Origin of the sequence: Pedobacter sp. GSP4 (assembly GCF_051857575.1) — a bacterium.
Lineage (GTDB): Bacteria > Bacteroidota > Bacteroidia > Sphingobacteriales > Sphingobacteriaceae > Pedobacter.
Map to the genome: position 1 here is coordinate 401,318 of NZ_JBPZIR010000001.1, position 57,671 is coordinate 458,988.

At 40.4% G+C, this 57,671-nt stretch carries 42 protein-coding genes (2 of these 42 running past the window's edge); 21 read left to right on the top strand and 21 right to left on the bottom strand.

Annotation, left to right across the window (positions count from 1 at the left end; all coding sequences use genetic code 11):
* From ACS5PU_RS01610 to ACS5PU_RS01645, 8 genes are all read left to right on the top strand, one after another.
* Nucleotides 1-1,235: the 3' portion of a RagB/SusD family nutrient uptake outer membrane protein gene (locus ACS5PU_RS01610; protein WP_439457514.1), read on the top strand. The gene continues 580 nt to the left of window position 1, outside the view; only the last 1,235 of its 1,815 coding nucleotides appear in the window; its start codon lies off the left edge, out of view; the stop codon is at nucleotides 1,233-1,235.
* Between the two features lie 226 nt (nucleotides 1,236-1,461).
* The gene (locus ACS5PU_RS01615) at nucleotides 1,462-2,436 is read left to right on the top strand and encodes a basic secretory protein-like protein (RefSeq protein WP_439457515.1); all 975 of its coding nucleotides are present in this window, start codon (nucleotides 1,462-1,464) and stop codon (nucleotides 2,434-2,436) included.
* A 249-nt stretch (nucleotides 2,437-2,685) separates the two neighbouring features.
* Nucleotides 2,686-3,357: a basic secretory protein-like protein gene (locus ACS5PU_RS01620; protein WP_439457516.1), complete on the top strand. Its 672-nt coding sequence runs from the start codon at nucleotides 2,686-2,688 to the stop codon at nucleotides 3,355-3,357.
* 39 nt (nucleotides 3,358-3,396) lie between these two features.
* A complete protein-coding gene (locus ACS5PU_RS01625; protein ID WP_439457517.1) occupies nucleotides 3,397-5,685 on the top strand; it encodes a GH92 family glycosyl hydrolase in 2,289 nt (762 codons plus the stop codon).
* Between the two features lie 192 nt (nucleotides 5,686-5,877).
* The gene (locus tag ACS5PU_RS01630; RefSeq protein ID WP_439457518.1) at nucleotides 5,878-7,287 is read left to right on the top strand and encodes a 3-keto-disaccharide hydrolase; all 1,410 of its coding nucleotides are present in this window, start codon (nucleotides 5,878-5,880) and stop codon (nucleotides 7,285-7,287) included.
* A gap of 11 nt (nucleotides 7,288-7,298) precedes the next feature.
* Nucleotides 7,299-9,266 carry a c-type cytochrome gene (locus tag ACS5PU_RS01635; protein ID WP_439457519.1) on the top strand — a complete coding sequence of 656 codons (1,968 nt, stop codon included), beginning with the start codon at nucleotides 7,299-7,301 and terminating at the stop codon, nucleotides 9,264-9,266.
* Nucleotides 9,267-9,728: 462 nt separating this feature from the next.
* Nucleotides 9,729-10,418, top strand: a complete 690-nt coding sequence (gene rpiA / locus ACS5PU_RS01640) for a ribose-5-phosphate isomerase RpiA (protein WP_439457520.1) — start codon at nucleotides 9,729-9,731, stop codon at nucleotides 10,416-10,418.
* A 354-nt stretch (nucleotides 10,419-10,772) separates the two neighbouring features.
* Nucleotides 10,773-11,162 (top strand): LiaF transmembrane domain-containing protein, encoded by a 390-nt coding sequence (locus tag ACS5PU_RS01645; protein ID WP_439457521.1) that lies wholly within the window; start codon nucleotides 10,773-10,775, stop codon nucleotides 11,160-11,162.
* Between the two features lie 274 nt (nucleotides 11,163-11,436).
* Here the strand turns inward: ACS5PU_RS01645 and ACS5PU_RS01650 are convergent, their stop codons facing one another.
* Nucleotides 11,437-12,423 (bottom strand): GlxA family transcriptional regulator, encoded by a 987-nt coding sequence (locus ACS5PU_RS01650; protein WP_439457522.1) that lies wholly within the window; start codon nucleotides 12,421-12,423, stop codon nucleotides 11,437-11,439.
* A gap of 140 nt (nucleotides 12,424-12,563) precedes the next feature.
* Here ACS5PU_RS01650 and ACS5PU_RS01655 point away from each other — a divergent pair, with 140 nt between their 5' ends.
* From ACS5PU_RS01655 to ACS5PU_RS01675, 5 genes are all read left to right on the top strand, one after another.
* Nucleotides 12,564-12,974 (top strand): transcriptional regulator, encoded by a 411-nt coding sequence (locus tag ACS5PU_RS01655; RefSeq protein ID WP_439457523.1) that lies wholly within the window; start codon nucleotides 12,564-12,566, stop codon nucleotides 12,972-12,974.
* A 6-nt stretch (nucleotides 12,975-12,980) separates the two neighbouring features.
* The gene (locus ACS5PU_RS01660) at nucleotides 12,981-13,394 is read left to right on the top strand and encodes a VOC family protein (protein WP_439457524.1); all 414 of its coding nucleotides are present in this window, start codon (nucleotides 12,981-12,983) and stop codon (nucleotides 13,392-13,394) included.
* A gap of 23 nt (nucleotides 13,395-13,417) precedes the next feature.
* On the top strand, nucleotides 13,418-13,795 hold the full coding sequence (locus ACS5PU_RS01665) for a DoxX family protein (protein ID WP_439457525.1): 378 nt from the start codon (nucleotides 13,418-13,420) through the stop codon (nucleotides 13,793-13,795).
* A gap of 88 nt (nucleotides 13,796-13,883) precedes the next feature.
* Nucleotides 13,884-15,200 (top strand): alpha/beta hydrolase, encoded by a 1,317-nt coding sequence (locus ACS5PU_RS01670; protein WP_439457526.1) that lies wholly within the window; start codon nucleotides 13,884-13,886, stop codon nucleotides 15,198-15,200.
* A gap of 159 nt (nucleotides 15,201-15,359) precedes the next feature.
* The gene (locus tag ACS5PU_RS01675) at nucleotides 15,360-16,331 is read left to right on the top strand and encodes a YihY/virulence factor BrkB family protein (RefSeq protein WP_439457527.1); all 972 of its coding nucleotides are present in this window, start codon (nucleotides 15,360-15,362) and stop codon (nucleotides 16,329-16,331) included.
* A 4-nt stretch (nucleotides 16,332-16,335) separates the two neighbouring features.
* Here ACS5PU_RS01675 and ACS5PU_RS01680 read toward each other — a convergent pair whose 3' ends face one another.
* The 9 genes from ACS5PU_RS01680 to ACS5PU_RS01720 all read right to left on the bottom strand — a co-directional run bounded on the left by ACS5PU_RS01680 (nucleotide 16,336) and on the right by ACS5PU_RS01720 (nucleotide 25,678).
* Complete coding sequence (locus ACS5PU_RS01680) at nucleotides 16,336-16,758, bottom strand: secondary thiamine-phosphate synthase enzyme YjbQ (RefSeq protein WP_439457528.1); 423 nt, start codon at nucleotides 16,756-16,758, stop codon at nucleotides 16,336-16,338.
* 177 nt (nucleotides 16,759-16,935) lie between these two features.
* The gene (locus ACS5PU_RS01685; protein WP_439457529.1) at nucleotides 16,936-17,970 is read right to left on the bottom strand and encodes a DUF2157 domain-containing protein; all 1,035 of its coding nucleotides are present in this window, start codon (nucleotides 17,968-17,970) and stop codon (nucleotides 16,936-16,938) included.
* Nucleotides 17,971-18,130: 160 nt separating this feature from the next.
* Complete coding sequence (locus tag ACS5PU_RS01690) at nucleotides 18,131-20,344, bottom strand: cation:proton antiporter domain-containing protein (RefSeq protein WP_439457530.1); 2,214 nt, start codon at nucleotides 20,342-20,344, stop codon at nucleotides 18,131-18,133.
* Nucleotides 20,345-20,945: 601 nt separating this feature from the next.
* Nucleotides 20,946-21,935 (bottom strand): bifunctional riboflavin kinase/FAD synthetase, encoded by a 990-nt coding sequence (locus ACS5PU_RS01695; protein ID WP_439457531.1) that lies wholly within the window; start codon nucleotides 21,933-21,935, stop codon nucleotides 20,946-20,948.
* A gap of 64 nt (nucleotides 21,936-21,999) precedes the next feature.
* The gene (locus ACS5PU_RS01700; RefSeq protein WP_439457532.1) at nucleotides 22,000-22,860 is read right to left on the bottom strand and encodes a YitT family protein; all 861 of its coding nucleotides are present in this window, start codon (nucleotides 22,858-22,860) and stop codon (nucleotides 22,000-22,002) included.
* Nucleotides 22,857-23,588 (bottom strand): tRNA pseudouridine(55) synthase TruB, encoded by a 732-nt coding sequence (truB, locus tag ACS5PU_RS01705; RefSeq protein ID WP_439457533.1) that lies wholly within the window; start codon nucleotides 23,586-23,588, stop codon nucleotides 22,857-22,859. Before truB ends, ACS5PU_RS01700 begins: the two co-directional genes overlap by 4 nt.
* Before the next feature lie 109 nt (nucleotides 23,589-23,697).
* Nucleotides 23,698-24,492, bottom strand: a complete 795-nt coding sequence (locus tag ACS5PU_RS01710) for an undecaprenyl-diphosphate phosphatase (RefSeq protein WP_439457534.1) — start codon at nucleotides 24,490-24,492, stop codon at nucleotides 23,698-23,700.
* An 80-nt stretch (nucleotides 24,493-24,572) separates the two neighbouring features.
* Nucleotides 24,573-24,800 (bottom strand): DUF3098 domain-containing protein, encoded by a 228-nt coding sequence (locus ACS5PU_RS01715; RefSeq protein ID WP_439457535.1) that lies wholly within the window; start codon nucleotides 24,798-24,800, stop codon nucleotides 24,573-24,575.
* The gene (locus tag ACS5PU_RS01720; protein WP_439457536.1) at nucleotides 24,800-25,678 is read right to left on the bottom strand and encodes a cell division protein FtsX; all 879 of its coding nucleotides are present in this window, start codon (nucleotides 25,676-25,678) and stop codon (nucleotides 24,800-24,802) included. The genes ACS5PU_RS01715 and ACS5PU_RS01720 overlap by 1 nt, the downstream gene beginning before the upstream one ends.
* 202 nt (nucleotides 25,679-25,880) lie before the next feature.
* Between ACS5PU_RS01720 and ACS5PU_RS01725 the strand changes: the two genes are divergently transcribed.
* Nucleotides 25,881-26,309, top strand: coding sequence for a hypothetical protein (locus tag ACS5PU_RS01725; RefSeq protein WP_439457537.1), 429 nt, complete (start codon nucleotides 25,881-25,883; stop codon nucleotides 26,307-26,309).
* 184 nt (nucleotides 26,310-26,493) lie between these two features.
* Nucleotides 26,494-29,280, top strand: coding sequence for a leucine--tRNA ligase (leuS, locus tag ACS5PU_RS01730; protein ID WP_439457538.1), 2,787 nt, complete (start codon nucleotides 26,494-26,496; stop codon nucleotides 29,278-29,280).
* Nucleotides 29,281-29,483: 203 nt separating this feature from the next.
* On the opposite strand, the gene ACS5PU_RS01735 is transcribed toward leuS, so the two are convergent.
* The 3 genes from ACS5PU_RS01735 to ACS5PU_RS01745 all read right to left on the bottom strand — a co-directional run bounded on the left by ACS5PU_RS01735 (nucleotide 29,484) and on the right by ACS5PU_RS01745 (nucleotide 33,814).
* The gene (locus tag ACS5PU_RS01735) at nucleotides 29,484-30,779 is read right to left on the bottom strand and encodes a DEAD/DEAH box helicase (RefSeq protein WP_439457539.1); all 1,296 of its coding nucleotides are present in this window, start codon (nucleotides 30,777-30,779) and stop codon (nucleotides 29,484-29,486) included.
* Between the two features lie 326 nt (nucleotides 30,780-31,105).
* A complete protein-coding gene (locus ACS5PU_RS01740; protein WP_439457540.1) occupies nucleotides 31,106-32,440 on the bottom strand; it encodes an MFS transporter in 1,335 nt (444 codons plus the stop codon).
* Nucleotides 32,441-32,476: 36 nt separating this feature from the next.
* Nucleotides 32,477-33,814 (bottom strand): APC family permease, encoded by a 1,338-nt coding sequence (locus ACS5PU_RS01745; protein WP_439457541.1) that lies wholly within the window; start codon nucleotides 33,812-33,814, stop codon nucleotides 32,477-32,479.
* Between the two features lie 450 nt (nucleotides 33,815-34,264).
* On the opposite strand from ACS5PU_RS01745, the gene ACS5PU_RS01750 reads away from it, so the two are divergent.
* Nucleotides 34,265-36,136, top strand: a complete 1,872-nt coding sequence (locus ACS5PU_RS01750) for a DNA topoisomerase IV subunit B (protein WP_439457542.1) — start codon at nucleotides 34,265-34,267, stop codon at nucleotides 36,134-36,136.
* A 307-nt stretch (nucleotides 36,137-36,443) separates the two neighbouring features.
* On the opposite strand, the gene ACS5PU_RS01755 is transcribed toward ACS5PU_RS01750, so the two are convergent.
* From ACS5PU_RS01755 to ACS5PU_RS01765, 3 genes are read right to left on the bottom strand one after another with little or no spacing between them, the layout of a single operon-like run.
* Nucleotides 36,444-37,397 (bottom strand): YihY/virulence factor BrkB family protein, encoded by a 954-nt coding sequence (locus tag ACS5PU_RS01755; RefSeq protein ID WP_439457543.1) that lies wholly within the window; start codon nucleotides 37,395-37,397, stop codon nucleotides 36,444-36,446.
* 8 nt (nucleotides 37,398-37,405) lie between these two features.
* Nucleotides 37,406-39,721, bottom strand: coding sequence for a BamA/TamA family outer membrane protein (locus ACS5PU_RS01760; protein ID WP_439457544.1), 2,316 nt, complete (start codon nucleotides 39,719-39,721; stop codon nucleotides 37,406-37,408).
* Entirely contained in the window at nucleotides 39,705-44,696 is a 4,992-nt protein-coding gene (locus ACS5PU_RS01765) for a translocation/assembly module TamB domain-containing protein (protein ID WP_439457545.1), read from the bottom strand. Before ACS5PU_RS01765 ends, ACS5PU_RS01760 begins: the two co-directional genes overlap by 17 nt.
* A 138-nt stretch (nucleotides 44,697-44,834) precedes the next feature.
* On the opposite strand from ACS5PU_RS01765, the gene ACS5PU_RS01770 reads away from it, so the two are divergent.
* The 3 genes from ACS5PU_RS01770 (at nucleotide 44,835) to ACS5PU_RS01780 (ending at nucleotide 50,502) form a co-directional block, all read left to right on the top strand.
* Nucleotides 44,835-45,323: a cytidine deaminase gene (locus tag ACS5PU_RS01770; protein WP_439457546.1), complete on the top strand. Its 489-nt coding sequence runs from the start codon at nucleotides 44,835-44,837 to the stop codon at nucleotides 45,321-45,323.
* A 386-nt stretch (nucleotides 45,324-45,709) separates the two neighbouring features.
* The gene (locus ACS5PU_RS01775) at nucleotides 45,710-47,395 is read left to right on the top strand and encodes a PNGase F N-terminal domain-containing protein (protein WP_439457547.1); all 1,686 of its coding nucleotides are present in this window, start codon (nucleotides 45,710-45,712) and stop codon (nucleotides 47,393-47,395) included.
* Nucleotides 47,396-47,634: 239 nt separating this feature from the next.
* Nucleotides 47,635-50,502 carry a DNA gyrase/topoisomerase IV subunit A gene (locus ACS5PU_RS01780; RefSeq protein ID WP_439457548.1) on the top strand — a complete coding sequence of 956 codons (2,868 nt, stop codon included), beginning with the start codon at nucleotides 47,635-47,637 and terminating at the stop codon, nucleotides 50,500-50,502.
* A gap of 279 nt (nucleotides 50,503-50,781) precedes the next feature.
* Here ACS5PU_RS01780 and ACS5PU_RS01785 read toward each other — a convergent pair whose 3' ends face one another.
* On the bottom strand, nucleotides 50,782-52,647 hold the full coding sequence (locus tag ACS5PU_RS01785; RefSeq protein ID WP_439457549.1) for a Xaa-Pro dipeptidyl-peptidase: 1,866 nt from the start codon (nucleotides 52,645-52,647) through the stop codon (nucleotides 50,782-50,784).
* Between the two features lie 439 nt (nucleotides 52,648-53,086).
* Between ACS5PU_RS01785 and pnuC the strand changes: the two genes are divergently transcribed.
* Together pnuC and ACS5PU_RS01795 are read left to right on the top strand one after the other, a co-directional pair.
* Nucleotides 53,087-53,710: a nicotinamide riboside transporter PnuC gene (gene pnuC, locus ACS5PU_RS01790; protein WP_439457550.1), complete on the top strand. Its 624-nt coding sequence runs from the start codon at nucleotides 53,087-53,089 to the stop codon at nucleotides 53,708-53,710.
* Nucleotides 53,711-53,750: 40 nt separating this feature from the next.
* Nucleotides 53,751-54,839 (top strand): acyl-CoA dehydrogenase, encoded by a 1,089-nt coding sequence (locus tag ACS5PU_RS01795; RefSeq protein ID WP_439457551.1) that lies wholly within the window; start codon nucleotides 53,751-53,753, stop codon nucleotides 54,837-54,839.
* Here the strand turns inward: ACS5PU_RS01795 and msrA are convergent, their stop codons facing one another.
* The 4 genes from msrA to ACS5PU_RS01815 form a co-directional block, all read right to left on the bottom strand.
* A complete protein-coding gene (gene msrA, locus ACS5PU_RS01800; RefSeq protein WP_439457552.1) occupies nucleotides 54,840-55,382 on the bottom strand; it encodes a peptide-methionine (S)-S-oxide reductase MsrA in 543 nt (180 codons plus the stop codon). It lies immediately after the preceding gene.
* A 234-nt stretch (nucleotides 55,383-55,616) separates the two neighbouring features.
* Nucleotides 55,617-56,666 (bottom strand): hypothetical protein, encoded by a 1,050-nt coding sequence (locus ACS5PU_RS01805; RefSeq protein ID WP_439457553.1) that lies wholly within the window; start codon nucleotides 56,664-56,666, stop codon nucleotides 55,617-55,619.
* Nucleotides 56,667-56,767: 101 nt separating this feature from the next.
* A complete protein-coding gene (locus ACS5PU_RS01810; protein WP_439457554.1) occupies nucleotides 56,768-57,649 on the bottom strand; it encodes a class I SAM-dependent methyltransferase in 882 nt (293 codons plus the stop codon).
* On the bottom strand, nucleotides 57,646-57,671 hold the 3' portion of the coding sequence (locus tag ACS5PU_RS01815; protein WP_439457555.1) for a type II toxin-antitoxin system VapC family toxin. It continues 364 nt past the right edge of the window; 26 of the gene's 390 nt are visible here — the last part of the coding sequence; the start codon falls outside the window, past its right edge; it ends in the stop codon at nucleotides 57,646-57,648. The genes ACS5PU_RS01810 and ACS5PU_RS01815 overlap by 4 nt, the downstream gene beginning before the upstream one ends.

A 57,671-nucleotide genomic window follows, 5' to 3' on the forward strand; every position in this document is an offset into this window, starting at 1 on the left:
ACATTGTAGGCGAACTGGATGCCGTTACGGCTAATTTACCCGCGGGTCCATTATCAAACGATGATTATGGCCACGTAAACAAAGCTGTTGTACAAGCCTACAAAGTGCAGGTTTTATTAACGGCAGCAAGTCCGTTGTTTAATGGAAATGCAGATTACGCCAACCTTAAAAATGCAGATGGCAAGCAGTTAATTAATCAAACGCCAAGCCCGGCAAAGTGGAAAAGAGCAGCCGATGCAGCTAAATCTTTCATTACATCTTTTCCGAACTATACTTTGTTTGTTAAAACCGGAACAACCCCATTCCTTACGGCATTTCTTTCGTGCAGAGATGTAATGTTAACCGATTGGAACTCGGAGGTTATTTTTGCCAAGGGCAATGCCGATATTACCAACCTGCAATATAACATGGCACCAAACCACAACAATGGTAGCGGAGGGGATAAAGGTGGATCATTTTTATCTGTTTCGCAGCAAATGGTTAGGGCTTATTTTATGGCAAACGGCAGGCCGACCGACGATCCGCTTTCGGGTTATAGCGAAACCGCTGGCTTTAGCAGTTTCCATGCACCTGATGATAATGCGGCCAGACAGGTAAACAACATGTACGTAGGCCGCGAACCGCGTTTTTATGTGGGCATAACCTACACCAACAGAAAGTGGATAAACCCAAATTCTACTTTGGTAACCAGCTTTGAATTTAATGGGAACGCAGGTAAAGGAAGCATCAGTAATACCGATTACACAAGTACGGGTTATACGCAACGAAAAAACCTTTCGTTAAGCGGTTGGAGTACAGGTGGCCGGACCAATATTTTTATCCGTTTGGCAGAAATTTATTTGGATTATGCAGAGGCGTTATATGAGTACGATCCAACAAATCCGGATATCCTGATTTATTTAAACAAGATCCGCGAACGTGCCGGGGTACCTCAGTACGGAAGCGGTGCAGGCGCTTTGCCGGTTCCAACTGATTTGCGCGATGCAATTAGAAGAGAAAGAAGGGTAGAGCTTGCTTTTGAATCTCACCGGTATTTTGATACCAGGAGATGGAAAATTGCCGAAACAACCGATAAGGTAATTCTGGGAATGAATATCCAGAAAAATGCAGCAGATGGCTATTTCAATGTTGTAACTACCGAATCGCGCGTATTTGATAAAAAACACTATTTATGGCCAATACCAAATGGCGAAGTTCAAAAAGTACCTTTATTGGTTCAAAATACGGGCTGGTAAATTATTAGTTCTACCTATCTAAAAAACCAGATTAGCGCATGTTATTGTTTAACATGCGCTATCTGGTTATTAAAGGCTTTGTTTCTCCAGTTAAAAATAGCATGGTAACAGGTTGAGGTTAAGATGGGTAATCGACATATAAAATTTAAAAATAAATAAACACCGGCAAGAGGCTTTACGCAAAGTAAGATCCTTGCTTTTTCAACACACACACACACATTAAACCATGATTAAGAAGTTTTTAATAATCGCAATTGCATCTATTTTAGGTGCCAGTGCTTCTGCACAGAAAAGGGGCTACCAACTTACCATCAACGACGAAAATAATGCCGCTGATGTTTTGACCAAAGCTAAATTGGATACCGCATTTAACCATGTTTATCCCAAGTTTGCCATGGCCGATGGATACCATACCAAAAGAAAAGCTGAACTGTTTTTTGCCAACAGTGAAACCGAAAGCATTAAGGCCAAGGCAGGAGAAATCAGTGTAAACAGTAATTGGGTAAAAGGTAAATCGCAGGCTAAAATTGATAAAGAACTTTTTAAGGCGCTTGCCAAAAACTGGTCATCGTACAGTGTGGATAAGAAAAAGGGATATACACTTACTTTTGTGAGTAAATACCCCACTTTAGATCCAAAACTGAAGAAAAAGTTAATTGCCACTTATTTTGAGGTTTACCCAACTTTGGTGAAAACCTTTAACAACAAATCAACAAACGATGTTCTTTTCGTAATAGATACAGCTTATAAAGCAGTGGCCGAAGCCAGTGGCAACCGTATCCTTTTTAGCGCTTATTACATGGAAACCCACCCAACCGATATTGATGTGGTAACACACGAAACCATGCACATTGTTCAGGGTTATGGTTATAGTGCCGGACCGGTGTGGTTAACTGAAGGTATTGCCGATTATGTGCGCTACAAATACGGTGTAGATAATGTAGGTTCTAAATGGAGCTTGCCAGCCTACAATGAAAAGCAGAGTTATAAAAACAGCTATCGCATTACCGCCCGTTTCTTTGCCTGGTTGGAGCAAAATGTTAAACCGGGCTTAATCGCTACTTTAGATCAGCAGCTAAGGGCGCACCAGTACAGCGAGCAATCGTGGAAAAACCTAACCGGAAAAACAGTAGATGAACTTTGGAGCGATTATGCTAAAGAACCGCAAAAAGTAACTTTGAGCTATAGCAGTAAGAAATAATAGCCAAGGGCCATCATCACTACCGGCACAAAGTGAAGATCCTTCGGCTCCGCTCAGGATGGCAGGTTCAATAGGGAACTCAAGTTTAACTGGGCACATAGCCTGTAAAACTTGACTGCGCTAAAGCTCGTTTTGTAAAAATAACCATCATTAAAGTAAAATTTTTGATCATTTACTAAAACGTTTTACATATTATATTTATTTTGCAGGGCTAAACACGCTAACCAAAATACTAATATTACTGAATACATGAAAAAAACTCTTATTCTTTCCGTTTTCGTACTGCTTGTTTCTGCTTTTTCGGCAAATTTAAAAGCGCAGGAAATAACCAAAAAAGGCGGCTATACACTTTCTTTCGAAAGCAATTTTGCGGCATTGGATCCGCAGTTGAAAAAACGCCTGATCAAAACCTTCTTTGAGGTTTATCCCAAACTGGCAAAAGAGTATAACCCATCAACCATAAAAGAAGTAAAGTTTTTTGTAGATACGGCTTACAAAGGGGTTGCCGCCACTGCCGATGGTAAAGTAACCTTCAGCTCGATCTGGATGGTTAAACACCCCGAAGATATTGATGTGGTAACACATGAGGTAATGCACATTGTGCAGGATTATGGCAGAAGTGTAGGACCAGGCTGGTTAACAGAAGGCATTGCAGATTATGCCCGTTATAAATTTGGGGTAGATAACGCAGGTGCCAAGTGGGCCTTGCCGGCATTAAAACCCGATCATAGCTACAAAAACAGCTACCGCATTACTGCAGCTTTTTTTGCCTGGATAGAAAAATCGGTGAAACCAGGTGTAATTAAGGCCGTTGATGCATCTTTAAGAGACCATACCTACACCAAAGATATCTGGGTAAAATTAACAGGTAAAGATTTGGATGCACTTTGGGCAGATTACGTTAAAAATTCTCAAGTTTAATTATAATTACAAGCACATAAAAAAACACAAACACAACGAATGAAAAAGTTATTTATCGCCTTGTTGAGTTTTGCGGCAGCAACCAGTTCCGCACAAACCATAGGCAAAATTACTGATCCGGTTGATTGGATTAATCCCCTGATGGGAACCGCATCCAAGCCCGATCTATCTAACGGAAATACCTATCCGGCCATCGGTTTGCCTTGGGGTATGAACATGTGGTCGCCACAAACTGGTAAAAGCGGCGATGGATGGGCATATACCTACGATGCAGATAAAATACGTGGTTTTAAACAAACACACCAGCCATCTCCTTGGATGAACGATTACGGCGCTTTCTCGATTATGCCGGTTACCGGTAAGTTAAAGTTTACCGATGAGGGCCGCGCAAGCTGGTTCAGCCATAAAGCAGAAGTTTCTAAGCCATATTATTATAGCGTTTATTTGGCCGATGCCGATGTAACCACAGAAATAACACCTACAGAAAGAGCAGCACAGTTTAGGTTTACTTTCCCTAAAACCGATAGCTCGTTTGTGGTTGTAGATGCACAGAACAGGGGGTCTTACATTAAAATTATCCCTGCCGAAAGAAAAATTATCGGTTACACCACAAAATATGCACGTGGTCCGCTGCCTAAAAACTTTAAAAACTATTTCGTAATCTATTTCAATAAAGATTTCAAACTGGCCAAAACCTGGGATGATAAAAAATTGAACGATAAAGATTTGGAGCTAACTGTTGATCATGCTGGTGCTGTAATTGGTTTCGCTACACAAAAAGGCGAGCAGGTTATTGCTAAGGTTGCTTCTTCGTTTATCAGCTTTGAACAGGCCGATCTAAACTTAAAAAGAGAACTGGCTAACGATGGTTTCGATGCAACCAAAGCCAAAGGCAGAGCTACCTGGAACAAAACATTAAGCAAAATTGCTGTTGAAGGTGGCACTATCGATCAAACCAGAACATTCTATTCTTGCCTTTACCGTACTTTGTTCTTCCCGAACAAATTATACGAAGTTGATGCACAGAACCAGATTGTACACTGGAGCCCTTACAACGGACAGGTATTGCCTGGTTATATGTTTGCCGGTACCGGTTTCTGGGATACGTTCAGGGCGTTATATCCTTTCTTAAACCTTGTTTATCCGTCAATCAACAAAGAAATGCAACAGGGCTTAATTAATGATTATAAAGAAGGTGGCTGGTTGCCAGAGTGGAGCAGCCCGGGTTATGCCAACATTATGGTGGGTAACAACTCTGCTTCGGTAGTTTCTGATGCTTACATTAAAGGCATGCGCGGCTACGATATCGAAACTTTATGGCAGGCTGTTAAACATGGTGCCAATAACGAGGGTCCTATGGAAGCTGTTGGCCGCGATGGCGTTAAATATTACAACGAACTGGGTTATGTTCCATTTGATGTAAAAAAGAACGAAAATGCTGCTAAAACATTAGAGTATTCGTACGATGATTTTACCATTTACCAATTGGGAAGAGCTTTGGGTAAACCGGCTTCAGAAATCGATATTTACAAGAAAAGAGCCATGAACTACAAAAATCTTTTCGATCCGGCTTCTGGCTTAATGCGTGGTAAAAACCAGGATGGTACTTTCCAAAGTCCTTTCAGTCCTTTTAAATGGGGCGGTGCATTTACCGAAGGTAACAGCTGGCACTATACCTGGTCTGTTTTTCAGGATGTAGATGGTTTAGCGAAATTAATGGGCGGTCATAACAAGTTTGTAACCAAACTGGATTCAGTTTTCTCTATGCCTCCGGTATTTGATGAAAGCGCTTACGGCGGTGTAATTCACGAAATCCGCGAAATGCAGATTGCGAACATGGGCCAGTATGCACATGGTAACCAACCCATCCAGCACATGATTTACCTGTACAATTACGGTGGTGCACCTTATAAAACACAGTATTGGGTAAGAGAAACCATGAACAGGATGTACAAAGCAACACCAGATGGCTATTGCGGTGATGAAGATAACGGTCAAACTTCTGCCTGGTATGTTTTCTCTGCAATGGGTTTCTATCCGGTAACACCAGCTGTAGATCAGTATGTACTGGGTGCACCTTTGTTCAAAAAAGTTACCATCACTTTAGAAAACGGCAAAACTGTTGTAGTTAATGCACCTGCCAATAGCGATAACAACCGTTATGTACAGGCCTTACAGATGAATGGTAAGCCATATTCTAAAAACTGGATCAGCCATAGTGGTTTGCAAAAAGGTGCCGTGTTAAACTTTAACATGAGCGCTATGCCAAACAAAACAAGAGGATCTAATCCGGCAGATTTCCCATATTCTTTATCAACAGAAAAATAGAAAAAATAAAGACTGTATCATAAATATAGAATTGTCATCCTGAGCTTGTCGAAGGACCTATCATAAAATTATGTAAGGCATTTCGACAGGCTCAATGTGACAGGTTGCTGGAGGAACCAAGCTTATGGTAAAGCCTAAAATTTAAAGAAACCTTAATCCCTGAACAAGGATTAAACTAACAAAACCAAATATATGAAACAAAACGTCTCGAAGACGGGTTTTACAGCCATGCTCTGGCTCTGCGGAACCCTGTTGGCATTTGGCCAGCGCGTAGATCTTAAAGATCTTTCGGCATTTAAAAATCCTGCAAACTCATGGTCATTGGCCCAAAATGTAGTGGCCGATCTAAATACCGAAAATGTTTTAAAAACCACCAAAGGTGAAGGTATCCTAGTAAACCAATCTACCGCCAAAAAAGCAGGAGCTGATTTATATACCGTAAACGAATATGGCAATGTAGCCGTTGAATTGGATTATTTAGCTGCAAAAGGAACCAATTCTGGTATCTATCTGCAAGGAAATTACGAAATCCAGATCGATGATGCCTGGGGATTGAAAAATGCTTCTTCATCTAATAACGGTGGTATTTACCAACGTTGGGATGATAGCAAGCCCGAAGCCGAAAAAGGATTCGGTGGTGTTGCCCCACGTCAAAATGCAAGTAAAGCGCCAGGTTTATGGCAGCATATCAAAATCATTTTTCAGGCACCTAAATTTGATGCTTCTGGAGCAAAAACCGAAAATGCAAAAATCATCAGCGTAGAGTTAAACGGCGTTTTAATTCACGAAAATGTAGAGCTCTTCGGTGCAACCAGGGGTGCGGCAAGTGCCGAAAAGGCAAAAGGTCCTTTACGCTTACAGGGCGATCATGGTTCGGTGGCTTTTAGAAATATCGAAATCAATGAACTGGCTGAAATTCCTAAACCAAACCAAAATGGCGGTGCAGATCCAATTTATATCGAAGCCGCAAGCAACAACATGATCAGAAGTTTTGTAGATGTTGCCCCTCGCGTACGTTCGGTACATGCTATTTCGGTTGGCGGACCAGAAAAAGTGGCCTATAGCTACGATCTGGATAACGGAACATTATTACAGGGCTGGCATGGCGATTTTATCGATGCAACCCCAATGTGGGATGGCCGTGGAAATGGAACATCGCGCGCTTTGGGCAGTGTTACCCGTTTCACCAAGAAACCTGTTCTGGCCATTGCAAAATTGGCTAACGATCAAGATAAATGGATTGCCGATACCGCAGGTACGGGTTTCAGAACCAAAGGTTATGTAATGGATAAGCAAGACCGTCCGGAGTTTAAGTACATCATTAACGGAACCAATGTTACGGATGCAGTTAAAATAATGGAAAATGGACAAGGTTTAACCCGCGAAATCTCAGTTGATAAACCTTCAAAAGATTTATATTTCTTATTGGCTACAGCTTCGAATATCGAAGAAGTTGCTAAAGGATTGTATTTGGTTGATGATAAATCATATTATCTGCAACTGGCAGAAGGATCGGCAAAACCGGTTATCAGAGATGTTGATGGCAAAAAAGAAATTATTGTAGCCATTGGAAGTAAGTTAAATTATACCATTTTGTTTTAATTGGAATAACGATGAGAAACACATTTAAAAAATTAGCAATACTGGCATTAAGTTTTAGCTTTTCTACAGTTTTTGCACAAGAAACACCAAAAGAAGAAGATTTTTTCAGAATAAATAAAGTACGCGTTCCAGAAGGGCCGATTTTAGAAGTAGGTGGTTTAATTACCCTGCCTAACGGCGATTTGGCCATTTCTACCCGTAGGGGAGAAGTATTTATTGTAGAAAACCCAACCACTGCCAAGCCTTACTGGCGCAGATTTGCTTACGGCCTGCACGAAATTTTAGGTATTGCCTATAAAAATGGCGCATTGTACGTAGCACAACGTGGCGAATTAACCAAATTGGTTGATAAAGATCAGGATGGTAAAGCCGATGTATACGAAACCGTATATGCATGGCCTTTAAGCGGGCACTACCACGAATATAGCTTCGGACCAAAATTAATGCCCGATGGTACATTTATGGTTACCGGAAACGTTGCCTTTGGCGATGAAGAATGGTGGCGTGCCGAAAGCCGTGTACCTATGCGTGGCTGGGCCATGAACATTACCGAAGATGGTAAAATGACCCCTTATGCCGCGGGTTTCCGTTCTCCTGCCGGTATCGGTAGTATCGATGGTAAATTCTACTACACCGAGAACCAGGGCGATTGGGTAGGTTCTGGTGGTTTATGGAAAGTTAATAAAGGCGATTTTATGGGCCACCCGGCAAGTTTAAGGTGGACAAACCTTCCTAACTCTCCTGTTAAGCTGCAATCCGATTTCTTCTATTCACAAATGGACGAACGCCGCATTAAAAACGAGCAGGGAAGATACATTAAACCAGAAAACAGGGTAAACGAAACCTTTAAAACCTTATTCGAAATGAAGAAAGTTTTTCCTGAGCTGCGTTTGCCTTCTGTTTGGTTGCCATACGGAATTTTGGGTATCTCTTCTGCAGAGCCTGTTAAAATTCCTGCCAATACATTCGGCCCATTTGCCGGACAGATTCTGGTTGGCGATCAGGGAATGAGTATCATCTCGAGGATTTTTATGGAAACCGTAAAAGGTGAAGAGCAAGGTGCGGCCTTCCTTTTCCGCAAAGGATTCCGCTCGGGTGTGTTGAGGTTAGAGTGGGGAACCGATGGTTCATTGTTTGTTGGAGAAACCAACCGTGGTTGGGGTTCGGCAGGTGATGCAAATGAAGGCTTGGAAAGATTGGTGTACAACAACAAAACACCTTTCGAAATGAAAGCGGTAAGGGCAATGCCTGATGGTTTTGAAGTAGAATTTACCATGCCTGTTGACCGTAAATCGGCCGAGGATTTAGCTTCATACGATGCGGAGAGTTTTATTTATAAATATCACCCGGTTTATGGTTCGCCGCCGGTAAATACCGAGAAATTAAAAATTTCGGGAGTTAAGGTTTCTGCTGATGGATTGAAAGCCAGGTTTATTGTACAGAACCTGCGTCAATATTACATCCATACCCTAACGTTGGATGGTATCCGTTCGCAGGATGGTTTCTATTCTCTGGTACATCCTGTTGCCTACTATACTTTAAACCAGATTCCTGATGGAACTAAGCTGGCCATGAGCGAGGTGAGTACCAAGAACTCTGCAGCAAAGCCAGCAACTTCTGCACCGGCCAAGAAAGCTACAACGCCTAAAGCAGCTGCTGGAAAAGCTCCTGAAGCAAAAGGAACAACTGCTAAACCGGTAACTACAACAACAACTGCAAAGGCCCCAACTTTTAAAGAGGTAGAAGGTTTATTAACTAAAAATACCTGTTTGGCTTGCCACAATCAAACCAAAAGGCAAATTGGTCCTCCATTCGCAGAAATTGCAAAACGTAAATATTCTGCTGATAAGATATTTCAGTTAATCCACAATCCACAGCCACAAAACTGGCCGGGTTATTCAACCGAAATGCCTCCAATGCCTCAGGTAACCAAAGCCGAAGCGGTGAAAATAGCGGCTTGGATCAATTCATTGAGATAAAAAAAATAAATTTATTACAGAACGGCTGGTAGAAATACCGGCCGTTTTTGTTTTAAGAGGTTGGCTACGCTGCATGATCCGATAGAACGCTCGTTTTTGCAATGTGGAACAACAGCCCACCCTGATTTTCAGGAATGCAACCTTTTATACTAATGATCTTTTCCTTATAAGATTGCTTCGTCGGCTGAAAAAGCCTTTCCGATGAATCGGAACAGGTTCTCGCAATGACGATTTTTTTATGGCAGACGAGATGAAAAGAGATCCTTCGACTACGCTCAGGATGACAACAAAAAGAATTCAGGATAACAATAAAAAAGAAATGGGGATTCCACTAGTGCAGAATCCCCATCATCTAAATTAACGCTCTCATATACATAAACGCTATAAAAAGGATTTATTGCATTGCGCAGTAAATTTTTTTCATTTTTGGATAATTTATCATTTAACTCCTACTTTTACTTTATGGCTACGATTGATAAAACCCAACAGGATGCAGAAAAACAGGCAGCTGCAATGGCTGCTGTAAAATTTGTTAAAAATGGCGATGTTGTAGGCCTGGGTACAGGTTCTACCACAACCTTTGCCATTAAGGAACTGGGCAAGCGTGTAAGCGATGGACTTAAGATCACCGCTGCGGCAAGTTCTATCCGTACTGAAGAATTGGCCAGATCTTTAGGGATTGAAATCCTCGACCTGGGCAGCCTAAGTGAAATTGATATCAGTATTGATGGCGCAGACGAATTTACCGAATCGCTCGATCTGATTAAAGGTGGTGGTGGCGCCTTATTCAGAGAAAAAATCATTGCCTCTTTAAGCAAAAATGCCATTATCATTACCGATGCTTCGAAAAAAGTAAAAAAACTGGGTGCTTTTACCATCCCAATCGAAGTACTGCCGTTGGCTTATCAGTATGTTTCAGATCAGATCGATAAACTTGGTGGAAAAGGGGTATTGAGAATCGCTGCCGGCGAGAAATTCATTACCGACAATCAAAACCTCATAATTGATGCAGATTTTGGATTGATTGATGATCCTGCAAAACTATCTTCAGACCTTAACCAAATTAACGGTTTACTCGCCCATGGTCTATTTATCAACCTCACCTCGAAGGTAGTGATGAGTGAAGGGACGGATATTATCATTTTTGAATAAAGGTTTAATGGTTCATTAGTTCATTGGTCATTGGTTGCTTGGTCTGGTTAATTAGCAATTGTACTAATCTAACTATTTTATGCGTTATCAAAACGCCCTCCTGAACTTGTTTCAGTATCCATGTAGAATTTTCGCTATCTATTAATTTTTCAAATCGATTAATTGGCTCCGGACTTCTGACTGCCGACTCCGGACTATTCAACAATTTCACCGATAATTTCAAGTGCTGCCAAATCATCCAAATTTTTTTACCGACAGTTTTATTTCACTCACCGATAAAACATCGCTATTAGAAGAAAAGCCATTCTCCCGCCTGCATATTCGTGATACATTTGAATATAAAAACAAAAGGTCATGGAAACTTTCATCAAAAAAAATCACGCTGATAAACAATTTGGTTTAGGCATTTTAATCGTAGTAATCGGTTCAGTTTTTTTACTTAGAAATTCGGGCATAGATGTTCCACATTGGATACTAAGATGGCACACCATTATGCTAGGTGCTGGTTTGTGGATGGGTTACCGTAAAAACTTTCAGGGAAGCAGCTGGTTGGCATTAACCGTAATTGGCGCCATCTTCACCTTTAAAGCCATCACTATTTTTGATTTCGACTTATCAAGAATAACAACTGCCCTGGTATTAATCAGTTTGGGACTTTACGTCATTTTTAAACCAAAAAAAGTGCAATCATTCGATCAGTATTTTGAAAAGAAACCAGTAGATTTTACTGAAAAGGAAAGCTAAAATTCTTAACTCCATCATATAGCTAAAAAGGGACATTTGTGAATCAATGTCCCTTTTTTTGTTTAATAGCAGAGGGTAAAGTACGCGTGTTTAACATCATGCAAACTTTGCCCTCTGCTAAAAAAGAAACGGGGATTCCACCCTTAGGCAGTATCCCCGTCATCTAAATTAACGCTCTCACATACATAAACGCTATTAATAGAATATATTGTGTGCAGCTTAATTTTTTTTATCTTTTTTTTAAAAAACAGTTCCCTTAAATCCAAACCCGAAATTAAACCTGCAGTACCGGAACAGCTTTATGGTACTTATTGCGGTATTCGATAGGGGTTAGTCCCGTAATTTTCTTAAAAACATCCCTGAATGATTTGGTATCGGTATAGCCAACATCGAACATTACTTCGGTAATATTTTTCCTGCTCGACTCGAAACTTCTTTTGGCCGCTTCAATTTTAACCCGTTGTATATATTCAATTACCGTATTTTTGGTGGCACTCTTAAACCTGCGCTCAAAACTTCTCCTGCCTAAAGCCAACATATCAGCCAGCTGATCTACCGTAATCTTATCCTGATAATTTCCATCAATAAATTCCTGTGCTTTTTTAATTTTTGCATCCTCGTGCCCCTTTTGCCCTTGAAACATCATAAAGGCCAACTGGCTCTCCCGGTCAATATCTATAGCAAAATATTTTGCAGCCAAAATTGCCGTATCGCGGTCGGTATACTTCTCAACCAGGTACAATAAGAGGTTCCAGTAAGAGTTTGCACCACCGCTGGAGTATAAGCCCTGGGCATCGGTAATAATGCTTCCATCAACCAATTCCACATCAGGGAACATGGTTCTGAACTGATTGGCAAAAAGCCAGTGGGTAGAGCATTTGCGTCCATTTAATAAACCGGTAGCTGCCAATAAAAATGCCCCCATGCATAAAGAAGCCACTTCGGCTCCCTTAGCGTGATGTTTGATGATCCAGGGTAGCAATGCTTGGTTTATATCCATGGCATAATCTACATTGCCACTAATTGCGGGTACAAAAATAAGATCGGTATGTTCAACCTCATGCAACAGCTTATCTGCGTGCACCGAAAAAAGACTGTTGTTTAAACGCACTTCTTTGGTCATGCCAACAAGCTCAACCTTAAACAGCGGCACTTTGCCAGAAGCCTGTAAAAACTCGTTAACAGCGGTAAACAGGTAGCGTGGATCGGCGATAGCTTCAATCACGGCAGTTTCTGGAATTAAGATAGATACGTGTTTCATAACACAAATATAACTAGGTGCTTTGTCGTAAACAACCCCCGCAATTGTCGTTTCTGCGTGTTTGGCCTTTTAAAATCTGCGTGTATGTTTGTAGTGCTAATGGCTGAGTGTAGAGCTGTTTGATCATTTAATTTTCAATTATGGAAGAGTATATCATTAAAGAAAACATTAAGTTAATGTGTGTAAGGGCCGAATCTTTTCCAGAGGGGATAATGGCAGCCTACCAAAAGTTGCATGTTTTGCTCGCTAGGGCAAATGAGCGTAAATATTTGGGGATAAGCAGGCCCAATGAAAACGGAGAAATTATTTATAAAGCGGCAGCTGAAGAACTGGAAGATGGCGAAGCTGAAAAATATGGGTTGGAAAGCTTCATAATCAACAAAGGGACGTTTATAAGTGTGCTGGTAACAGATTTTATGAAAGACGCTACGCAGATAGGGCAGGTTTTTGAGAAGCTGCTTCAACAGCCCAATATCGATCCTCAAGGCTACTGCCTCGAAATGTATATTAACGAAACCGATGTGCGCTGTATGGTTGGCATCAAAAAATAAAATCACGTGGCTTATATCAATTCATATTTAACGTTTAATGGCAATTGCCGGGAAGCCATGACTTTTTACCGCGATTGTTTAGGTGGGGAGCTAACCTTGCAAACCATAGGAGAATCGCCTGTGGCAGGCAAAATGCCAAATAGTGTGGAAAACAGTATTTTACATGCCGTTTTAGCTAAAGATGAGCTGGTGATTATGGCTACAGATATGGTAGAAGAAGTTGGGCTAATTAAAGGTAACGCCATATCGCTGATGTTGAACTGCAGTTCTGAAGAGGAAGCCCGGGGCCTTTACCACAAGCTTTCGAAAGGAGGCAGGGCAGTGCACCCTTTGCAGGAAACATTCTGGGGAGCACTTTTCGGCGATTTAACCGACCGCTATGGCAATAACTGGCTGGTTAACTACGATAAAAACCAATAAACCTTTAACAACCAGATTATAGAATGAAAAAATTAAGCACTTGGTATTGGATTGCTACCATCATTTTTGCCCTGATGATGATTATGGACGGCATTGGTGGATTAACACAGCAGGAAGCAGGAAAAGAAGTACTCAAACACCTGGGCTATCCCATGTATCTGCTTATTATAGTGGGCATAGCAAAATTACTGGGTGCTATAGCCATTTTACAAACGCGGTTTAAAGCCATTAAAGAATGGGCATTTGCGGGCTTCACCATTAACTTCATAGGTGCCTTTGCTTCTAGGGCTTTTGTTGGCGATGGCCTTTCACTACTCATTCCACCCCTTGTAGCGCTTGCCATTATGTTTATTCCCTATATTTTATGGAAAAAATATGAGCGAAATGTTAAAAATAGTTAAAACTAATTAGGTAGTTTTCTTCAGGGCATTTGAGCGTTAAATATTGTTAACTTTGATGTATTGTAACAACCAAACACAATACAAACGCATGAAAAAGAGTCTACTATTTATAATCGCGCTGCTATTTACCACAACTGCCTTTTCACAAAATGTGATTCAGTTATTTAATAGTGCAAACGATTTTTTTAAGTTATTGCAGGAAGAAAAATTTACCGATGCACATGCATTTTTTGATGATACTTTAAAAACCAAGCTAACTGAAGAAAACCTAAAGAAACTTTGGGGCGATATTGGCACAAAATTCGGCAAACCCGAATCGTTCGATGCCATTCAGAGCAAGGCCCAGGGCGAATTTTTTGCTGTTACCGTAGAAGGTAAATTTGTAAACGGCGAACAGAATTTTATCCTTGGCTTTAATAAGCAGCAAAAGGTTGTGGGTATTTTTCTTGCGCCATCAAAAAGAATAGCTACTTATTTAAAGCCTAATTATGTAGATACTAATTTATACAAAGAAAAATCGGTTTATATCGGTCCAGCTGGCAAACAGTTGGCAGCTATTATTACCACGCCCAAAAATGCGAAGAATTTCCCGATGGTTGTTTTTGTACACGGCTCAGGTCCGGGCGATATGGATGAAACAGTGGGTGCGAACAAGCCTTTTAAAGATTTGGCGGGTGGCCTGGCCTCTAAAGGGATTGGCTCTATCCGCTATGTAAAACGTACGTTAATTTACCCTAACGAGTTTGCCAATCCTTATACCGTAAAAGAAGAGGTATTGGATGATGCCGGTGCTGCCATTGCACTTGCGAAAACCGTTGTAGGTGCCGACCCTAAAAATGTATACGTATTTGGCCATAGCCTAGGCGGTATGCTTGCACCAAAAATGGCCACATTAACACCAGATTTGGCTGGGATTATTTTAGCTGCTGCACCGGCAAGAAAATTGACCGATGTAATTATCGATCAAAATAAATACATGTTCGATTTATCCAGCGATACTACTTCTGCCAATAAAAAACAACTGGCTGATGCAGTTACCGAGATTAACAAAAGCCGTATTTCGCAACTGGGAACGGTAAAACCAGATTCTATTATCTTAGGTTTACCCGCAAAATACTGGGCCGATCTAAATTCGTACAACCAGGTAACAGTAGCGAAGAGCCTAAGCAAGCCCAAAATTTATGTTTTACAGGGCGGAAACGATTTCCAGGTGAGCAAAGTTGATTTTGATTTATGGAATGCTGCTTTAGCCAAGAAAAAAAATGTACAGCTAAAGTTTTATCCTGATTTAAACCACCTGCTAAGTCCGCAGACTGAAAAGGGCACCATGGCACAGTACCAGGCAGCGGTAAGCGTATCAGAAACCTTGGTTAACGATATTGCCCTATGGATTAAAGCCAAGTAAGCTCATTTTATTATACGTTATTTGCTGAAAAGCCCTGTTTATTGCAGGGCTTTTCTTGTTTAAGGGATAGCGGTATATCACGTATACAAATAAAAAGGGCAAACAATTCAAAAAACGGAGGGTTTAAACATAAGAACAGATCATCTTAAATGTTTTCTTATGGCAAAGAACAAAGTTACTTTTAAAGCAATTTGGTGTATTTTAAAAGCATCTTTTACAGGGTTTAACGATCATAAGGTTACCAAGTTAAGCGGCTCGCTGGCGTACTATACCGTATTTTCGATGGCTCCCTTATTGGTGGTGATTATTTCGCTATGCGGTATATTTTTAGGAAGGGAAATTGCAGAAGGGCAGGTTTACGCACAGCTGGAAAGCTTTTTAGGCCGCGAATCGGCTGTTTCTTTACAGCAGCTGATTAAAAATGCCTATCTGGATGGAAAAAGTACCATTGCGTTGATTATCGGTATTGTTACGCTGTTGATTGGAGCAACTACGGTATTCGGAGATATCCAGGATTCCATAAATACCATTTGGGGCTTAAAGCCAAAACCTAAAAGAGGTTGGGTAAAGCTGTTGCAAAACCGCTTTTTATCCTTTTCGGTAATTATCAGCCTCGGGTTTGTTTTATTGGTTTCTTTAGCGATAACATCAGTTTTAGATGCATTTAGCGATCGGCTACAGGCACGTTTTGCAGATGTATCGGTAGTGATTTTTTATATTCTTAACCAAGTGGTTACCCTCGCGGTAATTACGTTGATATTCGGTGTGATTTTTAAAGTATTGCCCGATGCAATTATTAAGTGGAAAGATGTAATTGCCGGGGCCATTGTAACCGCGGTATTGTTCATGATCGGTAAGTTTTTAATTTCGCTGTACATTGGCCAAAGTAATGTTGGCGGTACTTATGGTGCAACAGGTTCGTTGGTGGTGGTACTGCTGTGGACATATTATTCATCAATTATTTTATATTTTGGTGCAGAGTTTACCAAAGCCTATGCCGTTGCTTTCGGATCAGAAATTTATCCATCGCATTATGCAGTTACCACAAAGGAAATAGAAATAGAAACCGGTGAAAACTCAATTCAGGATAACCACCCCGAAATTAAGGAAGAGGTTAAGAAGACTTCTTAAACGATTAGGTTCCCCACGCGGTTACAATTAATCTTCTTTGTCCGCCACGGTTTCGGTGTTCGCAAAGGTAAATGCCCTGCCATGTGCCTAAGGCCAATCGTCCGTTCCGGATGGGTATGGTTACACTGCTCCCTAAAATCGATGCTTTTAAATGAGCAGGCATATCATCCGAGCCTTCGTAATCATGCTCGTAATCGGGATCGTTTTCTTTCACTGTTTTATTGAAAAACATTTCGAAATCGAGCCTGACCGTTGGATCTGCATTTTCGTTAATGCTAAGTGAAGCAGAAGTATGCTGGATAAATACCTGACAGATGCCAGTGCTTATTTCTTGAATTTGAGGCAATGTATTTTCAATTTCATCAGTAATGATGTGGAAACCGCGCCTTCTTTCCCTAAGTGTTAATGCCTGTTGGTATATTTTCATTTGTTTTAGTTCATTTTAGATTTCCGACGCAGCGTTTCTGAAATTTCTTCATTTTTGAATTCTCTTGTGATAAATTATAGTAAAGGACCCGTCATATAGACCGAAACGCAGTGGAGCGGAGAGATCTGTGAAATATTGTTTATTGATCTCTCCACTACGGTCGAGATGACGGCTTGCCTATTTCAAAAACTCTACATTCCAAATCTTCTCTGCCTTTCTACCAATCAACCAGAAAGAAGCCGCCAGTACCGAAAAGAATAAAGCTTTATGCCAGCTATCCCAAAAATATTCAAAATACCTTGTGTAAAGATTAATAAAAAGAAAGGTAATACCGAATTCTCGAGCAATGTCATCACGGTATTTTAAGCCGTATAAAGTACTTATCACACAAATGGCGGCCGAAATTAAGGCCCAATAAAATAAGCTCAACTGCCTAACCTTATACCACTCATCCAAGCTTGCAAAATTGCCGAATACAGATAGGGCCCATAGCGATACAAATAAATATACCAGGCCGGCGATATAGGTAACCTGAAAAAAATGCTGCGTTTTTGGAATGGCTTTCATGATAAACGATACTGCCGTTAAAGTGGCACCAAAAATTACGAAACGCAAGGGGTAGTTCATTCCAAGGAAATAATAGTTCCACCTGCTCAAGTAGCCTGTTTCAGTACCAAACCAGGCGCCTAAAGAAATTAAGGCAAAAACCCATATCAACCTCGAATTGAAAATGTAGCCTAAAATGCCGTAAATGAAAACTGAGATCAGGATCAGGATAGAAAAATTGCCCGAGCCATTATCCAAGGCTTTTCCAAAATAGGCCACAGCGTTTGCCGTAAGCAAAATAGCCGAAAATACGATAGCTTCATTGCTGAATTTGAGGTGTGGCAGCTTCTTCTTCCGCCTGAAGCCCAAAATGTACAGCCAAGCCGCCAAGCCACCAGAAACAATGGCGATTACAATATTTGGTGTATTGTAAACCCGCTTTAAATAGTTTAATATCGAATTATCAATCAGCAGCGAGCCTAACGCAATAAATCCACAGGCCAGTGCCACCCAAAAAGCATACTGCGCCAAGCGGAGCCAATCGAAATTTTTTGCTTCATAGCTTTTGCGCAGTTTGTGGGCCGTTTCTTCGTTAATCAATCCATCGTCCTGCCACTGCTCAATCATGTCATCAAGAAACTCACTTTTTTCTCTGTCAACTTTCATAGGTTAGGTTATGTACGAAGATATAAAATTTGCTCGTCATTGCGAGTTACGGAACAATCTTACAACAATAGCAGCTAACAGCGATTGCATTAGGGTTGATTCATCGGTTGAAAAACCCTTTCCGATAAATCGGGAAAGGGTTTCTCAATGACCGTTATTGCTAAATAACCTCCTTAATCTTCTTATTATTCCCCACAATCCAGATCACATCACCGTTATCAAAAACGAAATCAGAAGAAGGATTTAATACCCTGTCGGTCCCGCGTTCAATACCTACAATTAATGCCTGTGCCTTTTCGCGGATTCCGGCATTTCTGATACTTAAGCCATAAACCGGCGATTCGGTATGCACCACTACTTTCTGAAGGGTCATTTCTTTGTTCGGGAAATTGCTTTCTTCACTTACTTCGGGCGTATCTATTTCGAGTATGGCTTTTACGGCAGCAAGCTGATCATCAGCACCGATTAACAGTAACTTATCATTAGGATAAAGCCGCTCATCTCTGCCGGGTGTGGGTATGTTATTTCTTCCGCGCTCAATTAGGGCAATATTAACCCCATATTTTTCCCTGATCATTAACTCGGTAAGTGTTTTTCCAACCACCTCCGATTCAGGCGAAACCGTAAGTTCGGTTAAGTGGGTATCCCAAGGTAAAATATCCGGCTTTTGGTTTTCCCTGGCGTTCAGGTTCAACATAAAACGGCGCTCCAGTTTATCGTAAAACGATTGTAGTTTTCTGGAGAAAATTACCATTCCCAAAACAATTAGGCCCAGCGCAATTACAGCAGCTACCCAGGTATCGAAAAATTCGTACATCAAAAAACCTACAAAAAATATCCCTAGGGCAATTCTGAAAAACTCAATGGCGATGAGTGGCCCCCTCGTATATTTCTTGTTTAACCAAAGGTGGGAATAAGCTGTTTTCTGAATCCTGCGGATAGATAATGCCCATAAAAATGGCGACATTAAAATGAAAGAGACAATTACGCTAATAATGATTGAAGTTAAGCTGTTGGCGATATTGCGTATAATAAATGGCTGTACGTAGCGGTATGCCAAAAATATAATGGCAATAATAATAACCGAGTGGATAATGGTGTTGAAAATGTACGATCGCAATAAAACCTTCCAATCGCTCAGAGTGGTAATTCCTTCCGTACTCGAGCTATAGCGTTCAATACCGTCCAGCCATTTTTTGGGTAAAACACGTTTTAAGAACTCATAAAAAGGTTCTGATAATTTAATGAGGTAAGGTGTGGTAAAGGTGGTAATGGCTGCAGCCGCTACCGCTATGGGATATAAGAAATCGCTGGTTACCTTAAGTGTAAGCCCGAGCGAAGCAATAATAAAGGAGAATTCACCAATCTGCGCCAAACTCATCCCCGATTGAACCGAGGTTTTTAAAGGCTGACCGGAAAGCAGGGCACCTAAAATGGTAAATATGATTTTTCCGATAATAATAACCAGGGTGGCAAACAAAATAGGAACAGCATATTTAACCAACATGGCCGGATCGATAAGCATACCTACTGAAACAAAAAATACAGCTGCAAATAAATCTTTTACGGATTTGGTTAAATGCTCAATTCTTTCTGCCTGGGTAGTTTCGGCTAAAATAGATCCCATAATAAAGGCCCCCAAAGCGGGAGAGAAGCCCACCTTATCGGCCAACAACACCATTACCAGGCATAAAGCCAGTGATACGACCAGCATGGTTTCGTCGTTCATTAATTTTTTGGTGGCCTTTAAAAAAGATGGAACCAAAAATATACCGCCCAAGAACCACAGCACCAAAAAGAAAGCCAGCTTTAAAATAGAATAAAGCATCTCAGTTCCGGCTGATTGCTGGCTGACCGCCAAAGTAGAGAACAGCACCAAAAGTAAAATGGCAACCAGATCTTCTACAATTAATACACCGAAAACCAGACCGGCAAATTTTTTATGTTTTAAACCCAGTTCCTCAAAAGCTTTAATGGTAATCATGGTAGAAGAGATGGATAAAATCCCACCTAAAAACAGGCTGTCCATATCTGCCCAGCCCATTGCCTTACCTACCAGGTAACCGGCCAAAATGATAAATAAAACTTTTACAATGGCTGTAATGGAGGCCGAACCGCCTACTTTGACCAGTTTCTTAAAACTGAACTCTAAGCCTAAACTGAACAAAAGGAAAATTACGCCAATTTCTCCCCAAATGTTAATGCTTTTGGTATCGGTAACGGAGGGGAAAAAGTCGAGGTGCGAGCCAACCAATAGGCCAGCCAGTATATAGCCCAAAACAAGGGGCTGTTTAATTTTTTTAAAAATGAGTGTGGTTATCCCTGCAGCGGCAAGAATTAACCCTAAATCGGCAATTAAATCTGGTAAATGCATCTATAAAAATGAGTAAAGGATGTTCTAATAATTTTATAACTGGATAAAAGCCCAGCATTTTTATAAGCCAATAATGTGGCTAAAAATGAAATTACTTACCAAAAAACATGCTTTGGGTACAGCATTTTAAAAAGGCACCCGTATTGATGATTTAATGTTTTGATTACCGCCTTTGCGATGATATTGTTGTTCCGGATAAAAAGAAACATTAAAAAAGGCAACAGCAAAAATGCAGCTAAAGATATTTTGACAACCGCATTATTGATGATGTCCTTTTGAAGGCTCTCGTTATCGGGATGATAATCGGATTGGGACTTGATGTTTTTTTTGCCCGTTATGAAACTGATTTTGGCATTTTTTGAAGGCACGTTATTCTTTTTTTCTTGCGATGCGAAAGCCGCAAAACTAATGGAGATAGATAAAAAGAAAATGATGTAAAAAAGCCTCATTGCTGCTAATATAGCGAAAATGAGGCTTTTTTGAAAGGAAAATGGGATTAAAGTTGGCTTAATCTCGTCATGCTGAATTTATTTCAGCATCTTTCCATCTATTTAGACCCTGAAATAAATTCAGGGTGACGGTTTGGAGAGGCTTAAAATTTCTACCCATTAAAATAGGCCAGCGTAGCTTCCTTATCCTTTTGCAACTGGATAGTTAAGGCTTCTAGGCCGGTAAATTTAACATCATGACGGAGAAATTTTAAGAAATTCATTTTGATATCCTGTCCGTAAATTTCCTGGTTAAAATCAAAAATATTAACTTCTATATTTCGGGTCATTCCGTTTATGGTAGGGCGCTGCCCAATGTAAGCCATGCCTTTGTAGATAGTTTTGAGTTCGGGGCTTGGAGTTTGGAGTTGCTTCGCCTCTAAAGGCTCAACGCTAAACTCCGAACTCATCTCAACAGTTACGGCGTAAATGCCATCTCCTGGAATTAATTTATAGGTTTCTTCTACAAAGATATTGGCTGTTGGAAAGCCTATTGTCCTTCCTATTTTATCGCCTTTAATTACCTTGCCGAAAATAGAAAAAGGATAGCCTAGGTAATCAGCTGCTAAGCTTACATCGCCTGCAAGCAAAGCCTGTCGGATTTTAGTTGAACTTACCGCAACATCGTGGATATCCTGTTCCATAATTTCCTCAACAGTAAAACCATAATGTTGGCCAGCTGCTTTTAAATCGGTTAAATTTCCAGAGCGGTCTTTCCCAAAACGGTGGTCGTAACCAATAATGATATGTTTAGTGCCGATATTGTTTACCAGAGTATTCTTGATATAATCTTCAGGAAGCTGATTGGAGAAATCTCTGGTAAATGGGGTAATAATTAAATGGTCTACACCCAGCTGCTTTAAAATTTCAGCTTTTTCATTTATGGTATTGATCATTTTAAGGTCCTGGTTTTCAGGATCAATGATCATTCTGGGATGCGGGAAAAACGTTAGTATTACACTTTCTCCCTGCTCTGCCTTTGCTTTCTCTACCAATTGTTTTATAATTTTCTGGTGACCAAAATGTACACCATCAAAAGTGCCAATGGTTACAATGGCATTATCTAATTTTGAAAATTCGGAAAGGTTATTGTATATTTTCAATTGTAAAATCTATTTTGCTGATCCCCATTTTATTAGCGGGTTAACCGGGATCACTTTTAATGTATTAATGTAAGGCATGTCGTTTTACAACCCCGCCTTTTAAATCTGCAATTTGTTGTTGTATTACAAAAGCATCGGCATCAATCTGTCTGATAGCAGTTTGTAGTTTGCTCATTTCGAGTTTGGTAACAACGGTAAAGATAATGTCGATATCTTTTTTTTCCCCATAGCCGCCTTCACCTTTATAAATGGTAACACCACGTTTCATCTCGCTGATAATAAAACCTTTAATGGCTTCCTGATGTTCGGAAATGATGGTTACGCCAGTATATTGCTCCAGCCCGTTAACAATAAAATCGATGGTGCTGGATGCCGATAGGTAAGTTAAAATGGCGTATAGGGCTGTTTCTATATTTAAGAAATAAGCTGCAAAGGCAAAAATGATGATGTTTAAAATCAGGATGATATTACCAACCGTTAAAATGCTGTTTTTACTGATGTAGAGTGCCAAAACCTCGGTACCATCAATTACACAGCCACCGCGCATGGCCAGACCAATCCCACCGCCCAAAAACAAACCGCCAAAAAAGGCAATCAACAATTTATCGTGTGTAATGGGCTGAAACGGAAGGAAAATTAAAGCAATAGAGAGTGCGGCAATGGCAATGGCGGTTTTAATGGCAAAGCCCCTACCAATTTGCCTGTAACCTAAAATCACAAAGGGAATATTGATAATGGCAATGAGATAGGAAAGATTCCATCCGGTAAGGGTACTGATTAAAAGTGAAATACCCGTAACACCACCATCAATAAAATGGCTCGGCATTAAAAAGCTTTTGAGGCCAAAACATGCCGAAGTTACACCTGCAATGATCAAGAGAATTTCTTTTACAAACCTGGTGTTCCTGTTTTTAATGTTGTTCATGCTTCGGCCTGGGTTTTAACTTCTTCTTTTTTACTACGAATATAATTAACAAGTTCTAATACCTCAAACGCATCTTTAAGCAAAAAGTTTCCGCTTCTTGTACGTGTAAGCTTAGAAAGATAGGCCCCATTGTTCAGCTGTTTTCCAAAATCAGAAATTAAAGAGCGTATATAAGTTCCTTTGCTGCATACTATCCTAAAATCAATTTCGGGCAGTTCGATGCGGGTAATCTCAAATTCGGGTACGCTTACAAAACGTTTGCGCAGTTCTACTTCTTCGCCCAACCTGGCTTTTACATATAAGCGCTCGCCATTTACTTTTACGGCCGAGTGTGCCGGTGGGTATTGTTCGATATCGCCAATAAATGGTTTACAAGCGGCGTAAATTTCATCTTCGGTAATTTTACTGATGTCGAATGTTTCATCAACTTCAGTTTCCATATCAAAAGATGGGGTAGTAGCACCCAAAATCATGGTGCCGGTATATTCTTTCTCTTCAGCCTGGAAAGTATCTATCTGTTTGGTTAACTTACCTGTACAGATAATAAGCAGGCCGGTAGCAAGGGGATCTAAAGTACCTGCATGACCAACCTTGAGCTTTAGCGGTTTTAGTGAATTGCGGATTTTACCAACCACATCAAAAGATGTCCATTTGTATGGTTTATTAATTAACAGCAGTTCGCCTTCTGCAAAATTGAAATCTTTGAATTTTGAATTTTCGGTACTCACAAATCTTTTTTGCGCAAAGATACAGATTCAATGTCGTTTTTTACCACAGATGAAAAGGATGCACACAGATAACAATTATCCGTATAAATCTGTAGTTAATATTCCTGGATTATATAATTTGCAAGTTGTGCCCGCTCAACAACAGGATGATGATGATTAAACCTGCAGCAATCCTGTACCATCCAAAAATCCTGAAACCGTGTTTGTTTAAGTACCCGATAAAACTTTTAATGGCTAAAAGCGCCACTACAAAAGCAACAACGTTACCAATAATCAAAAGATTGGTCTGCTCATGTGTAATCGTATTACCTTCTTTATAAAAATCGTATAACTTTTTAGCGGTTGCGGCAAACATGGTGGGCACGGCCAAAAAGAATGAAAATTCGGCCGCAACTTTTCTGCTTAATTTCTGACTCATACCACCAACAATAGTGGCTCCTGAACGCGATACACCTGGCAACATGGCAATACACTGAAAGAAGCCAATTTTCAACGCCGTTAAATAAGTTACTTCTTCCTCTTCAATAATGGTTGGTTTATTAAACCATCTATCAACAAATAATAAAATAACACCACCAACTAATAGCGAAATACCAACTGCCATTGGACTTTCTAATAACTCGTCTATTTTTTTGCTCAAAAGCAAGCCAAATACTGCCGCTGGAATAAATGCGACCAATAATTTAATGTAAAAATTTATCGATTTGAAGAACCTTTTGAAATAAAGTACAACTACTGAAAGTATAGCACCCAATTGGATGGCAATGGTAAATAGTTTTACAAATGGTTCTGATGCGATGCCCATAAACGATGAGGCAATAATCATGTGCCCAGTGCTCGATACGGGTAAAAATTCAGTTAATCCTTCAACAATGGCAAGGACAATGGCTTCAAAAGAGTTCATATTTTTAGAAAAGATAAGAAATAAGGAAAACGCTTAATTTATTAATTAAGCGTTTTCAAGTATAGTCCTTTAGGATAAGATTATTTTTTAAGAATAGCGTAAATACCGAAGGCAAAACCAAAAAGTACCACAATTGGTGCCAATAATGTTCTTCTGAAATCGTAAATATCGCCAGTTGTACCCATCATTAAAATAAAACCAACCACTACAATGGCAATGCTGATTAACAATAACTGGTAATTTTTTTTGGTAAAAACCAATTCGCTTTTAACGTCCTTAACAACCGGACCTGTTTTTTTTTCTGTCATTATCTATAAAGATGATAAGATTTTAAACGTAAATATCTGCTTACTGCAAACCATGTACTAATACCTGTGATAAAAATACCAACAATTAAAAGTCCGATAAATACAAAACCGAATTCGGTGTAGTTATTTAAGATAATAATTTCTGGTACTTCTTTACGGGCATAAATTAATGTGGCCAATAGAATAATAATGGCTATAAAAGCCGCAATTAAACCATGCAAAGCAGCGTACAGTAAGAAAGGACGTCGGATAAAATTTTTCGTTGCACCAACCAGCTGCATACTTTTAATTAAAAATCTCTGCGAGTAAATGGCTAGTCGTATAGTGTTGTTTATCAGTGCGATAGAAATAATTAGCAGCAAGATGGCAAATGCCAGAATAATTAAGCCAATGGTATTGATATTCTTGTTCACCATATCAATTAATGAACTTTGGTAAACCACTTCTTTAACTACCGGGTTTTTGGAAATACTTGCTTTTAAGGCATCGATACTTTTGTTGTTGGCATATTCTGCTTTTAAATACACATCAAAAGTAGAGGTTAGTGGGTTATAACCTAAAAAGTTTACAAAATCTTCCCCTAAATCCTGTGTTAAATTTCTTGCAGCAAGCTCTTTATTTACATATTGTGTTTGCTTTACAGCAGGATTCGCATTTAGCTCTTTCTGAAAAGCCAAAACATCTGCTTCCTTGGCGCCTTCATCCACAATAATGTTTAGAACAATGTTTTCTTTAACGTAGTTAGATAGGTTTTTGGCATGTACAAGTACCAACCCAAGCAGCCCCAGCATTAATAAAACCAACGCAATACTGATTATCGTAGAGATATATACGGTTTTGGTTTTCTTAGATGCATCACTTACTTCGAATTCTTCCATGTATTTCATTTTTGTTTCTGCGAAAATATAAATTATACCTGATAAACACCAATTTAATAAGGCTTAAATGAACATTAACGCAGATGTTAAACATTTAGTTTTACCGTTAATTTCTTTAATTAAATTTGATTTTTTGCAAAATACGGTACGAAATTTGTTAAAACGCCGTTAAACATAAGAACTTAAGACTAAAATTTAACTGATGAAAAGACAAATTACATTACTAAGCCTATTATTAATTGTAACCTCCACTATTATTTCTTGCAAAAAGGACGATACTTCTTTAAAAGCTCAGATGTTGGGCCGTTGGAAGCTAAATAGGATTGTTACAACTGGTTACACCGCCGAAGAAATGTTAAAAGATCCTAAAAAAATCAACGGTGATGTTACATATGGTACTACCAGTGATTATGTTGATTATAAAGCGAACAATGATGACCAGGTAGAGCTAAGTTTATCAGGAAATAGAACAATCGGTACTTATATTATTATCTATTCTGATCAGTTTAGTATGGATATTAACGATGGAATGAATTATTGCAAGGTAAATAGCATTTCTGGAAGCCAGTTTCAGTTTACTGCTAAAATAGATAAAACAAACGTTACTAAAGTTTACTATCTATCAAGATAAAAATCTGAATCCCCAGATTATTTGCATACGCCATTGGTTTTTGATCAATGGCGTATTTTTTTTGGGGGGTAGACCTCGCAGGTTTTTAAAACCTGCGAGGTCTTACTATTAGTCTTAAAAATTTATGTTTTACTAAACCCCTTAATTTGCGTAATTTCGCCACTTTAAAAAAATAAAACCTGCAATGGATTACCAATTTAAAGAAATAGAACAGAAGTGGCAGAAGTTTTGGGCCGATAATCAAACATTTAAAGCCGAAAGCAATTCTGAAAAACCAAAATATTATGTGTTAGATATGTTCCCTTATCCATCAGGGGCAGGTTTACATGTTGGCCATCCACTGGGTTACATTGCATCGGATATTTTTTCGAGATACAAACGCCTTAAAGGCTTTAATGTACTGCATCCAATGGGTTACGATTCGTTCGGCCTACCTGCAGAACAATATGCCATACAGACTGGGCAGCACCCAGCCATTACCACCGAAGCAAATATTTCAACTTACCGCAGGCAATTGGATCAGATTGGGTTTTCTTTCGATTGGAGCAGGGAAGTACGTACCAGTGAGCCATCTTACTATAAATGGACGCAGTGGATTTTTATGCAGCTGTTTAATTCTTGGTACAACATCGAAAACGATAGGGCAGAAGATATTACCACCCTGATCGAAAAATTTAATGCTTCGGGTTCGGCTGATGTAAAAGCTGTTTGCGATGATGATGTTAAATCTTTCCTGCCTAGCGATTGGGCAACTTTTACCAGTGAAGAAAAACAGGAAGAGCTGTTGAAATACCGCTTAACCTACCTTAGGGAAAGTACCGTAAACTGGTGCCCGGCTTTGGGAACCGTTTTGGCGAATGATGAAGTAAAAGATGGTTTTTCTGAGCGCGGCGGATACCCTGTTGAGCAAAAGAAAATGATGCAGTGGAGTATGCGTATCACTGCTTATGCAGATAGACTTTTGCAGGGTTTGGATACGATAGATTGGCCAGAGCCGATTAAAGAGATGCAACGCAACTGGATTGGTAAGAGTGTAGGTGCATCAGTTAAATTCCAGGTAGAAGGCAGCGATAAGCAGATAGAAGTTTTTACCACGCGAGTAGATACCATTTTTGGTGTTTCTTACCTGGTTTTGGCCCCAGAGCACGAATGGGTAGTCGAATTGACCACTTTAGGTCAAAAACAGGATGTAGAAAATTATATTGCGCAAACCAAGAAGAAATCGGAGTTAGACCGCATGGCTGATACAAAGACTGTTTCTGGCGCTTTTACCGGTACATACGTAATTAATCCGGTAAGTGGCGAGCGCGTTCAACTGTGGATTGCCGATTACGTTTTGGCAGGTTATGGTACCGGCGCAGTAATGGGGGTTCCAAGCGGCGACCAGCGCGATTGGTTATTTGCTACGCATTTTAACCTTCCGATAGTGCAGATATTGGATGCACAAAAAGATATTGATGTTCAGGCCGATCCAACCAAGGAAGGAAAATACATTAATTCAGGTTTTATTAACGGCTTAACCTATAAAGAAGCGGTTCCATTCTTGAATAACTGGTTAGAAGAAAAAGGAGTTGGAAAAGCTAAGGTAAATTTCCGTCAGCGCGATGCGATTTTTGGTCGCCAGCGTTATTGGGGCGAACCTATACCGGTTTATTTTAAAGATGGTTTACCTTATTTGGTGAATGAAGAAGAACTGCCTTTATTGCTGCCCGAAATTGATAAATATCTACCTACCGAAACTGGAGAACCACCTTTGGCAAGGGCCGAGAACTGGGTACCAGATGGCGGAGGTCATTACGAACTGAGTACTATGCCAGGTTGGGCCGGAAGTAGCTGGTATTGGTACCGCTATATGGATGCCAACAACAATTCGGCATTTGCATCGAAAGAAGCCATTGAGTATTGGCAGGCTGTTGATTTATATATCGGCGGTTCTGAGCATGCTACAGGGCACTTGTTATACAGCCGTTTCTGGAACAAATTTTTGAAGGATTTAGGTTATACCAAAGAAGAAGAACCTTTCAAAAAATTGATCAACCAGGGGATGATACAGGGTAGAAGTAATTTTGTTTACCGCATTAACGATGAGAACGGTAAACCAACCAATACTTACGTTTCTGCTGGTTTAAGAAAAGAATACAAAACTTCGGCATTACACGTCGACGTAAATATTGTAGAAAACGATACCCTTGACGTGAATAAATTTAAAGCCTGGAGAGAAGAATATGCCAATGCCGAATTTATTCTTGAAGGCGGGAAATATATCTGCGGAGTTGAGGTAGAAAAAATGTCGAAATCAAAATTCAACGTGGTTAATCCCGATGATTTGATTGAGCGCTATGGTGCCGATACTTTGCGCATGTACGAAATGTTTTTAGGCCCATTGGAGCAGAGTAAGCCTTGGAATACCAATGGTATTGAAGGGGTATTTAAGTTCTTACGTAAATTCTGGCGTTTATTCCATAACGAAGAGTGGGTTTTCCACGTTAACGATGCCGTGCCTACAAAAGCCGAGTTAAAATCATTGCATAAAATCATCAAAAAAGTACAGGATGATATTGAGCGTTTCTCGTTCAATACTTCTGTTTCGAGCTTTATGATTGCCGTAAATGAATTAACCGATCTGAAATGTAAAAACCGTCAGATTTTGGAAGATATGGTCATCATTCTTTCCGCTTACGCGCCACACATCTGCGAGGAGCTTTGGGTGCTGTTGGGTAACGATGCCGGAACTTTATCATACGCTGCTTATCCAACTTTTAAACCTGAGTATTTGGTAGAGGATGAGTTTGCTTACCCGGTTTCTATCAATGGTAAAATGAAGATGAACCTGAATTTGAGCCTAACTTTGGCCCAACCAGAAGTTGAAACGATTTTACTGGCCGATGAACAGTTCCAGAAATTTTTAGACGGTAAAGAAACCAAAAAAATAATTTTCGTTAAAGGGAAGATTATTAATGTGGTGGTTTAGGAAGATAGCAGGCTGAAGGTTTAGGGTAGAAGGTTTCCTTGCTCTTGCTTTAAGGCTCAACTGAAAATAGAAAAACCCAAGTTACATTTTGTAGCTTGGGTTTTTATTTTGTCGTTGCTTAAACGATGCGTCATGCTGAATTTATTTCAGCATCTACTTGTTGTGTAAGATTCTGAAACGAGTTCAGCATGACGATCAACGGATTAGTCTCTCTTTTTCCGGTTTCCGCCAAATCTTCTGTTGTTGCTGGCGTTACGCGGTTTGCCACTCATATTGCCATCACCACCTTTTCTACCACCACCACCTTTGGATTGTGCCTGAGGCTTGCGTTTAACCTGGTTTTTGGCCAGCATGCTTTCCCAGCTTAACGGGTAAGGATGGTTATCTACGATTGGCAGGGTTATTTTAATCAGTTTCTGGATATCCAGTAAGTATTCGTTTTCTTCTGCATCACAAAATGAAATGGCATGACCTGCAGCGCCAGCACGGCCAGTTCTACCGATTCTGTGTACATAAGATTCAGGAATGTTTGGTAGTTCATAATTGAAAACATGCGATAGCTGATCAATATCAATACCACGTGCAGCAATATCGGTAGCTACCAATACGCGGATCCTTTTATCCTTGAAATCGGTTAAAGCACGCTGTCTGGCATTTTGCGATTTATTACCGTGGATGGCTGCAGCTTTAATGCCGGCATGACCTAAATCTTTGGCAATTCTATCGGCACCATGTTTGGTCCGGGTAAAAACCAGAGCGGTTTCAATGGTTTTATCGTCCAACAGGTGAATCAATAATTTCTTTTTATCTGGTTTATCAACAAAATAAATAGATTGGTTAATGGTTTCGGCGGTTGACGAAATAGGGGTAACTTCTACTTTTATCGGGTTTGATAAAATGGTGTTGGCCAGTTTCTGGATCTCATCGGGCATAGTAGCCGAGAAAAACAAGGTTTGGCGTATGGCCGGAAGTTTAGCTACCACTCTTTTTACATCGTGGATAAAACCCATATCCAGCATACGGTCGGCTTCATCCAAAACAAATAGTTCAATGCTGTTAAGGCTAATAAAACCCTGGTTCATTAAATCTATCAAGCGGCCAGGTGTTGCTACTAAAATATCGACACCTTTTTTCAGCGCCTCAACCTGCGAAAACTGATTTACCCCACCAAAAATTACCAAATGGCGCAGGTTTAAGTTTTTGCCATAGGCTTTAAAGCTTTCTTCAATCTGGATGGCAAGTTCGCGTGTTGGTGTTAAAACCAAAGCCTTAATATTTTTTGTTGCTTTGGTATTGATGTGTTTTTCGTGCAGTAACTGCAGCATTGGGATGGCAAAAGCAGCGGTTTTTCCGGTTCCGGTTTGTGCGCAGCCTAATAAATCGTTTCCTTTTAATATTGTTGGGATGGATTGCTCCTGTATGGGCGTAGGTTGTGTATAACCTTCAGTCTCAAGGGCCTTTAAAATGGGCTCAATGAGGTTTAATTCTTTGAATAACATGTATGTTTCTGTGTAATATTTATCGAAGAAGCTAGAACAATCATTTATTGAAGGACTAACTTGCGGATTGCTTTAAATGATAAAGAAATTCTGCTTCGGGGGCAAAGATAGGTAAAATATATAAGATGTATAAGGTATGATGTAAAATGGACGTAAGGATGGATTGAGGGATAGAATTATAGAAGGATTGAATGATAGATTTATTGAGGGATAAAATGATAGAAGGATTGAATTATCGACTGATTGAATTATAGACTTGGACGCTTAACCTCCATTCAATCATCCAATCATTCATTCAATCAATCAATGATTCATTCATTTCGCCTTTATCTTTCCTCCTTAAACCGACTAAAAACAAGCAGCGCGATAAGGCAGAGGCCAAAACCAACCACTCCGTTTAGCCTTAATCCGTAATCGTGACCCGGATCTTTGCCGTAAATGGTAAGCATGGCAAAAATAGCGATTCCCAGTGTTTGTCCGAGTTTTACAAAGAGGTATTTCACCGCAAAAAACATCCCTTCGTGGTTTTCTCCGGTTTCTAAAGTGTCTTTTTGGGCTATATCGGCCAATATTGCGGTAGGTAAAATACCCAGTGCAGCTAAAGGGAAAGAGGCAGATAAAACCAGCATATAAATTTGCGTATGTGGTGCAAAAGGGAGTTTGCCCAAAGAGAAAATGGTTACAAAGATTAAGCACAGCACAGCAAAAGCCAGTAGCACGAATGGTTTTTTGCCTATTTTGGCCGAACCGAAATTAACCACAGGGTAAAAGGCCAATGAAGCGAAAACCATGGCCCCCATAAATTTACCACCTTCTGATTCGGGTAAGCCCAAAAGAACTGTACAGAAAAATAATAAACCACTCGAAATGATACTTAAGGCCGTATAAAAAGCGAAATCTGAGATGAGGTAGTATTTGAAATTACTGTTTTTAAAGGTGTTTTTAATGGCTGGCCAAAGCGGAACATGCGTAGGTTTGGCTATAGAAAATTCTTTTTCGTTAATAAAAAAAACAGGCAACAGCATTACCAGACCCGAGAGGATACACAAACCCCAAATTGCCGTTTGAACGGCTTCGCTACGGTTCACCACCTGAAAATTGTGCTGTACCAGATCGGCAAAATTGTTGGTACAGGCCGATAATATAATGCCGATTACAAAGCCCACCTGTTGGTAGCTGGATAGCTTAACCTTTTGCCTTGGCGTATTGGTTACCTCGGCCAGTAAAGCGTTGTAAGGTATAATGTAGGTGGTAACGGAGATGAAAAATAAACAGAGCGTAATAGTTAACCACCAGGCATTGTGGAGGCTTTCGGTTTTTTGTATCGGGTAGAATACGAGACCGCAGAAGAGCATAGATGGAATAATTGCCCATTTCATAAAAGGCATCCTACGGCCATTTTTACTGGTACTTGCGTCGCTTTTGGCCGCAATAAAAGGGTCGTAAATGGCATCAACCAATCTGCCCGAAGCGGCTATGATAGAAAGAATGTTAAATGCCCCGAATAAAACAAGCTGCGGCACCAATGGCGGAAGACCTGCATTGCTTGGGGGCAGATAGAAAAAAGGAAGCATTACGATAATGATGTTCGTCATCGTGCTCCAACCAATCATACCGGCAGCATAAGCAATTTCCTGTTTTAAAGAGAGTGTTTTGTTCATCAATGATCTTAAAGTGCTTCTAAACTGCTAATAAAACTATTTTTTGTTAAACCACCTGCTCACAAAATAAATGGCCAAAAAGCCAATAAATATGTACAAGCCATTTAATGCTGCATCCGGATCGTCGGCATAAATGCTAAAAGCAACGAAAGTGTAAGCCGCAATAAATATGATAGGCAATATAGGATATAATGGAACAGTATAAATGGTTTTTTTATCAAGATGGGCAGTTCTTTGACGGAGAATAAAAATTGTGGCCGCAGAACTGGCCATACTGATGCTCTCTAAAAAAATGGTGTAGTTTAAAATCTTATCAAATGTTTTGGCGTAAAAGATAATTATCACGGCAACTAAAGTAAAAACAGTTAAGCTCAATGTTATAACCTCAGTTTTTTTGTTCATCCTGCTGAATATTTTAGGCAGTGCACCTTCTTCGCCCATTGCAAACATGGCCCTTGGGTTGCTTAACAGGTTTACATTTACATAACCCATCACCGAGAAAAAGATAATAACCGAAAGGGCATTGAAGCCTGCAGGGCCAAATATTTTCGAAGCCAATATGGCCGCTATACTTTCTGCTGTTTTTAATTCTTCGAAACCAATAACCTTTACATAAACATAGTTAATGGCCAGGTAAAGCAGTACAATAATGGTTAACCCGATAATAATAGAACGTGGAATTACTTTTTTGGCTTCTTTAACCTCGCCACCAAAATTGATGGTTTGGGCATACCCCGCGTAAGAGAAAGAAACTGCAATTAAGCATAAGCCCAATGCTTTGCCATAATCGGTCCAGGTGGGTAGAGCGCCTGTTGCGGTTTTAAAAACAGGTGTTACGGTTTGTGTCTGGGTGCCAAAAAACACAGCCGCTATGAGTGTTAAAATCATCCCGATTTTAATGATCGTCAACACATTCTGCGTTTTGGAACTGGCTTTTAAACCCAGCAGGTTAATGAAGTAAAAAACAAGGATGGTGGTAATGGCAATGGCTACACGGTAAGTTTCGGTCTGTTTATCGAGCGGTAAAATAATTTTGCTCAGGTATTCTGCCCCGATAATGGATATGGCTGCAACAGAGGCCGCACTCGAGATAATTACAATACAGTTAATGGCAAAAGCAATAGAAGGGTGGTATGCGGCCGAAAATATTTTATAATAGCCACCGGTTACCGGAAAACGCGAACCGATTTCGGCATAAGTTAGTGCCCCACAAAAAGCAACAAAGCCACCAATAAACCAGGCCAGGTAAAATAACTCTGGAATCTGTGCTTTTGCGGCTACGTTTACCGGTGTGCGAAAAACCCCCATACCTATAACCAGGCTCACCACAATCATGGATAAATCGAACAGCGAAAGTTGTTTTTTTTGTTGCATTGATAAGGGATGTTAAAATTAGGATGAAGATAGGGAAAATTGAATGATTAAATGAGGGAATGATTGGAGGGAGGTAGGATGGACGATGTAAGATGGATGATGGTTCATGGTTTGATAGCTCATGGTTCATAGCTTATGCGCACATTGACAATTGGCTATAAAGCCATAGGTTATCAACCTTAACACTTTGGTCTGTTTGCATGTCATCGTCCGTTTTACATTATACACCATCCATGTTTGTATGTGGAAACTTTCTTTTGCTAGCCTCACAGAATAAATCTATTATTGTATGATATTTTTGAGCGTAATATTTTGAAAGGCTTTCAGGTATTAAACTCATTCCTACAAAATTTGTCATGTTGAGTTAAGGCGTATACGTTTTGCACGTTATAGCCGCTTTGTAAATTAAAATTGCAAAGTTTTTCTAATGATAAACATATAAACAGATTTATGGCAGAAGTAATTTATAACGACGACAGTATTCGCTCATTAGATTGGAAAGAACACATCAGGTTACGTCCGGGTATGTACATTGGGAAGCTCGGCGATGGCTCTGCACAGGATGATGGTATTTATGTATTATTAAAGGAAATTGTAGATAACTCTATCGATGAATTTGTAATGGGTACCGGAAAAACCATCGAGATTACACTCTCCGAGCAAAAGGTGAATGTACGCGATTATGGCAGGGGTATTCCATTGGGTAAGGTAATCGATTGTGTAAGTAAAATTAATACCGGCGGTAAGTACGATAGTAATGCCTTTCAAAAATCGGTAGGTTTAAACGGGGTGGGTACCAAAGCGGTTAATGCTTTATCAACCAGTTTCACTGTACAATCGTACCGCGATGGCAAAACAAAAAAGGTAGAATTTTCTAAAGGCGAAATTGTAACTGAACAGCCGGTAATTGATACTACCCAGCGTAACGGTACGGCAATTACTTTTTATCCTGACGAAACCATTTTTAGAAACTACCATTATATCAGTGATTTTGTGGAGAGTATGGTGTGGAACTATGTTTTCCTGAACACTGGCTTAACCGTAAATTTCAATAACCAAAAATATTTTTCGGAAAGGGGACTTTACGACCTGCTTTCTAAATTTAATAAGCCCGAAGAAATCCGTTACCCGATTATCCATATGATTGGCCCGGATATCGAAATTGCGATGACCCACGGACAGCAATATGGCGAAGATTACCATTCGTTTGTTAATGGCCAGCACACTACGCAGGGTGGAACGCACCAGGCGGCATTCCGCGCAGCTGTGGTAAAAACGGTACGCGAGTTCTTTAAAAAAGAATTTGATGCTTCTGATGTACGCTCATCAATTATTGCAGCCATTTCTGTACGTGTACAGGAGCCGGTTTTCGAATCGCAGACCAAAACCAAACTGGGTTCGCAGAATATGGGACCAGAAGGACCATCGGTAGCTACATTTATCAATGATTTTGTTAAGAAAGAGCTGGATGATTACCTGCACAAAAACCCTGATGTTGCGGATGCCCTGCTGAAAAGGATTATGCAATCGGAGCGTGAGCGTAAAGACATTGCGGGCATTAAAAAACTGGCTAACGATAGAGCCAAAAAAGCATCGTTGCACAATAAAAAACTGCGCGATTGTAAGGTTCATTTTAATTCTACGCACGAGAAACGTTACGAAACAACTTTATTTATTACCGAAGGAGATTCTGCATCTGGATCGATCACAAAATCACGCGATGTAGACTGTCAGGCCGTATTTAGTTTAAAAGGTAAGCCGCTAAACTGCTACGAGCTAACCAAAAAGGTGGTTTACGAAAATGAAGAATTTAACCTGTTGCAGCATGCTTTAAATATTGAGGATGGTTTAGAAGGACTGCACTATAACAATATTGTAATTGCAACAGATGCCGATGTGGATGGCATGCACATCCGCTTGTTGATGATGACCTTTTTTCTTCAGTTTTTCCCTGATTTGGTAAAGGCTGGTCACGTTTACATTTTGCAAACCCCATTGTTTAGGGTGCGCAATAAAAAGGAAACCATTTATTGCTATAGCGACGAAGAGCGTAGAAATGCCATCGAAAAACTGGGCAATAAACCAGAAATTACGCGGTTTAAAGGATTGGGTGAGATATCGCCAGATGAATTTGGCCTCTTTATCGGAAAAGACATCAGGTTAGATCCGGTTATTTTAAAAGATCAGACCATTAAAAGCTTATTGGAATATTATATGGGCAAAAACACGCCCGATAGGCAGCAGCACATCATCCGTAACCTACGTATAGAGAAAGATGAAGTGGCTGAGGAACCTAAAGTAATTACCGAAGAAGTAGCGTAAGTATTTTTTAGGATAATGATTCCGCTTTGTGGGGAAATGAACCGGGGAGCAATAAAAAAAGTCAAGTTTTGAAAAAACTTGACTTTTTTGGTTTAATACGTTCATTGCGTTGAAATCGTCACCCTGAATTCATTTCAGGGTCTATTTTGCAAGAAAGATCCTGAAACAAGTTCAGGATGACAATCGTCCCTGGAATATCTGAGACCTTGGTTCATCTCTCCCCAAACCAATATTTATGCTTTTCCCTCACTCACATTAACCGTATCTTCTGGGTGCTGCGGCGGCAGTACATCTACCTTTTTTTCTACTATGGTAATCTTGGTAAATACGGCATACTTGCTTGGCGAAATACCACCATCGTACTTTTCGGCATAGGCCTGTGTAAATTCAGCGCCGAAGTAGAGTATAATCGAGGTATAATAAATCCACAATAAAATAACGATAATCGAACTGGCTGCGCCAAGGCCGAACCCGGATTACCTTTTTCGATATAAATCCCGATCAGGTATTTACCCAAACTGAAAAGAACCGCGGTAAACAATGCACCAATTATGGCCGATTTCCATCGGATGACCACATCTGGTAATACTTTAAATATGACTGCAAATACAGCTGTAACAGCAGCGAGCGTAATTACATTGTTTAAAATATATATAATCAGGGCCATGGTATCGTTTGCAACCGGAATAACTTCATCTATATTACTCTGCGATAGTAGATTGGCCAATTTAGAACCTAAGCCAACCACCACACTATTCACCACTAGCGAAACGAGCAACAAAAAGCCCATCGAAACAATCAATGAAAAAGACAATAACCTGTTAGAAAGCATTTTTATCCAGCCTTTTTTGGGTACCGCCTTTACTTTCCAGATCATGTTTATACTGTCTTGTATTTCAATAAATATGGCAGTAGACCCGATAATTAAGGCCACAATACCTACGATTAAGCTAAAAGTTGATTGACCAGTTCTGTTGGCATGCTCTACGAAGCCCTGTATCTGGCCGGCTGCATCTTTGCCCACCAATTCGGTAACCTGTCCAAAAAATTTCCCCCGTGTTTCCTCATTTTTTTTATCGCCCAAAAATAAAGTAGCTGCTGAGAGGAGGATAATAATAAGCGGAGTAAGTGAAAAAATAGTGTAATAAGCAAGTGAAGCACTTAATTTGGTTACCCTGTCTTCTATAAAACCTTTTCCGGCAGCAACAAAAAGATGGTAAAGCGCAATAAAGAAATGTTTGATCTTATGAATTACTTTCATCAAAAAAATTAAAACGGATATCCAATTCCTATGTTAAAAATTAAGTTCTCTCTGCGCCAATCTTTGTTGCCAAAAGCTATATTGTCAAATACCCATCGCTGACCTTCGGGAAGGTATGGTTTGCGTACCGGGAAAGCCACATCTAAACGGACTACAAAAATGCTTACATCGACCCTTAAGCCTGCACCTGTACCCACCGCTAGCTCATTAAAGGCGTTTTTTAGCTTAAAGCCTGATCCTGGTCTGCCAGAATCGGGTACGCCAGGAACACCAAGATCCTCTTTCCTTAGCCAGATATTACCTGCATCCACAAACAGGGCACCATATAATACACTTACTATTTTAAAGCGGAGCTCTGAGTTGAGCATGAGTTTAATATCACCACCCTGATCTGCAAAAACTGCGTCATCTTTCACCTTAAAAGTTCCTGGGCCTAAGGTTCTGGCCGGAAAAGCCCTAATATCATTACTACCTCCTGCAAAAAACTGTCTAACGAATGGTAGTGATGTGCTATTTCCATAAGCATAACCATATCCCAAATTTAATCTGTTAGCCCAGATTAGGTTTTTGGTTATTTTATAATAATCCCTAAAATCTGCCTCTGCCCTGATAAACTGTGTTAATGGGACATTAAAAATTGTGCGTCTTCCTTCTTCGTCTTTCGGTACAAATGCTCCCCATAGATTTCCGCCTGTTTCTAAACCTCCAAAGAAATATACATTGTTTCTTCGGCTGTCTTCCATTTGGTTCGTATAGGTGAAATTGTAGTTACTCCCAATGATAAATTGATTCTCTAAGGTTGTTCTCAATAAAGGGTTAACATTAAACAAGCTATCTCTGGTGGCTGTGTCAGGGAAGCTTGTAGAAACATAACTAACTGATATTGGATTGAAATTATGTTCTTTATAAATGTTTTCTTTAAAGTTATAGCCGTATTGCCCCTTAAAAGCATGTAGTGTATATTCAGAACCCCGGTTAAGCATTTGATAGGAAAGCGAGGCAATGGTTTTCGGTATAAAGGCATTGGTACTGTTCGGCTTGTAAAACGGTACAATAAGCCTTGGGAAGGTCAGTTTTCCTTCGGCTGTTAAGGATAGGGAATTTCTGCCCAGCGAAGTTCCTTTGGTTTGGGTTTCGAAACCACCGCTAACGCTAATATCAAGCTGCTCTGCATTTCTGAATAAGTTTCTGGTGGTTTGGGTAACCTTCACTTCCGAGCCCACAAAATTGTTCGATTTACTTGTTCCGGTAACCGAAAAGGTAAGCGAGTTTTTCTTTAATGGCGTTAAATAAATATTCAGGTCGAGCTGGTTGTTTTTAAAGCTATCATCTGGTAAAAACTCAGCCCTTACATCCTGAAAAGCCCCCACATTAACCATCCGGTTTAGCGATTGGTTGTGGTCTTTACGGTTATAAGGCTCACCCTTCTGAAAAAATACCAAGCGATCAAAAAGCCTCGGTTTAAAAGTATTCCGATCATCGTAAATGTTGAAATCGTTATATACAAGCGGTTTCAGCTTACGCAGGCTACTGTCTCTCCTTAACGAATAGTTGGGGTAGATGTTAATGTTTTTGATGGTATAAGGCTTTAAACTGGCATCTGGCGCAATATCTTTAACCTTTACCGAAACATTTACAAGGTTTTTGCCAATGGTGCTGTCCACCTGCATAATTAAATAATCAGGACTGAAATAAAAGTATCCGTTTTCTTTCAGGTCGTTGTCTATTCTGATCCGTTCGTTTTTATAGGTATCGATATCATAATAATCGCCTGTTTTTAAAAGTGTTTTGCCTTTATTTGCATTGATAATTTTGGTCAATACACCCGTGTCTGGCGGGAAATTTATTTTGTTGATTTTATACCGTTCTCCGGTAACTGCGGTGTAAATGGCCTTCCCCTTTTTTTCTTTGATAACGGTATCGCCGGTAACATTGGCCTGCAAATATCCTTCGCTAATGAGGTAACTGGTTAATACATCATTGTTGTATTTCAATTTTACTTCGCTCATTAACACGGGTGCTTCTCCCTGCCTGCGTAACCAATTTCTAAAACCTTTGGGTTTTTTAGGTTCTCCGGCCAGGTTGTAAATGCCCAGCTTAAATTTTATGCCCAAAAATGATTTGTTGGGGCGCGGCCTTGTTTTGGTTTCCAGATCTGCTTTTATCTGTTTTTCATTGTCGATTTTGCCCGAAGTATCAGGATTGATTTTTACTTCGGCACCGGTATACAGAATCTGCCCTGGTTTTAACGATTTGGTACTGCTGCAGGCTGCCCAAACTAAACAGGCCAATAAAAATAAAAGTGGTCTAATTAGTTTTCTCATCTTGTGCTTTCTGTTCAATGTTTCTTATTCTTCTAATACGTTTCTTTTGGAATATCTCTCTAAATTTATTGTAATCTACCACCAGCGTAAAACCTAAACCGGTTTCAATAATCTGGCCCTGTACAATTAGGTCGTTCTGGTTCCGGCGGTAAGCCCTTAAGCGGTACCTGCCATCTGCAGAGAGAGCGTATTCAACATTTACGTTCCCTGCAATATTTGTCGATTTTTCTCCCGGCGCCTGTGGTCCTTCCAGTGCAAAAGAACTTCCAACGGTAACCGTTAGCCTATCATTCAATAATTTTTTGGAAAGGCCAACCTCAAGGTCGGTTTTTTGCTGCATCGATCCTGTTGAGTAATCTTCGGATGAGTTGATGCCAAAGTTTAAGTCAACACCTTGTATCAGATCGGAAGTTAAATTGTTGAGCTGCTCGGTTAAAAGCTTGCTTACGCTCGAACGGGCAAGGGTAGAAACACCGCCACCACCGCCGGCCAAACTTTGGAAAGGGTTGTTGGCAATAAACCGGTTTAGGGCCAATAAGGCAAAAACCTGTTTGTTCAGCTCGCTTTCATCTCGGTTAACATTAATCAGTTTGGTATACACCTGGCCGCTTAAAGCACCACGTTCGTTTTCGGGCAGATCCAGTTTAAATGAAATGGTTGGTTTTAACAGCTCGCCCTTTATCATTAAATAAACCTGAAAAGGTAGTTTCGTTCTGGCTTCGTACAGATCGGGCTGGTTTAACAGGTCGATAGGGGCGGCGTTAACCTCGTAAAGCGCAGTAATGTTTGCATTGGCAGAAGTTGGCTCGCCGGTCCATACAATGGTACTGCCCTTAACCAGTTTAAATTCTTTTTTTACAACGGCCAGTGTCAAGTTATAAGAGCCATCTACAATTTCGTAGCGGCCTGTCATGCTGATTTTACCGCTTGGGTCCATCGTTACATTTAAATCGGCATTTCCCCTTACCTTTAAATTATCGCCACTGGCAGGGTCTACTACAACATTCAACTCTGCTTCCGGATCTATAGTAACAGCGGCTACCAGGTTTAAACCTTTAATTGGAGATTTACTGATACTATCTACTTTTAGTGCTTTTTGTCCGTTAAATGGAGGTGCATCGGCATCAATAAACTGAACAATCCCTTCCTGATCGATAATAGATGGATCGTTTGCAGGTAAAGCAAAGAAAAACTTGGTTCCTTTGTTTATGTTGATGTTCATATTTACATCGGGCTGGTTCAAATCTCCGCGTACCTTAATGTTACTGGTCAGGTACACGGTACCATAAATCATTTCATTATCGGCTGCGGTAGAGTTAATTGCCCTGAAATTATTCATCCTGATGTCCAGTCCAAAGCGGTAATTTTTGAAATCGCTGGTGTAAACCTTTCCGTTAATGGTTGCCTTTTGGTTTAACGAATCAATCAGTGTGAAGTTGTTAAAGCTAATGCCTTCGTTGGTAAACGATATTTTTTCGTTCGGCATGCGGAAATATGAATTTACATAGGCCACGTTAATGCCTGCATTGTTAAAGGTTACATCGCCCAGTATTTTAGGCGCAGTTAAAGCCCCTTTAACGGTTAATGCGCCGGTTAAGGTACCTGTGCCATTTTTAAGCTGACCGGCTGATAAGCTTTCGATATTCTTCATTTCGATCTTATCAATATTTACAGTAAGATCCAATGCGCTTTGAGGGGCGGTGTAGTAAAAACCATTTACCCTTAGCTCGTGCACGCCGGTTAAGGCTACATTTACCTCGAAAGCATTTTCGGTATTGTTGTTTATAGCCAAACGCAAGGTGCCCAGCTCGTCTTTCTGGTAACGGAGCTGATCTACAGTAAGGTTAGCTTCAAATTTTGGTGTGCTGGCCAGATCTTTCACATTGGCCGTACCGTTTAAACGGCCACCAACCAAAGTAGTGTCGGTTTCGGCAAATTTGGTTAAGGTTTCTAACTGAAAATCTTTAAACTCAACTGCTAAAGGTGCATTTGGTTGTGTAGGATTGCTGTTTATAGAAAGAGACTGACCGCTGTTGCTGATCTGGAACTGGTTAACCAAAATGCCTGAAGCCCCAAACTGGATATAATTATCCTGCGAAACCACCCATTTCTGGTAATCCAACAGCAGCTTCTGCGGATCTAGCGTGAACTTGAAATCTTTATTGATAGATTGGAAAGTACCGCCGATTACGTATTTGTTTTTAAGCTGCCTATCGCGGAGAAAAACATTTACGCCGAGGTTATTGTTGGCGGCATCGCCACTTACTTCAGTATTGAAAAGCGCAATAGATGGGCTTTGAAGGCTTTTAACGGTTAAACTGTAATCCAGTTTGTTATTGTCGTTATTAATGTTTAAAACCGTTGTATCTACCTTAAAATCGCCGTATACTACCTGAGGGAAATTTCCTTTAATCTGTAAACTGTCTTTTTGCGTATCAATTAATCCGTAAAACTGCGATTGCTTAAATACGGTCAGTTGCGGAACAAAATTCTTCAGCAGTTTCGAATCGTATACCTGTACAAAGAACCTCAGTCGCTGATCGGGAACTTTGGTTACAGTGCCAAAGGCGTAGTATTTGTTAATTTCGTTGATAATGGCATTGCCCACCTTGCTCAACTGATATTTACCGTCAATTTTAGCCGATAAAATCTCTGATTTCAAGGTCAGTTCATTTTCGGTAGCGGTCGATTTTGCGCGGATTGAAATGGTATCCACATTAATGCGTTGCTTATCTTTTACCAGCTGTAGGCCGGTAACATCAACCGATCCATTTAAGTAATCTGCATCGGCAGTGGCCAGATCTACTTTTATCAGCCCAGCGGCACTTAAAACCGTTGGACTAAAGTTTAAAGCCTGAAGATTTACCTGTTTCAGATTTAAATCGGCTTTTACCGCAGGGTATTTCCCGGCGAGGTTAACCTTTGCATCTAAATTAAAGTTGGCATTACTATCGGGCATACTGCTTTTAATGCTGATGTTCTGCTTGCTGTAAGTACCCGCAAGGTTTAAATTACGGTAAGTGTATTTGTTGTAATAGGCGTTTAAAACCTTTGCATTAAACTTGGCGTTTATCTTTTTTGGATCGAGCCCTGTACCTGCTACATTGGCTTTAACGGATACGCGGCCCAGTTTAGGCTGCATTTTTAATAACCTGCCAACATTGAAGTTATTTAAGGTAATATCGGCCTTGTAACTTTCTTTGCCCTTGGGGCCTTTCATGCCTGCAACCAAAATAGCACCGCCCATATCCGTTTGGATATTCAAGTTGGTGTCAAAATCGGTCATTGAGCCTTTAAAGTTTCCTTTTGCATTAACCACATTGGGCAGTTCGATGCTTGGCGGCAAAGATTTTTTTGGTACCACCACCAAAATATCTCCCTTGGTTACGTGCAGCTTTTTGATGTTTAAATCGAGAAAGGTTTTATTGATATCGGGAAGGCCTTTGGCTTTTCCACTGATATCGATCTGGGTGTTTTTCAGCCCGCTGATCTGCAGTTTTGGTATATTGAGGTTATTCAGGTAACCGTTAACATCAGCATTTATTTTTATTTTTTCGTTGCGGTAATTGGCAGGTACAGCATTGCTGAAAAAACCGGCATCTTTTAAACCAATTGTAGTGTTTTTAAGTGCAATATTCAACTTTACCCGTTCAGGATGTTTGGTTAAATCATCCATCGAAGTGAAATTTAATTCTGTCGCGTTTTCAATGGCTGTGTTCGGTGTTTTTAAAACAAAATTGCTCAGTTTAATCTGCTTATCGTTATACACGGCATCACCACGCAGTTCATCCAATGTAAATCCGCTTTTCTCTTTCAATGAACCATTTTTAACGTTGGCCTTTATGCCTGCTGCACTATAGGCTACATTGCTGGCGCCTAAATTAAGGTTGCTGATTTTAAGGTGGTTAAAATCCATTCCCTTGGCAATTGGTTTTGCGCCGAGGTTATCAAACTGTAATTGGTTATCCGATAAACTGATTTTATTGATCATTAATCCGAGGGGAGATTTTTCGGGAACCACGGTATCCTTAACTTTCTTTAAATCGTTGCTCGGCGCGGGTTTAAAGGCAAAGAGGATGTTCGATCTGTTGAGGTGTGCATCATCAACAGAGTATTGGCTGTTGGTTAAATCAACCTTAAGGTTTACGAGGCCAAGATCGTTAACATCGGCAACTGCTTTTGTAGTCGAAATCTGATCGTCGTAATTTACCTTCACCTTGCTGAAAATAAAGTTCTGCACTTCAATCAATGGCAGTTTGCCTTTTTCTTTCTGACTGCTATCTACACTATTTGTAATGTGCTGAACCAAATGTACCAAAGGTTTTTGCTGCAGGTAGCGTAAAGAAGTGTTTACCAGGCTCAGTTCTTTGATTACGTAATGCTGATTGGCCAGGTCAAAATCTTTGATCTTGGTTTTAAATGCACCCAGATACACTTTAACATCATTACCAGCAACATCATCGCGGTAATTGATCCCAATATCTTCGAAAGAAACCTTATCAACAGAAAATTTTAGGGTAGAAGTGCTATCTTTCTTTACTTTTTCTTCTGGCTTTTTCTGGTCACTTGCGAAAGCATCAACCAGGAAAGAAAAATTAAATGTAGTATCGGGCGTAATGCGCTTTACATTGGCGCGTACATTTTTTAATTCAATATTATTAACCTCCACCGTGTTTTTCAACAGTTTAAACAAGCTGATATCTACTGCCAGTTTTTCTGCATACAATAAGGTATCGCCTTTGCGGTCTTCAATGTAAAATTTGTTTAAAACAACATCTTTTGGCAGGGCAATTTTAATACTCTCTAGGCTAACTTCAGTTTTGGTTTTGTTTTTAAGGTAGTTTATAGCCTTGTCTTTAACGAAATTCTGAACAGCAGGGATATTTAACGACAGGGCCAAGCCTACCACCAGTATGATAATGGAAGCAACTACCCACAATAAAATTTTGAGACCTTTTCGTACGTATCTATTCAAAGCTAATTGTGTTTGGTGTGTTAAAAAATTGCCTTTAAAATTAATTTTAATGGCAGTTTAATAATTAATACAAAAAATAACCTAAATTGTTCGCCCGCAATAAAAATTTAACATTGTCGGTGTTTAAAACAATTAAGAATGAACTCAATAAATCTAAATATATCTTTTGAACAATACACGGGTATTGAAGAATTAATGGATAAAGACCGTATACTTTGCGGGCAGGCTGAGCAGGCCTTATCCAGTTCTTATTCACCATATTCTCAGTTTAGGGTGGGTACAGCTATCCGTTTGGCATCAGGCGAAACCATTTTGGGCAGTAACCAGGAGAACCTGGCCTATCCATCGGGTCTTTGTGCAGAGCGTGTGGCGCTTTTTAGCATTGGGGCCAGTCATCCAAATGCAGTAATTGAGAGCATGGCCATTACGGCTCAGACCGATAATTTTGAAATTTTAAGCCCTGTTACATCATGTGGGGGCTGTTTGCAGGTAATGGCCGAATTTGAGCGCAAGCAGAAATCACCGATAGAAGTGCTTTTTTATTGTTTAAATGGTGAGGTTTTGAAGGTGTCGAGCGTGAAGAGTTTATTGCCTTTTGCTTTTGTTGAAGACAGGTTGGAGCGATAAGACCTTCCGCAATTTTATTAGCTATTGTGGCTCTTGCCATGAAAAGAGAGCACTAAAACATGCTGTGTATTAGATTTAATATTCGCCAAATGTAAAACTAAGGTGAGCTAAGATGTCTAGGAGGTCAAAAAAAAATAGATAAGTTTTATAGTGGTCTGTGGTGACACAGACCCCGGAGATGATCACCTAAGCTGTTAAATATTCGTTTTTGCAGCGCTGACGCATAGTCTGTGTCCCCACGATCGTTTATGGCGTTAAGTCACATAAACTGAAATAAATAAGTTTAATAGTGGTGTGTGGTGGCACAGCCCACGGAGATGGTGATTATTGCGCACTTCGGGCCTCTGACCTCCTACTTTTAGCTATATTTGGTTTTTTAAACCACAATGAAACACCTTTACATCTTTCTTTTTTCTCTTCTGATCTGTTTAAACCTGCAAGGGCAGGGTTTACTGAAGGGTAATGCCAATTATAAAATAACTTACTTCCGCTCGGCCGATGGTAAACCTAAGGAGGATAGAAATGCTACGGTTGTAATGGTTTTGGCAAAGCAGAATTTGATCAGCAATGCAAGTATCCTTGATCATAAATCTAAATATCCGTTTGAGCAGAGCATGGTAACCAAGCCGGAATTGATTTTATTTCAGCTTGCAGATTTAAATAGCGATAAGCAGATTGCCACAGCCGATAGTACGGCAATTGGAAAGCAAACCTTCGAATTTAGCAATGAAACCAAGGTTATTTTAGGTTATACCTGTAAAAAGGCAACAACCGTAGTAAACTCTAACCGTATAGATTTATGGTATACCACCGATGCGGGCATTAAAGCTGCGCCAACCACTTTGGGTCAAAACCTCGGATTGGTTTTAGAGCAGGTACGCAATAGCAATAGCTTCGTTACCGCGACCAAAATTGAGGAAGTTAAAAAAGTACAGCCTATTGATTTAGCAAAGATTGGGAATAAGCTTACCGATGGCTTAACATACAAAGACCAGCTTTGGAAAAGTAGGTTTACAACTTTGAACATATTTAATAACGAAATCATCAATTTTACCGATAAACCTCAATCAAACGATTCTATTTTCCGCTATGCGGGAGGAACAGTTATCGCAAGGAAGATCAAATTTCCTGAATTTCAGTCCAATCCGAATGTTTTTGTAGATGTAACTGAGCAATCAAACGGCGATGCTTACGATAGAACAGGTTCAGTATTTATTATTCCTACGGATAAACCGATCAGCCTGCTCGATGCTTTAAAAAAATCGGTTAAAGATCTTCCTGTTTACGATAATGGTAACGGCAAAAGCTATCAGGGCGTTGTGGCCACTGCAAATTATAATCCGGTAATTGAGCTAATGCGCTTTTTTACCCCTTTTGGTGTGGGTAAGTACAACACCTTAAAACTGAAAGATAAAAACTGGGCAGAGAAAGTTTACTATAGGCAGGATGTTTCGGAACTGTTTCCGCTGGTGAACGGGAAAGAGGCTTGGGTAGCCGTTTTTATCGGTAACTATGATAAAGGCGGTCATAAGGTTTCTTTAAACATTACGCTCCATAACGGCGGAAGACCTGAAAATAACAAGGCCGTTATATTGCCTTTATTCAATTCGACGAATGTAATGGAAATGGCCGGACAGGAATATGCCACCATGTTCAGCAGTGAAAAAGGGCTCGAAGTTTCTTTCATTTTGGCAAAAGATTTAAAGGATGCCAAACTCCGCTACATTACAACAGGGCATGGCGGCTGGGGCAATGGCGATGAGTTTGTGCCGCGCAAAAATACCATCTGGTTGGATGATAAAGAAGCTTTTGCTTTTACGCCCTGGCGGCAGGATTGTGGCTCGTACCGCCTGTCTAACCCAGCTTCTGGTAACTTTGAAAGTGGCCTGTCATCGTCTGATTTAAGCCGGTCGAACTGGTGCCCGGGCACAGTTACCAACCCCAACTGGATCAGTCTGGGCGATTTAAAAGCCGGCAGCCATACCATCAAGGTCACCATCCCAATGGGCAAGCCAGAAGGCACTAGCTCAAGCGCCTGGAATGTTTCGGGGGTGCTGCTGGGCGTAGAGTAATTTCTTGTCATCTCCCAAAGCTATCTTCATTTCGAGCGAACCCGATAGCTATCGGGTGCAACGGAGTCGAGAAATCTATCCCGAGGTAGATCTCTCCGCTTCGCTGTCGGTAGCTATGAGGGCCGGTCGAGGTGACGCAACTTCCATTTAACCTTTCGCAGCATTGAAATGTGAATAACCTCTCTTCATTCTGTGCAATCATTTTTATTATATTTACGGCTGCCAATTTTTGTAAATAAATGAGTGAAGAATTAGATCAAAACGTAAACGAAGAGCACAAACATACCATAACCCCAATTAACGGTTTATACGAAAACTGGTTTCTCGATTATGCGTCTTATGTAATTCTCGATAGGGCCGTTCCGCATATTAACGATGGATTGAAACCCGTTCAGCGGCGCATTATGCACTCGCTTAAGGAAATGGATGACGGGCGTTTTAATAAAGCGGCCAACGTAATCGGAAATACCATGAAATACCACCCACACGGTGATGCATCTATTGGCGATGCCATGGTACAGATTGGCCAAAAGGATTTACTGATTGATATGCAGGGTAACTGGGGCGATCCGGTTACCGGCGATAGTGCTGCGGCACCACGTTACATCGAGGCACGTTTATCTAAATTTGCCAACGAAGTGGTATTTAATCCAGATACTACCGAATGGCAGTTAAGTTACGATGGGCGTAATAACGAGCCGATTACCCTACCGGTTAAATTCCCGTTGCTGTTGGCGCAAGGTGCCGAAGGTATTGCGGTAGGTTTGGCAACCAAGGTAATGCCGCACAATTTTATCGAACTGTTGGATGCTTCGATAGAGGCTTTGCAGGGTGTACGCCCGAATATATTGCCCGATTTTTTTACGGGCGGTATGGCCGATTTTTCGAACTACAACGAAGGCCAGCGTGGAGGTAAAATCCGAGTACGGGCAAAAATTACAGAGAAAGATAAAAAGACCCTGGTTATTACCGAGGTTCCTTTTAGTACCACAACGGGTTCGGTTATTGATAGCATTTTATCTGCAAACGATAAAGGCAAGATCAAGATCAAGAAGATTGAAGATAATACCGCGGCCAATGTAGAAATTGTGGTGCATTTGGCTCCTGGCATTTCGCCAGATGTAACCATCGATGCACTTTATGCCTTTACTGCCTGCGAGGTGTCGATTTCTCCAAATACATGTATTATCCAAGGAGATAAACCACACTTTTTAAGTGTGAACGATATCCTGATCGAAAATACAAAACACACCAAGGCACTGCTCAAAAAAGAGCTCGAAATACGCCTGCACGAGTTGCAGGAGAAGATTTTCTTCAGCTCTTTACTTAAAATATTTATTCAGGAAGGAATGTACAAAAATCCTGAATACGAAAATTCGAGCAATTTCGAAACCGTTGTTGAGGTTTTACATATTTTGTTCGATCCTTTTAAACCTTCGCTTTACCGAGAAATTTTGCCAGAGGATTTTAAGAAACTGATCGATAAGCCAATGAGTAGCATCACCCGTTTTGATGTGAAAAAGGCCGATGAGCAGATGAAAAACCTGGAAGATGAGATTAAAGTGGTTAAAAACCATTTAAAACACCTTACCGATTACGCCATTGCCTGGTATCAGAGGCTAAAGGATAAATATGGAAAAGGCCGCGAGCGTAAAACCGAAATCCGCCTGTTCGACCGTGTAGAAGCTGCTAAAGTGGCTTTGGCCAACGTAAAGCTATACATGAATAAAGAAGATGGCTTTATTGGTACGGGCTTGAAGAAGGATATCCATGTTGCCGATTGTTCGGATATTGACGAGGTAATTGTTTTCCGCGAGGATGGAAAATGTATCATTACCAAAGTGGCCGACAAAACCTTTGTGGGCAAGAATATTATACACGCACAGGTATTTAAGAAAAACGATGAGCGTACCGTTTATAACATGGTTTATAAAGACGGTGCCAGCGGAACATCCTACATTAAAAGGTTTTCGGTGGTTGGGGTAACCCGCGATAAGGAGTACGATTTAACCAAAGGATCTAAAGGTTCAAAAGTATTATATTTTACCGCTAACCCTAACGGAGAAGCTGAAATTGTAAATGTGGCATTAAAACCGCATTCCAAATTGCGTAAGCTTCAGTTTGACCTTGATTTTGCCGAAGTGGCCATTAAAGGCCGCGGTTCGCAGGGTAATATTGTTTCAAAATATCCGGTTAAAAAGATTGTATTGAAAAGTAAAGGTGTTTCTACCTTATCAGGATTAAAAATCTGGTACGACGATTTATTGAAACGCCTAAATGTAGATGGCCGCGGAAAATACCTTGGCGAATTTGATGGCGACGACCGCATTTTGCAGGTCCACAAGGATGGTTACTATGAATTAAGTTCGTTCGAACTGAGCAACCACTTTGATGATGGCCTGATCCTGATCCAAAAGTTCGATCCCGAAAAGATTTTTGCAGCTGTGCATTTTGATGGCAAGGCACAGAACTATTTTATCAAACGTTTTGTGTTCGAGTTACAGGCCAATGGCCGGAAAACCATTTTCATCAGCGAAGAACCAAAATCGAAACTGGTACATTTAACAGCTAACCCGGCTGCCAAAATTATCGTCGATGTGTTGAAAGGCAAAACCCAGGTTCCTGAAACATTGGATTTAACCCTGGCAGAGCTGATCGATGTAAAAGGCCTAAAAGCGAACGGTAACCGGCTATCTCCGCACGATGTTCAGAAAGTTGTGCTGGAAGAACCCGAAATTGCAGAACCGGAGCCTGAAGAAACCACTGGAGAAGAAGAAACGGAAGATGGACCGGCTGATGATGAAACTATAAACGCTGAAGATATTGCAGATGAGGCCCAAGAAGCTGCCGAAGTAACTGAAAAGCCCGTGGCAGAAAAAACCAAACCTAAATTCGAACGCACGGAGCCGGCAGCCAAAGTTGAAAAACCGGAGCCGGTAGAAAAGCCTTTAACCGAAAAAGCAAAGCCAGAACCGGTTAAAAAGGAAGAAACCAAAGCAGAAGAAAAACCTGTGACGGAAGAAAAGCCTGCAAAAACAATCGATTTCGAAATTACCAATCCGGATGATATCGATATGGATGATAAAGGGCAACTGGGATTGTTTTAAATAAGGTAATCGTCATTTCTATACGATAGCTGTCGTATCAGCGTGACGACCGCTTTAGTTGTGCTTTTAAAAAAAAGTCGTCATTTCGAGGCACGAAGCAATCTTAATACACACGCTAGTAGCGATTGTTTTAAGATTGCTTCCGCGAAAATCGGGGGCTGAAAAAGCCTTTCCGATAAATCGGAACAGGTTCCTGCAATGACGAAATAGTAAAAGTAATTTTTACAAAACAGCTAGCTCATGAAATACCTTCATCGTTCAAATTATTTACCAATGCTGTTATTTTATAGCTTTTTCGAACGCGCTTAAGCCACCAACAACTGGTAGGGTAAGGGTTGTTGCATTTAAATCAATAGTAAGTTCAGTACCCGCTTTTGGCCAAAGTGTAAACTCTTTATCGCTTGAAAAAATCATAAGGGCAATTTTTTTTCCTGCTGGTATAATCTGATCATCGGGCTGAAGATTAAATTTAAGCTCGTAAAATTTTCCTGGGCTTAAAGCGGCACTCTCTGTTAGCGATTTGCTATTTTGAGGATCGGCCCAGCCACGCGTAATTACATTATCCATTAATTTTACTTTATTTCCTTCGGTCCACGGCAAGGCAACCAACCAGACAGAAAAGTTGGCTGAGGGTTTATTGCTCGCCAATTTAACCGTAAACTGGGTTAATCCCGATAAATGAACGGCTTCCTTTAACACCGGGCTTACATAAAGCAGGCAGTGGTCTGAATTTTCGGCTTTTGCCAAATCACTTCCCGAAAAAGAAACATCATCTGTCAACTTTTCTAAGGGCTGTTTCTTTTGCTTAGCCGTGTACAGGTTTCCAGAACTCTTTCCGCCAGCACCAAGGTAAAGTTTTACATTACTGGCATCAGGGTTTGGATAGTCGGCGTAAGGCGTTGGGTTCGAATTGGGTTCATTTTCTCTAACAATCCATGCTTTGGGCTCTTTTTCAACTCCGTTTTCAATGCCAAATAAATAACGGGTAAACCACCTGTTCATCATTTTCATCGGTGGCGGACCACCATGGCCCTGTTGGTGATAGTAAATCTGCACAGGTAAGCCTTTGGCCTCGGCTGCTTTGTAAATCCGATAGCTGTGCTCGGGCATTACGTTCCAATCGTTAAACCCGTGCGACATCAATAATGCGGCTTTCATAGGTTTAATGGCATTTAGATAATCCCTGCCTGCCCAAAAGTTGTTATAATCACCCGTAATGCGATCCATTCCCTTTGCCATTTCCCCATCTCTAATGGTCTGGTTTGCATAAGCTCTTTTGTCTTCAGCGCCGCTATGTATATAATCGTATAAAACGTCAACATCTTCTCCTAAATAACCACCTGGGCTTCTTACCAAGCCATTTGAGCGATAGTAATGATAGTATGAAGTGTTTGGCGCAATAGGAATAATTGCTTTTAAGCCTTCAACGCCGGTAGTTGCCGCCGCTACAGGGATAGTTCCGTTATACGATGTACCTGTCATTCCTACGCTTCCGGTGCTCCAGTAAGCCTTAACTTTTTCATTTCCATCGGCAGTGGTGTAGCCATTATCTTTCCCGCTCAGCCATTCAATTACGGCTTTTGGTGCCAACGATTCGTTTATTCCACCCACTGTGGGCGATCCCTGCGAGAGTCCTGTGCCTGGTGAAGAGGAGTGTACAACAATAAATCCACGTTTTACCCATTCTCTGATCAAAGAGTTAGAAATGATTGGTCTTTTACCTGTGCGTACCACTTCTGGGTGTACGCGGGGAACCGCAGATTTTTCGCCGAGTTCGTGTTTTACATCCCAAAAAACATCTTTGTCATTTCCGGCCGTGCCAGCGTAATAAGGACTCGATTCATAAATAACCGGCAGTTTTAATCCTTCTGTTTCCGTTTGGTAAGGACGTGTTACATCAACATGCATGCGGTCTGGCTTTCCGTCACCATCGGTGTCAAATGATGTTTCTACCCATAAATCGGTGCGGATCCATTTATCAGGAGTATCAAATAAGGTTACAATCTGTGCTTCACCATCTTTAAATATAGGAAGTGTTTTTGTGGCCTCGTTTTTTTCTTGTGCAAAGGCCGAAAAAGCCACTGTAAATGATAATAGAACGGGTAACTGTAGTAATTTACCTATTTGCAGTTTAAGGTTTATCATGGTTTTGGGGTTTAGGATAATTGAGATGGATAAGTGTTTTTAATCATGCCGATCCGAAATTAATTAATTAGGATAACATAATGCATTTTTAAGCCCAGCTAAATTTTTCAGTGCCCATCCATAACGCTGTAATTCAGGTATCAAAATAAATGCATAGCCGCTGGTTAATATTTTAGTATATTTGCCTTGCTCAAAGGGGTGCTTTTTGATGTTGCAATTTCTGTTGCCATCAATTTGCTGAGATTATACCCATTTTGAGGTAAAAGATAGAAAGGTAAAAGGCTGAAGGTTTCCCCTCCACCTACAACCATCTGGCCTTCTACCTTAAATGAACCTGATGCGGGTAATGCCGCCGTAGGAAGAGGTTAGTTTACCATGCTGTTTCGCCCCGAAAACAGTTTTCAGTTATTTTTATCAGCTGCAAGGCAAAATATTGTAAATGGATTTTCAAGATTGGTTTAAGCTTTTTCAAGAGCAGATTGTACACACTTCTTTAATTGAGTGGTTTGCGGTAGGTTTTGGTGTTTCAGAAGTGTTGTTGGCCAAAAAAAATAGCATCTGGCTTTATCCTACAGGCATAATATCCATCCTGTTATCGATGTTTTTATTGTTAAATGTAAAACTATATGCCGAAACACTTTTAAGTATTTATTACCTGGTAATGAGTGTTTATGGCTGGATAATCTGGAAAAAGAGAAAACAGGATGGCGAAAACCAGGTATCATGGTCGAGCAACAACGAACTGGGCATTGCAGTGTTGATTTCGGTTATCGGCTTTGGCATACTTTATTTGGTGTTAAGGCATTACACCGATTCGGATGTGCCTGTGTTCGACGCATTTGTTTCTTCAACAGCATGGGCAGGGATGTGGTTGTTGGCCAAACGTAAAATAGAGAACTGGATTTTCCTCAACATCTCCAATATTGTCGCTATACCATTGCTGTTCCACAAAAAACTTCCGCTAATGGCCTGCTTAACTACATTTTTGTTTGTTGTGGCAATTTTTGGCTTTTTAGATTGGAAAAAGATTGTGAACAAAAACAAACTTAATCTGGCTGTTTAAATCAAATTTGGCCTGATGAGTTCAGTTATTTAAAATATTTATGATACAAGAAGCAACCATAACCTGGCAGGAAAAAGTGGCCGAGTTTGCAGCACACTCGGAAGAAATGGGTACCCTCCATCCCGAATTGCTGGAGCTGGCCTATCAGGAAAATTGGTTTAAGCTTTTTGTGCCCGCTGTATATGCCGGTCCCAATAAAAAACTACCCGAAATTTTAAGATTGGAAGAAGAACTGGCCGAAGCGGATGGGAGCTTGGGCTGGACGGTTACGCTTTGCGCGGGTGCTGGCTGGTTTGCCGGGTTTTTAGATCCTGCTCTTGCTGCCGAAATTTTTGCTGATAGAACCGTTTGTTTCGCTGGGAGTGGGGCAATTGGTGGGGTGGCGGTTAAAACCGATAAAGGCTATCTTGTAAATGGCCAATGGAACTACGCCAGTGGGGCATTGCATGCTACCATTTTTACAGCCAATTGTACAATGAAGGATGAAGCTGGAGCAGATATATTGGCAGAAAATGGCGAACCAGAGGTCAAATCGTTTATCCTCAAAAAAGAAGAGGTAAATATTTTGCCCGGTTGGTCGTATTTTGGTTTAGTGGCTACCGGAAGTCATGCCTTTGAAGTTAAAGATCTGAAAGTGCCCCATAACAGGTCTTTCACCATCAATGAGGATATTGCTGTTGGCGATACCGGATTTGATTATCCTTTTTTGCAGCTGGCCGAAACTACTTTAACCGTAAATAACCTGGGCATGGCCAATCATTTTATTAAACTGGTCGAAAAATCATTCCATTCGCGTACTGGTTTGCGCAGGTTTAACGAAGAGCAGGTAAAGTTTTTTACCCAAGAACTGAACCGTTGTAAACTAGAGATTAAACAGCTGCGTAAAAATTTTTATACGGCATTTGATGAATCTTGGGATCAGTTACTAAAAGATGGTAAAATTGCTGAAGATCAGTTAACTGAAGTAAGTTCAGTTAGCCGTAAACTTGCTCATGCCTGTTGGCGGGCTGCCAGTACATTATTTCCATATTGTGGCTTAGAGGCGGCCAGGAAAGGGACAGAAATTAACCGTGTTTGGCGCGATATACATACTGCAAGCCAGCATGCACTGCTTACTTTCGAAATTTAATTACTCCAAGAGCTCAGGTTTAATCTTATTCTTAAAATCTGTGGCAAATTTATTCAGTTTTGGCTGTATTACAAAAGCACAATAAGGTTTGCTCTGGTTGTCATGAAAATAGTTCTGATGGTAATCTTCGGCTTCGTAAAACTCGGCTGTTGGCGTAACTTCGGTCACTATAGGCTTTTCAAAAACAGCATCGCGGGTCAAATCACCGATCATTTTATCAACCTGTGCCTTTTGGGTATCGTTTTCGTAAAAAATTACCGAGCGGTACTGTGTGCCTATATCGTTGCCCTGCCGGTTTGGGGTAGTTGGATTGTGGGTTTTAAAAAATATGAGCAAAAGCTCCTCATAAGAAATAACCGCCTCATCGAAATTAATTTTAATTACTTCTGCATGTCCTGTATTTCCGTTACATATTTCCATATACGTGGGGTGTTTCAATTCACCTCCCATATAACCCGATGTAACCTGGCTTACGCCATTTAACGACTGAAATACGGCTTCAGTGCACCAAAAGCAGCCTCCGCCAAATGTTGCTGTTTGCATATCCTAACTGCTATAAAATCTTTTCTAATTTATTAAACTCAATCAAAAAAACGATATTTTCTGATATTTAATTGCGAGGAGACATCGATTATTCTTATAAGTTTTAACGCTTTCCTGTTTATGATTTAACAATATAGTGTTAATAGGTAAAACAGCAATTATAAAGCATTTTTAGCTCTAAAAAATATTTAACAAAAAATCCCGTAAGTTTTATTACGGGATTTAGGTGATATTTTATTGATATTGGATATATATCGGTTTTGGTGTTAGTTTTAGTAGCTCTTCTGGAGTCATTAACCTATTAGGAGCCTTTTTTAAGTCGTTTTTGTAAAATAACTTAAATCCTGTAAACTGTACCGGCTCACTTTGGATAAAGTGGCGGTAAGTTCCGATTTTTAGATCTGGTTCGCCCCATCCATCCATGTGCATTACAATTTGTACTTCAGGGCGCAGTTTAATGTTTTTATAATTGGTCACCATTTTCCTGGTGAAACGGTGTACCGTAAATACTTTTGGAGGCAGGTTATACTTTTTTACCATATCTGCCAGGTAGCCAGAAACGTAGTTGATATCTGCTGCATCATAGGTTCCTATTTTCTTGCCCGGTAAAGAACCATCTTTCATCGAAAACTCAGGGTCGATACCCAAATGCACATAAGGTAACTGTAAATATTTTTCTATGTGCGGTAATTCTGCCTTGATATTACTTAAGGCAACCTGTAAATCTAAAAATACGATTGTATTGGGCTGCATTTTGGCAATTTTTAAAACAGAATCAATTTGTTTGTTCCCCATCCTGTTGATGTATTTACCATCTTTACCAGGGGTACCGCTGGCAACAGCAGCTATATAGTGCAGGCCTGGCTGTACCGGTGTAGAAGGATCGGCCTTTTCCCAGTGCTTAACCTCAGCATTTAAACGCTGCCACATTTCTTTTGGTGCATATTCGCCAAGCGCACCCATTTTTTTAGAATGTAGGTTGCCATAATAAACCACAATACGCTTAAAAGGCAAAATGGCTCCTGCCAAAGGGTATGGCTGTTTTTGAACAGGCCATCTGCCGGTAGTATCGCCATTGGCCAGCTTTTTGGTTAACGAATCGTATAATTTAGGATCAACAGGCTTCATTACGTTTACCGCCGAATCGGTTGCTTTCTTGGTAGTATCAGAAGAGAAGATTTTACCGATGCTGTTGCTGCCCTTGCCGTCAGAATTGCAGTTGGCAAACAGACTGATTGCGGCAAAACCTAGTATTAGTGTGCCTGCTAATTGAGGAAATTTCATAGATATAGTTAAAGATAATTAAAGTTTTGACAGTTTTTCCGAATCTGTTTGCGATGAAAATAGGGTGGAAATGTGGTAGTTTAAAATAAAGTAATCAACATTTACACATTACAGAATTTACCAAAAACACCCAGCGGCAATTTTATGCCAGATGTAGCCTGCAAATACAGTTCGCCTGTTTCGAGGTTTTTTACAGCTGGAAACGATGTGCGGATTAAGTTTTCTACAATTACCGAAGAAAACCCCAGCGAATACGTGTTCAAGATCAAAAAGTGCTCTTTTTCATCCAGCAATTGTACCACATCCTGCATCATTTCCTGTATGTGGTCTTCCAGTTTCCACTTTTCGCCATTAGGGCCATGGCCATAAGCAGGTGGATCTAAAATAATGCCGTTGTATTTTTTACCTCTTTTGAGTTCCTTTTTCACAAATTTCAAAGCATCTTCTACCATCCAGCGGGTATCTTTCAAGCCAGAAAGCTCCTGGTTTTCGTTTGCCCAGGTAACTACCTGTTTAATCGAATCTACGTGGGTAGTTTCGGCACCGGCAGCGTTTGCAATTAGAGATGCAGCGCCCGTATACGCGAATAGATTTAACACCTTTGGATTTGGTGTTTTAAATTTTTTGATTGATGAAGAAATAAAATCCCAGTTTACAGCCTGTTCAGGGAATACACCTACATGTTTAAAAGAAGTTAGGCCCAAACGGAGTTTTATGCCTACTTCATTATTGTTGTAAGCTACATGCCAACGGTCGGGAATAGATTGGTTTTTCTTCACCCACTCACCAGAAGTAGCCGAACGGCCCTTAAAGCTTATGTTTGCTGTTTTTTTCCAGTCTTGTTCGGATAGTGTTTTTTTCCATACCGCCTGGGGTTCAGGACGGATGAGTACCACATTTCCAAAACGTTCTAATTTTTCAAAATCCCCGCAGTCTATCAGCTCGTAATCTTTCCAGTGGGTGGGGGCAAGTAATTGTATCATTTATTTAAATAAATTAAATTTG

Bases quoted from the DNA above. Each gene is read 5' to 3' on its own strand.
- ACS5PU_RS01620 (WP_439457516.1), top strand. From the start codon at position 2,686: ATGAAAAAAACTCTTATTCTTTCCGTTTTCGTACTGCTTGTTTCTGCT.
- ACS5PU_RS01650 (WP_439457522.1), bottom strand. From the start codon at position 12,423: ATGAAACACGTATCTATCTTAATTCCAGAAACTGCCGTGATTGAAGCT.
- ACS5PU_RS01700 (WP_439457532.1), bottom strand. From the start codon at position 22,860: ATGAACAACATTAAAAACAGGAACACCAGGTTTGTAAAAGAAATTCTC.
- ACS5PU_RS01690 (WP_439457530.1), bottom strand. From the start codon at position 20,344: ATGCATTTACCAGATTTAATTGCCGATTTAGGGTTAATTCTTGCCGCT.
- ACS5PU_RS01645 (WP_439457521.1), top strand. From the start codon at position 10,773: ATGGAAACTTTCATCAAAAAAAATCACGCTGATAAACAATTTGGTTTA.
- ACS5PU_RS01805 (WP_439457553.1), bottom strand. From the start codon at position 56,666: ATGAAATTTCCTCAATTAGCAGGCACACTAATACTAGGTTTTGCCGCA.
- ACS5PU_RS01745 (WP_439457541.1), bottom strand. From the start codon at position 33,814: ATGCAACAAAAAAAACAACTTTCGCTGTTCGATTTATCCATGATTGTG.
- ACS5PU_RS01755 (WP_439457543.1), bottom strand. From the start codon at position 37,397: ATGAAAGTAATTCATAAGATCAAACATTTCTTTATTGCGCTTTACCAT.
- ACS5PU_RS01670 (WP_439457526.1), top strand. From the start codon at position 13,884: ATGAAAAAGAGTCTACTATTTATAATCGCGCTGCTATTTACCACAACT.
- ACS5PU_RS01795 (WP_439457551.1), top strand. From the start codon at position 53,751: ATGATACAAGAAGCAACCATAACCTGGCAGGAAAAAGTGGCCGAGTTT.
- ACS5PU_RS01710 (WP_439457534.1), bottom strand. From the start codon at position 24,492: ATGAACTCTTTTGAAGCCATTGTCCTTGCCATTGTTGAAGGATTAACT.
- ACS5PU_RS01715 (WP_439457535.1), bottom strand. From the start codon at position 24,800: ATGACAGAAAAAAAAACAGGTCCGGTTGTTAAGGACGTTAAAAGCGAA.
- leuS (WP_439457538.1), top strand. From the start codon at position 26,494: ATGGATTACCAATTTAAAGAAATAGAACAGAAGTGGCAGAAGTTTTGG.
- ACS5PU_RS01685 (WP_439457529.1), bottom strand. From the start codon at position 17,970: ATGAAAGTTGACAGAGAAAAAAGTGAGTTTCTTGATGACATGATTGAG.
- ACS5PU_RS01720 (WP_439457536.1), bottom strand. From the start codon at position 25,678: ATGGAAGAATTCGAAGTAAGTGATGCATCTAAGAAAACCAAAACCGTA.
- ACS5PU_RS01750 (WP_439457542.1), top strand. From the start codon at position 34,265: ATGGCAGAAGTAATTTATAACGACGACAGTATTCGCTCATTAGATTGG.
- ACS5PU_RS01785 (WP_439457549.1), bottom strand. From the start codon at position 52,647: ATGATAAACCTTAAACTGCAAATAGGTAAATTACTACAGTTACCCGTT.
- ACS5PU_RS01635 (WP_439457519.1), top strand. From the start codon at position 7,299: ATGAGAAACACATTTAAAAAATTAGCAATACTGGCATTAAGTTTTAGC.
- ACS5PU_RS01725 (WP_439457537.1), top strand. From the start codon at position 25,881: ATGAAAAGACAAATTACATTACTAAGCCTATTATTAATTGTAACCTCC.
- ACS5PU_RS01740 (WP_439457540.1), bottom strand. From the start codon at position 32,440: ATGAACAAAACACTCTCTTTAAAACAGGAAATTGCTTATGCTGCCGGT.
- ACS5PU_RS01630 (WP_439457518.1), top strand. From the start codon at position 5,878: ATGAAACAAAACGTCTCGAAGACGGGTTTTACAGCCATGCTCTGGCTC.
- ACS5PU_RS01760 (WP_439457544.1), bottom strand. From the start codon at position 39,721: ATGAGAAAACTAATTAGACCACTTTTATTTTTATTGGCCTGTTTAGTT.
- ACS5PU_RS01810 (WP_439457554.1), bottom strand. From the start codon at position 57,649: ATGATACAATTACTTGCCCCCACCCACTGGAAAGATTACGAGCTGATA.
- ACS5PU_RS01680 (WP_439457528.1), bottom strand. From the start codon at position 16,758: ATGAAAATATACCAACAGGCATTAACACTTAGGGAAAGAAGGCGCGGT.
- ACS5PU_RS01775 (WP_439457547.1), top strand. From the start codon at position 45,710: ATGAAACACCTTTACATCTTTCTTTTTTCTCTTCTGATCTGTTTAAAC.
- ACS5PU_RS01735 (WP_439457539.1), bottom strand. From the start codon at position 30,779: ATGTTATTCAAAGAATTAAACCTCATTGAGCCCATTTTAAAGGCCCTT.
- msrA (WP_439457552.1), bottom strand. From the start codon at position 55,382: ATGCAAACAGCAACATTTGGCGGAGGCTGCTTTTGGTGCACTGAAGCC.
- ACS5PU_RS01665 (WP_439457525.1), top strand. From the start codon at position 13,418: ATGAAAAAATTAAGCACTTGGTATTGGATTGCTACCATCATTTTTGCC.
- ACS5PU_RS01615 (WP_439457515.1), top strand. From the start codon at position 1,462: ATGATTAAGAAGTTTTTAATAATCGCAATTGCATCTATTTTAGGTGCC.
- ACS5PU_RS01675 (WP_439457527.1), top strand. From the start codon at position 15,360: ATGGCAAAGAACAAAGTTACTTTTAAAGCAATTTGGTGTATTTTAAAA.
- ACS5PU_RS01780 (WP_439457548.1), top strand. From the start codon at position 47,635: ATGAGTGAAGAATTAGATCAAAACGTAAACGAAGAGCACAAACATACC.
- ACS5PU_RS01655 (WP_439457523.1), top strand. From the start codon at position 12,564: ATGGAAGAGTATATCATTAAAGAAAACATTAAGTTAATGTGTGTAAGG.
- ACS5PU_RS01770 (WP_439457546.1), top strand. From the start codon at position 44,835: ATGAACTCAATAAATCTAAATATATCTTTTGAACAATACACGGGTATT.
- rpiA (WP_439457520.1), top strand. From the start codon at position 9,729: ATGGCTACGATTGATAAAACCCAACAGGATGCAGAAAAACAGGCAGCT.
- ACS5PU_RS01625 (WP_439457517.1), top strand. From the start codon at position 3,397: ATGAAAAAGTTATTTATCGCCTTGTTGAGTTTTGCGGCAGCAACCAGT.
- pnuC (WP_439457550.1), top strand. From the start codon at position 53,087: ATGGATTTTCAAGATTGGTTTAAGCTTTTTCAAGAGCAGATTGTACAC.